Below are 57,671 nucleotides of genomic sequence, written 5' to 3' on the forward strand. Positions count from 1 at the left end.
AAAAAACATGGTACTGACGGGAAGCGTCGAGTTTGGCGTAAGCTCCATTTAGCCGTAGACACTGGCACTCATGAAATCATTGCGGCTGAGTTAAGTTTATCGAATGTCACTGACGGTGAAGCTCTTCCTAATTTACTGAATCAAACTCGTCGTAGAATCAATGAGATATCTGGTGATGGAGCTTACGATACAAGACAATGCTACGAAGCAATACGTATTAAACAAGCTGTTCCACTTATTCCACCGAGAGAAGGTGCTGCTTTTTGGTTACGAGGTCACCCCCGTAATCTGGCGGTAGCTTGCCAGAAATTATACGGCTCAAATAAACATTGGAAAAAGAAGTACGGTTACCATAAACGGTCACTTTCAGAGACGGCTATGTTCCGTGTAAAGACACTGTTTGGTGGGCGATTAAGTTTAAGAAACTATAATGCTCAGGTTGGTGAAACCTACGCCATGATTAAAGCGTTGAATAAGCTCACAGGGTTAGGTATGCCTAAAACGATAGAAATAGCCTAATAATCACCCATACTGGCCGTTTCTATCTGAGATCCAATTAGGAAACAAAGCCACTTTATGTTCGTTATATTCAGTCAATCTGATAGTAAAAGTGACGCGATTAATCGTATTTTAACTTTATTGTTCAAGGGCGAATTATATTGAACTGGATAAAGAGAATCATTAACGTGATGATTAACTCGCTAAGAAAAATTCCAACTATTATAAATGGTGAATTTTTACTTTCGGAAGCAGACGATATCTTAATATTAATATCCCTTGTTGATGAGGAAGGGAATTTGTAGATAAAGCCCCACGCGATTGACACGTGGGGCTCGGTGTTTCAGCTCAGCGTTGAGCGATTAACTCAGATTACCGTCAATATCCAACTGCTTAAGCTGAGCCTTTCTTAATATTGCGGCTTTCTGACTGTACGTTTCGGTACATTTTGGAAAGCTGCTTATTGTTAGCGCGTTGCTCTGCAAGAGAAGCGCCGTTTCTTGCTTGCTCTCTCAGTAGCTTTTGATAGTTAGTAAATCGTCTTTCAGACAGTTCACCACTCTCAATGGCAGCCCTTATCTTGCATCCCGGCTCTGATTCATGATGACAATCAGAGAAGCGGCAGTGCATTGCTAACTCTTCGACGTCTGAAAAAGTTTCACTCACGCCTTCAGCGCAGTCTGCAAGTTGTAGCTCTCGCATTCCTGGAGTGTCGAGAAGCAAGCCACCTGATGCGAGCAAGTGGAGTGATCGTGATGTGGTTGTATGACGACCTTTACTGTCGTCTTCACGAATACCACCAGTTGCCTGCGATGCTTCACCTAGCAATGAGTTAACCAAAGTCGACTTACCCACACCAGAAGAGCCCATTAGCGCGACGGTCTTGCCGATTTTACACCAAGGTGAAAGTACTTGGGTTGAGTCTTGATCTAGGCTGTTGACCGCTTCGATCATCAGCATTGGGTCTAGGCTTTGTACTTGCTGTACTTTGTCTTGGTAGTCGTCACACAAGTCTTTCTTGGTGAGTACGATAACGGCTTCAACTTGCGCTTCATTAGCGAGAGCGAGATAACGCTCGATGCGGCTTAGGTTAAAGTCGTTATTTAACGACACCACGATAAAAACCGTGTCGATATTGGCTGAAATATATTGTTCAGCTACGCGACTGCCAGCAGCTTTACGGCGGAAGAGCGATTGACGGTCTAGTAAGCGGTCGAATTGCAGATCAGAGTTCAAAATCACCCAGTCGCCAACGGTCATTGCCGGTTGGTTTTGGTGGATGGGTAGAACAATTTCACCTTGCTCTGACGCTAATGTATAGCCACTACGGTGATGTGCGACGATACGAGCAATGACGGAGTGGTCATAGTCTTCGAGTGTCAGTTGTTGTTGGAATACAGGTTGCCATCCAAGTTGTTGAAGTGACATTGGATGAGAAAATGCGTTTTGTGAATTCATGTCTATTTACCCAGACGTGCGAGCTTTCTTTTCTTATGAGAGCATTAACGTCTTGTAAGATCTCAGGTTGTTGATGAGATCGAAAAGCGTTAGTCATATCAAAAAGCGTCGAGACGTCAAAAATGTTTTGTGCTTGGGTCGAATTCAAATAGATAGGACCCCGGATTTAGTCATGCGTTGTTGGGCATGCAGGTATTGATCACTTATGATCAACAGTAAACCGGGTAAAAGTGTGCGGTCGTCAATGGATGACGATAAGTTGGTAGATCGGTGTTTAAGTTTGATTAACCAAACAAATTAACGCGTTACTTTTACTGCCAGTTTTAGTGTGTTCATTACAATCATCTTCTATTCTCCTTGGTTTATTGATGTGTTCAGGCTTTGAATAAAAAGCGCGCTCAGTTTAACAAAAAGCCACGATGGCGAGAAGTCCTCGTGGCTTAATTTATTTCATTGATTATGAATCCGATTAGTGATGATCGTGATTCATCTTTTTCATGCCGCTCATTACTTTCTTAACCGGCGCGTCAAAGGTTTGCGTTTCACCGTTAGCGAAAGTCAGAGTCATTTCGATCTGCTCACCTTCTTTTAGACCATCTTTTAGGTCGAACAACATGATGTGTAGGCTACCTGGCTTTAGTACCGCTTCACCATTTGCAGGGATTGTGATTTGTTGAACTTGGCGCATCTTCATTACGTCGCCGTCAACGATAACATCATGAAGTTCTACCTTTCCTGCTGCTGGCGTTGTCGCAGAAACAATAGCGCGATCTTTATCGCTGTGGTTCATCAGAGTCGTGAATACCGCGCTGTTCACTGCTGAAGGCGGTGTTGCACGAGCGTACGCGTCATGAACCATAATGTCGCTATTAGCGTGAGCAAGGGGAGTGAGCAATAAGCCTGCTAGAGCAAGTGCTTTTAACTTCATGTTGTTGTCCTTAATTTTTATGTTTTGGTCTGGGACCTGACTTTTTTGTTCGAACTTTATTGGTTAAGTTCTTTATTTTTACGTTTTACTGCGTCAATTGGTTGATGGCCTCAACAATCGGCGCTGGCGTTAACGTATGCGGCACTTTGGTAATCAAGGTACCGTCGGGCTTTAAAAAATAAAAATATGAGCTGTGGTCAAGGGTGTATTCCAACTCTGAACCTTCCAGCTTGGTCTTTCTGAAAATAACACCGTAGTTGTGTGCAAGCGTGGTTGTCACATCCAAAGGACCACTTAATCCTTCCATCATTGGGTGGAAGTATTGTGCGTATTCGTATGAGGCCTCTGCTGCATCACGCTCAGGGTCGAGAGAGACAAACATCGGGCGAATCTTGGCTTTTGCTTCATCAGAGACTTGGTTAAGTGCTCCGGCCAACATAGCCAAAGAAGTGGGGCACACATCTGGGCAGCGTGTGAAACCGAAGTAAACGATACGAATTCTGTCATCGGTTTGGTCAAAGATTTCCGTTGGTTGGTTGTCTTTGCCGAAAAGAGTCGTTGCGGAGAACTCTTGTTTTGCAGCGTGTTGTTCTTGAACTTCGTTTTGCCCATCAAGATAGCTTTTGACACCAAAGCCAAGTACAAAAGCGACAACCAATGCTAACGACCAATTTCTACTCATCTTGCCATCCTTATTGCAGGTTTTACGGTTTCAACACCATCGGTGAGCTCACCAAGCCAAGTCATGTGATCCATGGTACACACGGGTAAAATGACATCACCTTCATAGATGTTGTTACCAGTATTTTTTAATTGGAAACGTGCTGAGCCCATTTCCATCTCTAAACCGGTCAGCGATAGCATCAAGGTTTCAGAGGCCGCGCCTTCCCACACCACTTTGATTTTTGTTGGGACTAGAGGTTGAGCTGTTTCATGCTCAAGGGTCATAGCAACGCTGTCTTGCTCACACCATGTTGTTGAAAGCATGCAGTAGTCATCTAAGTTGACGTCAGGAGAGTGGCTCTCTACTACCGATTTAAATTGCTCAACTGCCTGTGGTCCATAAAAGCCAGCGACCAGCGCAATACCGAGCGCAGCAACCTTTAATGCTGGGTGCATGTCGTGTTCTCATTTGATTTTATAAGAACGGCGATGGTATCACACCACTCAATACGTGCTTGTATCAAAAAGCAATTTTGTGCGTATGGTAGAACTAAAAAAGCGAAGCCATTGGCTTCGCTTTTGTCTGTTTAATAGATATGTGAGCTTAGTATTTCTAAGTTCTATCCATTCTGAACATGTTCCAGAAATACGTTGAATGATTAGTCAGCGTTACGCTCTGCGAACTTCTCCAGGCCTAAAACCAATGCAATCGCAGCAAACATCATCACAATCGCCATGACCAACTGAGAAGGCTGAGAGGTTACCGCTTCAAAATCAAACGGTGATAGGTTTTCTTGAATCAGAGGAACTTGTTCACCTTTTGAGTTTGTGCGCCAGCTGATGGTCTCTTTCCAAGGCCAGATCTTAGGCAGCGTACCGATCATCAAACCGGTTAAGAATACCAATGTGAAGTCGCGGAATGAACGCAATAGCCAAGACAGTACATGTGAGAAAGTCAGCAGTCCGATCACACAGCCCGCAAGGAATAGCGCAAGTACATCGACTTGAAATGATTTAACGGCGCCAAGCACGGGGCCATACATGCCAATCAGGAGCAGAATAAAGCTGCCTGAAATACCGGGTAAAATCATCGCGCAGATAGCAATCGCACCCGCAATCAATACGTTGATGCTGGTTGGTTCCATTTGCAGCGGTTTAAGCACGGTAATGCTATAAGCGAAAGCAACGCCAAGCAGCAAAAACACGAAGCGAATCATATCGCGTTTCTCTACTTGCTTAAGAATATGGAAAACCGAGACCAAGATCAGGCCGAAGAAGAAAGACCACAGTGGAACAGGGTGGGTGACTAATAACCAAGAAATCAATTTTGCGAATGTCGCAATGCTCGTGAATACGCCCGCGAACAGTGAAATTAGGAAGAAACCATTGATGTGATTAAACGCGGCTTTGAAGCCTTCGCGTTTCCATAAGCCAAGTACGCTAGGGTTAATTCTGCGAATGCTTTCTAGCAGCGTATCGTAGATACCAGTGATGAATGCGATGGTTCCGCCCGACACGCCAGGAACAACGTCTGCTGCGCCCATAGCCATGCCTTTGAAAAAAGTACTTAAGTAGTTCATTGCTTCATAGAGTTGAGGATGATTTTGTGCAGTATACAAACTTTAGTGTAAAAAAAGTATGAATATGCTTTTGGGGAAGGGCTTTTATTACTCTATTAATTGTAAGGCAATAAGTTGAAGTGAATATTTGCCTAACATTTAGATAACAACCACTTAGTGATTTGTCATTAAGAGCAGCGATGAAACTGATCTCTTATCGATATTGCATCTTGGTTGCATTATGCAAATGCACTTTGCAATTCGCATGACAAATTCATGGTTTTTATGCGATGCAGGGCTTATAAAACGTCGAATAAAAGTTGGCACGCTAACTGCATTATATACATTGATCCTTCTTAAGCCGAGGGTCACCTAGCCAACTGACGTTGTTAGTGAACCTATGATTTGTTCACAAATATATAGAGCCAATCGCGATTATTGCGGTTGGCTATTTTTTTGCCTGTCGTTTGGTGATCGTCTTTTTACTTTTCCCATTCCTACATTTTTAGGTTCTAAACTTCAGATGAAAAAAAAGCCAGCCACCATCGGTGACTAGCTTATGTTTTCTCGAATCAATCTCGAATCAATCTCGAATCAATCTCGAATCCGTTTTAGTACCCCATCAACTGCAGCAAGTTTTCCGCTGTGCTGATTGCTTCTTTACGGTTAGCAATATTGAGTTTTTGGTAAAGGTTACGGATGTGAGTCTTGATCGTGGTACCCGCTACATCGAGTTCTTGAGCGATCTGCTCATTACTGAATCCTGAATAGATCAGACCAAGCACTTGCCATTCACGCTGAGTGAGTGGGCTAGTGCGCACCAGCTCAGGGATATTCGGGTGATTAACCAAGTTCTCAACAAAGTCTTCATCGAAATGCACCGAACGACTGCGTTGGGTCGTGGAGATATCCTTCATGATTTGTTGCGCGCGGTGACGTTCTAAATCACCTAAGCCAGGCTTGTTGCTCAACTTATCCAAGATATGCCCGATAGTCCCACCGTCGACTAAGAAGTTACCGACCATACCGGTTTGGTTAGTCATATGAAGCGCTTCTTCAAGCAGTACTCGTGCGCTGTCTTCATCGTTAATTTGTGTACGTAACACGGCTTCAACGATCAAGTTGCGGTTGGTGTCTGTAATCAGGTGCGAACGCTGGGCTTCACTCTTAAGGAAAGTTAGCGCTTCTTCTGCGTCTTCATACTGCTCAAGGATGATGTGAGCACGAACGATGTTTCGCCACTGAAGTTGGCAGAAGTGGTTACTTGCCGATTCAGGTCGAACCGCCACACTCAGCCAATCACGTATCGCCTCTTTATCGCCTTTTACTTGCCAGAACAGAATCAAAGAAAGAGAAGCATTTGCCGTCCAATCTACGTGGTAAGTCGATTGACGCAATAGGTGCTGAATCTGGTCGATAAATTTCGACGCTTTATCAATCTCACCACGGCTCAATGAAATACGAGCCAACATAGAATAGCTGTGCAGGTGTTTACTCGGAGAGTGGTGACCAAGGATATCTAAGCCTTTGTAGCAACACTCTTCCGCTTCATCTAGTCGGTTCCAACACCAGAAGATCTGAGCGCGAACACGCAGCAAGAATTCGTGCAGAGGTACGTATTGCAGCTGATGTTCTTCAATCAATTTGAATGCACTGTCTTGTAGCTCAAATGCAGCTTGAACATAACCTTGAGCAATCAAGATTTCGCTTTGTTGCAGAATCGCCCACAGGGCCTGATGGTAAACCTGATACTGACGTGCCAGTTTTTCTGTTTGTTGCATCATCGGTAGCGCACGGCTTAGGTTACCCATTACGTGATTCACTTCGCCTACAACCGAGGTTGCGACAATGCGGCTACGATAAACGGTGGTGTTCAACTGACTCAACGAAAGCTCAGCCAATTCCAATGCTTTCTCAGGCTCATTGCTGTTGATGGCAACTTGTGCGCGTAAGGCGTTGTATTGGCCTTGCTGCTGAGTATCGAGTTCAATGTTTCGAGCTTGATATTGAGTCTCAGCCTCTTCCAACAAAGTACCCACTTGGTCATAACGGTGCTGACTTTGTGCAAGCCAAGCACGCAACATCGAAAGCTTTGGCTCACTGTATAGTTGATCTTTGGTTAGCTGTTTGATCGCCATTTCTAATGACGAAAGCTCACCTTGGTTGAACATCGGCCAACCGTGCTCAGTCAGGATTTGAATGATCAGTTCTGGATCTTCAGCGCGCTGTGCGTGACGTAGTGCTTGGTGTGGTGTGTTTTGCTTGATCCACGCTTTTGCAGCACTTCGATGCAGTTCAGCTTCTTGCTGAGGAATTCGAGCTTGGCGCTCATGTGCGAGGAATTCACCAAACAAGTTATGGAAGCGATACCAGTTCTTTTCACCTTCAAGCGGGTAGATGAACAAACCAAAACGGTTGAGTGATTCGATCATACCTAACGCATCTTCACGCTGTGTAAGTGCACACACAAGCTCATCGTTGAAGTGATCAAGCACAGAACATTGCATCAAGAACTGTCGGGTTTCTTTGTCTAGCAGGTCGAATACTTCTTCAACCAAGTAGTCCCAAAGATGGGCGTGGTTAAAGTGAGAGAATGACTCTGCGGACTGTGCAAGAGTGCGTTTTTGGTGTTGTGCTTGTAGCGCGATAAGTTGTAGTGCAGAAGGCCAACCTTCTACATAACTACAAATGCTATCTGCCGTCGTGTCATCAATGCCGTCGGCTACGCGTTGGTTGAAAAAGCGTGTGGTTTCTTCGGTATCAAACGCCAACGAGTCATTACCTAATTCGATCATTAAGTCACGAACGCGCAGGTTTGCTGTACCAAGTGGTGGCGTACCACGACTGGTGACAACCAACGTTAGGTTATCGGGCATGTGTTTGAGGAAGAAGCGCATGGCTTCGTGGATGTCGTCATTGTTGACCAAGTGATAGTCATCCAACACCAGAAAACACTCGTGATGGAATTCCGACATCTCGGCAAATACTTCACTTAATAAAGAATGCAGCGATGAAAACTGTCGTTTTTCTGCCAGCTTTTGGGCATTCGGACAGGCATTTTGAGTCGCTTTATTAAGTGATTGAAGTAGGTAGTTGATAAAGCGGAAGGCATCGTTGTCGCTATCATCAATGCTGTACCAACCCACATTGGGTTTATCTACCAACCATTGTGCAGCCATGGTGGTTTTGCCGTAGCCCGCTGGAGAGCGGAACAACACAAGCTTATAGCAATCTGCATTGTGAAGCAGATCGAGAACCCTAGGTCGTAGGATTGCATTATGTAAGCGGCCGGGACGAGTCAGTTTCGAAGGGATCCACATATCGAAGTTTTACACCTATTCCGTGGCTATGTTCTGGAATATCCCAATCTATCGTTGAGTGCACTCCAATGACATGAGCCTAATTACTTAAGTCTTTACTCATATTACGTGAAGCCAAACGTTACCGACTACGATCCTCCTCAGAAACCTTGCACTCCTGCATGTTTTTGGGTGTCTACGCCCTTTATTTGAGACTTTGCTCACGTTGCGGGTTGGTTTGTGAATGTGACTTCGTTCATCCCTACACGGGAATCTATGCAAAAGATGAGAGTTGGAAATTATTTTCGTGATCTGAATATCAGATTTGACAATGACTTTAATCTGGTTAAATAAAAGTCACATCAATTGAAGTTAAGTTATCGAACGGGAGCTTGTGATCTTAGTCACTCCAAGTTTTTGTTCTCAGTCAGAACATGAGAGTCAGATCACTAACCCTAAGTCGGTACGCCCCCTACGCCCTCCCATCTACTCCTAGTCAGTTGCATTAGCGGGAGGATGTTTAGTTTATGGTGACCATGCACGATATGTCACAGATGAATTAGAACTATTAAAAGCGAGATTTCTGAAATGAAACCAACTCAGCAAAAAACTTTCGATAAAGTGTCATTCCAAGAGAGTGTTAAGAAACATTTATCTGCAACCTACGCAACAACCGTTGAAACAGCAGACAGCCGTTCATGGTATCTAGCAATGGGTCGTGCTCTTGCAGAGCTAACGACTTTTGACCTGCTAGAAACTGAAAATGATGAAAAAATTAAGAACGCTAAGAGCGTTAACTACCTATCACTAGAGTTTTTGATTGGTCGTCTAACAGGTAACAACCTGATCAGCATGGGTCTTTACGAACAGATCACTCATGCAATGGAAGAGCTAGGTCAAAACCTAACTGACCTTCTAGAAGAAGAACGCGACCCATCACTAGGTAATGGTGGTCTTGGTCGTCTAGCTGCTTGTTTCATGGATTCTTGTGCCGCTCAAGAATACCCAACAGTAGGCTACGGTCTTCACTACGAGTACGGTCTATTCAAACAATCTTTCCAAGACGGTCGTCAACAAGAAGCACCTGACGCATGGCGTGGTGTTGAAGGTTACCCATGGGAAGTAGCTCGTCCAGAACTAGCACAACATATTGGTTTTTACGGTCATGTAGACGTTGAATTCGTTGACGGTAAAGAAGTTCGTACTTGGGTTCCAGGTATGGAAGTAAAAGCAATGCCTTGGGATCTACCTATCGTAGGTTACGAGTCAAACACGGTTTACCCGCTGCGTCTTTGGGAATGTCAGGCAATCGCACCATTCTCGCTAGCAAGCTTTAACAACGGTGATTACTTCGAAGCGCAACACTCGCTAATCGATGCAGGTAACATCACTAAAGTTCTTTACCCGAACGACAACCACGAGAAAGGTAAGACTCTGCGTCTAATGCAGCAGTACTTCCATTCAGCAGCATCGGTTCGCGATATTCTACGTCGCCACGAAGCAGCAGGTTTCTCTCTAGAAGATCTGCCTAAGCAAGAAACGATTCAGCTGAACGATACACACCCAACGATCGCGATTCCTGAGCTAATGCGCATCCTGATTGACGAGAAAGGTCTATCTTGGGATCAAGCATGGGAAATCAGTGCTCACACGTTCGCTTACACGAACCACACACTACTTCCAGAAGCGCTAGAGACTTGGTCTGAATCTTTAATCAATCGTCTTCTTCCACGTCACATGGAAATCATCTTTGAAATCAACCACCGCTTCATGCAAGAAGTTCGCAAGATGTGGCCTGGTGATGGTGAGAAGCAAGCGAAGCTTTCTATCATCCAAGAAGGTTTCCACCGTATGGTTCGCATGGCAAACCTATGTGTGATTGGTTCTTACAAAGTAAACGGTGTAGCTGCGCTTCACTCTCAACTGGTTAAGAAAGACTTGTTCCCTGAATTCAACGAAATCTTCCCAGGTAAACTGACTAACGTAACGAACGGCATCACGCCACGTCGTTGGTTGAAGTTCTGTAACCCAGGTCTATCTGCGCTAATCACGGGTAAGATCGGCACTGAATGGCCAGCAAAACTTGAGCAGCTAGAAGGCATCGCTAAGTTTGCAACAGACGCGAAATTCCAAAAAGAATTCATGGCTGTTAAGAAAGAAAACAAACAGCGCCTAGCTGATTGGGTTCAAGAGAACATGGGTATCGAGCTAGATACTAACGCTATCTTTGACGTTCAAATCAAACGTCTTCACGAATACAAGCGTCAGCACCTAGATTTGCTACACATTCTATCTCTGTACCACCGTATTCTTAACGAACCTGGTTTCGAGTGTGAGCCACGCGTATGTTTCTTCGCAGCGAAAGCAGCACCGGGTTACCACCTAGCGAAAGAGATCATCTTCGCGGTTAACAAGATTGCAGAGAAGATCAACAACGACCCTCGCATCGGTAACAAACTGAAAGTGGTATTCATTCCTGACTACCGTGTAAGCATGGCTGAAATCATCATCCCTGCAGCAGACGTTTCTCAGCAAATCTCACTAGCGGGTAAAGAAGCATCTGGTACGGGCAACATGAAGATGGCTCTAAACGGCGCGCTAACTATCGGTACGATGGATGGTGCAAACGTTGAGATTCGTGAAGAAGTGGGTGATGAAAACATCTACATCTTCGGCCTAGACGTTGATGGTGTTCAAGCTCTGAAAGCTCAAGGCTACAACCCATACGACTACTACAATGCAGACCCACTACTGAAAGCATCTCTAGACCTACTGACTGGCGATGAGTTCACTCCAGGTCAACCAGGCCTTCTACGTGCAACGTTTGATAGCCTGCTAGACGGTGGTGACCCTTACCTATGTCTTGCTGACTTCGCATCTTACGTGAAAGCGCACGAAGACATGGGCACGCAATACAAAGACCAAGCAGGTTGGGCTAAGAAAGCAATTCTTAACACAGCATTGGTTGGTAAGTTCACATCAGACCGCTCTATCCGCGACTACGTGAACAACATCTGGAAACTTGAAGCGGTTAACCGTTAATACTTCCAAAGTAGCCAAGGCAGTTTCTGCCTTGGCTCAATTAGCTTGTGAGCAAACGAAAGGCTTAAAGGTTTCGTTTATAAACAAGCTGCTTACAAACCGATTGTCACAAGCTAATTGATTAGTAAAAATTAAATTAACAACCCTACAAAATAGAAAGCGTCAGAACGTTTTCGGAGAGAGCGATGAAAGAACAGACCGTATTAAAACAAGTCGCAGAAATGGCAAACATTGCCGACAGTTACGTTAGTGCGTGGGGCGATGAAGCACAAGTATCAGACGAGACGATCACGTCTCTATTGGCTTCGTTGGGCTACGATACAAGCAGCGATGATGCACTGCTTAAGTCAGCAGAAAGAAAACACAAAAAAGATGTACTAGACCCAGTTCTTGTCTTGCGTGACGGTGAGCCAGTAGAAGTGGCGCTTAATCTAGGTGTAAGTGCTCGTGAAAGTGAGTTCAGCTGGCGCTTAGAAACCGAGCAAGGAGAGGTACTTGAAGGCTATCTTCAATCTCAAGTCATTCGTGACGAGCGTGCCGAGGGTGGCCCTTTAGTGTTTGCATTGCCAAGTGATTTGGCATGGGGTTATCACAAGCTCATTGTGAGCCGTAAGCGCCGTAAGAAGCCTTACGAGATGACACTGATTATTACGCCAAAAGCGTGTTTCAAGCAGTCACCAATCGAGCAAGGCAAAAAGCTTTGGGGACCCAGTGTTCAACTTTATACCCTAAGAACTCAGCATAACTGGGGTATTGGTGATTTCGGAGACCTAAAACAGCTTGTTGCGGATATCGCTTCTCGTGGTGGTGACTTCGTTGGTCTAAACCCAATTCACTCATTGTTCCCTGCGAACCCTGAAGGTGCGAGCCCATATAGCCCATCTTCTCGTCGCTGGTTGAACATCTTATACATTGATGTGAGTTCAGTTCCTGAATTTGCACTAAGTGCAGAAGCACAACAAACAGTCGGCAGCGCAGAGTTCCAACAGCGTCTACAAAAAGCGCGTGAAGCACACTGGGTAAACTACACCGAAGTGTCTGAGCTTAAGATGAGCATCTTGCCTCTGCTATTCGCAGAATTTAAGACTCGTCATCTAGACAAAAACAGCGACCGTGCACAAGCGTTCTTAGCCTTCGTAGAAGAGGGTGGCGATAGCCTGATGCATCAAGCGGCGTTTGATGCTCTACATGGTGAACTGCATGCAGAAGATTCTGGCATGTGGGGATGGCCGGTATTCCCTGAGAAGTACCGTACATTCGACAGCCCAGCGACACAGAAATACATCAAAGAGAACTTAGAAAACGTTCATCTGTACATGTACCTGCAATGGCTAGCAGATTGCCAGATCAACGATGCACAGTCTCTTGCAGAAGAGAAGGGCATGGCTGTTGGCCTGTACCGTGACTTAGCGGTAGGTGTTGCAGATTCAGGCAGCGAGACTTGGGCTGACGAAGGCAACCTAGTGATGGATGCGAGCATTGGTGCTCCACCTGATATTCTTGGTCCTTTGGGTCAGAACTGGGGTCTACCTCCGTTAAATCCAGAAGTGCTTCAAGAAACAAGCTACGACGCTTACATCAAGCTACTTCGTGCGAACATGAAGCACTGTGGTGCACTGCGTATCGACCACGTTTTAGGTCTACTGCGTTTGTGGTGGATTCCAAAAGGTGAGAACGCAACTAAGGGCGCGTATATCTACTATCCAGTACAAGATATGCTGTCTATTCTGGCGCTTGAGTCTCACCGTTACCAATGTAGCGTTATCGGTGAAGATTTAGGTACGGTACCGGATGAGATTGTCGACATCCTTGCAGATGCTGGCGTGCATTCTTACAAAGTGTTCTTCTTCGAAACATCAGAAGACGACGGTGGTTTCATCTCACCAAAACACTACGCATCACAATCGATGGCGGCGCTGTGTACTCACGATATGCCAACGCTTCGCGGCTTTTGGCACTGTGATGACCTAAAAATGGGCCAAGAGATTGGCTTATACCCAGATGCAGAACAATTAGAAACCTTGTTCGATGACCGCCTAGAGTGCAAGCAAGGTATCTTAGATTCAGTAGCATGGCATGGTTTCCTACCAGAAGGTGTGGGCCGCGATGCGAGCCAAGTACCGATGGACTCTTACCTTGCTGAGGCACTTCAACTGCACGTAGCGGCTGGTGGTTCAACACTACTGAGCGTTCAGCTAGAAGATTGGCTAGAGATGGACAAGCCAGTAAACATTCCTGGCACGGTTGATGAATACCCTAACTGGCGTCGTAAACTATCAATGAACTTGGACGAAATATTTGCTCACGAAGGCGTTAATCGTATCGCTTCTAAGCTGACTGACGTTCGAGAAAAAGCAGGTAAGTAATGATATTGAGTGACTTGAAATTAGGTGGTTTTTTGCTTACGCCGTACGAAACTACAACCTCGGTCACTCAATAATGAATGCTCATCTGGTAGAATAAACCGTCGTTATATTGCCCGCACTAATAGCGGGCATTTTTGTATTATGTTTTTTGGATGTTTGGTTAGGGAGAAACGTTTTGGAACTAAGTTCGATTTCAAAGCAAAAACAAATATATACCCAACTATCACAGGCTTGTTTCACAGACCCATTCGCGTTTTTAGGGCCATACCTACCTTCTGAGCAAGGTGCATTACGTGTGTGGATTCCTGGGGCAGATAAAGTCGAGTTGATTGTTGGAAAGGAACCTCGTATTGAGTTAGCGCGAGAGGGTGAAAGTGGTTTCATTCTTAAGCAAGAGAGAGACTTACGTTTTACTCACTATAAGCTTGCGGTTGATTGGGCTGGCGTAGAACAGATCATCGATGATCCTTACCAGTACCACGATCTGTACGCGAGTTATGAAGATCTTCATACACCGAAAGATATGTATCATCACATGGGGGCTCAGTTTATTACGCTAGAGCGTGATGGACAGACGATTTCAGGTACGCGTTTCTTGGTGTACGCACCGCATGCAACTGCGGTAAGCTTGGTGGGTAACTTCAACGCTTGGGATGGTCGCCGCCACCCAATGCAACGCCTAGATTACGGTATGTGGGGCTTATTCATTCCTGAACTGGAAGAAGGCGCTCAATACAAGTTTGAATTAAAAGGACCAAATGGCGAAGGCTTACCACACAAAGCTGACCCATGGGGTTTCTACTCTGAGCAATACCCATCGTTCTCATCTGTAACTTACGATCACGCTCGTTACCAGTGGCAAGATACTCAATGGCAAAATCGCCCGGTAACGCAAAAGCGCAAAGAAGCGCTTTCGTTCTATGAATTGCATGCAGGTTCTTGGAAGCGTAACGCTGAAGGTGAATTCTTAAATTATCGCGAGCTTGCGGCAGAGCTGATCCCATACCTAACGGATCTTGGCTACACGCACGTTGAACTAATGCCAGTTTCAGAACATCCATTCTACGGTTCTTGGGGCTATCAGCCTGTAGGTCTATTTGCACCGACTAGCCGTTTTGGCTCTCCAGATGATTTCAAATACTTCGTCGATCAATGTCACCAAGCGGGTCTTGGCGTTGTTCTGGACTGGGTTCCTGCTCACTTCCCAAGTGATGATCACGGCCTAGCAAACTTCGATGGTACGCCATTATTCCATGATCCAGATCCACGTCGTGGTTGGCATCAAGATTGGAACTCGTACATTTACGATTTAGGCAAAGAGCATGTTCGTCGTTTCTTAGTTTCTAATGCACTGTACTGGTTCGAGCAATTCCACATTGATGGCATCCGTGTTGATGCGGTTGCTTCGATGTTGTACCTCGACTATTCGCGTAGCCATGACCAATGGATCCCGAATGCGGATGGCGGCAACGAAAACTACGACGCTATCGCAACCCTTAAGTGGATGAACGAAGAAGTGTATAAACACTTTCCGAATGCGATGACGATTGCTGAAGAATCAACGGCTTTCCCTGGTGTTTCAGCACCGACTTTTATGGGCGGCTTAGGCTTTGGCTTTAAGTGGAACATGGGTTGGATGCACGACAGCTTGTCTTACATTCAAGAAGACCCAATCAACCGTAAATATCACCACGATACGATTACCTTCCCACTGGTTTACGCACACAGTGAGAATTATGTATTGTCTCTGTCTCACGATGAGGTGGTTTACGGTAAAGGTTCTATCCACAACAAGATGCCTGGTGATGAATGGCAGCAAACGGCAAACCTACGTGCTTATATGGGTTACATGTATGCGCAACCAGGTAAGAAGCTGAACTTCATGGGTGCAGAATTTGGTCAGACGGCTGAATGGAACCATGACGACCAGCTGCAATGGTTTTTGCTGGATTACGAGCGTCATCAAGGTGTTCAGCGTTTAACGAAAGACCTGAACAATCTGTACCGCTCTGAAGCTGCAATGCACGATCTTGATTTTGATCCGAAAGGCTTTGAATGGCGTCTACAGGACTCTGCTGAAGCGAGCATTCTTGCGCACGAGCGCATCAGTGAATCTGGTGAGCGAGTATTGATAGTGTCTAACTTTACGCCAGTGCCTCACGAGCATTTCCGCTTAGGTGTTCCTGCAAAAGGTGAATACGCATTGTTGTTGAATACAGACTCTGTCGACTATGCAGGCAGCGGTTTTGAAGTGAAGCAGACTGCTGAGATTGAATCTGTAGAGAGCGAAGGGCTAGACACATCGATTGAGCTGCGTTTGCCGCCGTTATCGACCGTTTTTTACAAGCTAAATTAGGTCTATAAGTTGAGCAGGTCATCGCTGCTCACTTTTCTGAAAGTCTAAAAAAGGGAACCCTAGGGTTCCCTTTTTCTATTTCAGTAAGCTGGTTAGCGTTACTTGAAGTTGGTGAGATAGAACATTGAGCGTCCGACTACCATTTCAAGGATTCGAACTGAGTCGTTGCCTAAACTGTCCAACATCTTTTCACGAAATTCGCCGTTCGAGCTGAGGTTAAATTGCTCAGGGTTCTTTATTTGCGAAGCATGGAAAAACATCAATTTAATCACGTATCGAAACTGCTCATTATCTAGAGCGGCTTGCCAAGATTGGATAAAAAGCGCTTCCGATGAAAAGTCTAGACCGTCTATAACGATCGATAGCATGTGTTCGTGAAGTACTGAACGAATAGCGCGGGTCGACGGATAATAGCCCTGAAGCGTCGTTAAACTAATGCCAATCTCTTGAGCAATCCTTGCATAAGTTAGTGCTTCATGTCCTTCAGCCAGAAAAAGGTTTAGTACGATCTCATCGTAGTTTTTTTGATTTTCTAGTTTTTGTACTTGAGTAATTCGAGCCATTACAAATCTCTACTGATTGTAACATTCTGTAAACGAGTATATTAAGAGCCTATGAATTAAATCTCAAACTCCAAGGGTAAATAACTGGTCAATTTATCGTTAAATATAGTCAGTATTGTGTCATTGGTTCAATTATCAATTAGATTTTGGCATAAACAAAAACACCGCCCTATTGAGCGGTGTGTTATTTAAAGTCTTTGTTTATCAATGCTAATTCAGATGACTAGAACGGATACCAAAATAACTGCGGCTCTAGAATGCGTTTCGCAATGGCTAACACCACGATAAAAGCGATGACACCTAAACAAACAAAGTCGATACGTTTCAAAGGTGCATAGCTATACCAAGTGCGAGCTTTGTGTCGGCCAAAACCTCGTAACGTCATTGCGTTAGAGATCTCGTCTGCTCGGTCCAAGCTAGAGAAAATGAGCGGGCCTAGAACCTTAGCCACATTTTTGATTCGAGTAATTAGAGGCGCTTTCTTTGAGAGCTCTACACCACGAGCCTGTTGAGCATGCATGATATTGATGAAGTCTTTCTTAACTTCTGGCAAGTAACGCAGTGTTAAGCTGACCGCATAGGCGATCTTGTAAGGAACACCGATACGGTTGAGGCTAGCTGCAAACTCAGTCGGATGCGTTGTGAAGACAAAAATCAACGCTATCGGGAACATGCTCATGTATTTGAGCGTCACAGTAACCAAGTAAAACAGAGTCTCTTGGCTCAACGAGTAGTTACCCGGCAATGTCAGCAATAAGGTTTTGCTGCCGATGAGCTCAGTACCTTGCTGTGGAGCCAGCAGATACATGAACAAAGCATTTAGGCTCAATACACTCGCCGTACCCAATAACAGAGGCTTATATACGCGTACAGGCACATTGGTCAGCTTTAGCAGGTATAAACCAGTCACAATAAGCAGTGCAATCAATCTTAGGTCGAACGTAGTTAAGACCACGGTTACCCAAGCTAAGAAGAGCGCAAATTTGGTGATGCCGTTAAGTGCATGAAGCGGTGATTTTGTATCAATGTAATTGATGCCGAATTTTACTTTTGATACGTTCATTGAGCGCTTCTCTCGTAGTCGATGAAGTACTGCATGAATGCGTTGGTGTCGTCGATTTTCATCATAGTCGCGAGTTCATAAATGCTGGTGGTACAAAGATTTGCGCGTTCTAACAGCGATGGCTGACTGAATACTTCCGTCATCGCGGCATTGGCAATCAGCTTGCTGTCAGCAATGACAATTGAGCGTGTGGTGTACTCTAGAACAAGGTGCATGTCGTGTGAAATGATCACGACGGTGATACCTAACTCGCGGTTAAGCTTTTGGATAAACGCCAGCATTGAGGTGTAGTTGCGGTAATCTTGACCCGCTGTTGGTTCATCCAAGATCAGAAGCTCTGGCTCCAATACTAAGATCGAAGCGATCGTTACGCGTTTTTTCTGACCGTAGCTTAGCGCTTCGATTGGCCAGTGGCGGAACTTGCTCAAGCCACACAGCTCAAGAACGTTTTCCACCTTCTCTTTGATTTCCTGCTCTGCAACCCCACGATTACGCAGACCGAATGCAACTTCATCAAAAATCATATGATGAGAGATCATATGATTTGGGTTCTGCATCACGACACCGACTTTCTGGCTTCTTTCAAAGATAGAAAGCTCAGATAGGTCTTCACCATTTAGATAGGAAGAGCCTGAATCGGCATCGATCACACCCATGATGAGTTTAGTGATGGTAGATTTGCCTGAACCGTTTTTGCCTAAGATTGAAACGAACTCACCCTTACCAATCTTAAAGCTGACATCTTCGAGAGCGTTCTTTTCACCATCGTAAGAGTAAGTCAGGCCGTGGACCTCAAGCAAAGGTTGGTACTGCTTCTCGGCAACTGGAGTCGGGCGCTCTGCAAACCAAGCCTGAACCGCAGGGCGGAATCTTTTGTAATCGAGAGCTTTGAGGTTTGATAGCTTATCTTCACTGGTCAAAGGTGCTTTCGCTGCCTTCAGAGCAGATAAATAAAGTGGTTCACGAATACCGTGTGTTTCAAGCAGTTCAGAAGCTAAGATTTCATCGGGTGTCATGTCCGCGACAATTTCACCGCGCTCCATCAAGATCACTCGATCGATATCGCGATGTAGTACATCTTCAAGGCGATGCTCGATGATGACTATAGTCTTGTTGGTTTCTTTATGAAGTTGGTCGATGATTTCGATAGTCGCTTTACCCGTTTTCGGGTCAAGGCTAGCCAAAGGTTCATCAAACAACAGGATGTCAACGTCATCAACTAAGATGCCCGCTAATGACACGCGTTGTTTCTGGCCGCCGGATAAATCATGTGGCGAGCGATCAAGCATATCTGCTAAGTCGACCATTTTTGCTGTCGACTTAACCAGAGGGTACATATCAATGTTCGACACTAACTGATTTTCCAGTGCGAATGCGATGTCTTCGCCAATACTCAAACCGACAAATTGGCTATCAGTATCTTGTAATACTGTGCCAACCTGCTCGGTATAGTCGTGCATAGAAAAATCAGAAATGTTCTTACCGTTGATCTCTAGAGAGCCAGTCACCTCACCTTTGATAGCATGAGGAATCAGACCGTTAAGGCATTGACCTAGGGTAGATTTACCACTACCACTTGGTCCAATAATGACGATTTTCTCTCCTTTCTCTATCCTTAGATTGATATTTTTTAGCGTCGGTTTATCCAGCGACTCATATCTAAAAGAGAAGTTCGAAAATGCTATAGTCATTATCGCTTATGCCTCAGTCAGGTTGCGGCTTTGTTTGTTGCGTTTAGCGACTGATTTTAGGATCAGTAAGCCCACAACAGCGATCAGAACGGTGTTACCCGCTGCGATGATAGACAGCTGAGTGAAGACTTTAGTAAACGGTTCTGCATAAAGGATGGTATCTAGGAATGCAGAGCAGCCGTAACCAACCACATTACCGGCAAGGGCAAGTACCACAAACAGCGCGAAGTCCTTCATAGGCAGTTCACCTTGTTGAAGGCGGTTCTTAGTCATCATTGGGAATAAGCCGATAACCATACCTACGATACCTGAGCCTAAAACCCAAGTTAACCACACGCCCCAGCCTGCGAATAGATCCGTAACCCAGTGACCGATAAAGCCAACTAAGAAGCCAACAATTGGGCCGAACAAAACAGAAAACAGTGCTAGAACTGCCATCGCTGGTTTCAATGTCGTGTTCGCAAACACTGGGACACCAAACATAGGTAAACCACCAATGCCGTACAGTGCCGCGCCAATGGCAATAACGACCACTGTTTTAGCTGAAAAGTTCATAGATAACCTCGAATACTGAAAGATAAAGCTTAATAAAGAACGAATATTCGCCATTATTAATATGCGTCTCAATGAGAACGTTTTTTGGGCAAATATAAAAAATAAGGCGCGCATTATACAGTAGAACCCTTCCATAAGGGAAGGTAAGTGTCTAGATGTCTAAAATTCCATCTGAACACCTAAATATCGTGTAAAAAGCGCAATTTTACGGTTAATCAAGCAACAAAAAAGCCAGAGCGGGTCTGGCTTTTTCATTCGTCTTAACAATGTGTTAAGCGGGTTCGTCACATATCTACGCCCGTTTAGTGGTCTAGGTATAGATAGTTTTGCCAACTCTTCATGCGAATAAGGACCTTACGCATGATAGACACGTGAGTGAAGCTGTCAGAATAAACGGCAACTTCAACCGCGGTACCCATAGGTAAATGGTAGTCAGACAGATCATCAGTGATGCTCAATTTAACAAACACACGACCACTGGTACGCAACGCATCAGTACCTAGAAGCGCGCCTCTAGCTTGGAATTGGCTCTCACCAATAGCTGGAATCACTTCATCAATACGTCCTTTGAATATCTTCCCTGGCAATGCTCTAAACAAGAACTCAGCTTCGTAACCCGGTTGCAGGCGTTGTAAGGAGTTTTGTCTGAACGCAGCGGTATAGAATTGTTCTTCTGTGTGAACAAACGTCATTACCGGAGCTAAAGGAAGCGGCACTGCCATAACGCCTGGGCGCAATGCTAGCTGCGTAACGTATCCGTCAGTGGGAGCTCGAACCACGGTTTGCTCTAAATCAAACTGAGCTTTACGCAATTCAGCCAGTAAGCTTAAAACGGCTGTATTCTCGCCACCAATTTCAGAGTCTAAGGCGATTTTTGCCTGTTCTAGATTAGCATCTGCCACTTTCACGGCGGCTTCTGATGCCTTGTAAGCTTGTCTGCGAGTATCTAATTGTTGCTCAGTGAAGGCTCCGCTGTCATAACCGCGCTTGTAACGAGAGAATTCACGTTGAGCTTTATCTCTTTCCGCGATGGCTTTGATTTTTGCAGCCTCTGCTTCAACCACTTCAGATTCCATTCCAAGCGCACCTTGGCTTGCTTCTTTTACCTTAGCTTCTAACCTTGCGACTTCAGCTTCGAATGGAACTGGGTCGATTTTGAAAAGAATATCCCCTTCCTTCAGAGGTTTGTTTGCTTCTACAGGCACTTCGATAACTTTACCCCTAACGCCTGAAACGACTGGCGTTGTTGAGTAAACTTGGTTACCGATTTGTGTAAATGGATGGTTGTAGTTCATTAGTAGAATTAGGGTACCTACTATGATCACACCTCCAAGTACGGCAGTAGGTACTGTCCATTTATTTAGCGGTATATTGAACACCTTGAAAATGGTGATACAAAGTGCCGCATAGGTCATTATCAGCAGTAAATCCATTACTTAGCCTCCTGATCTTGAACGTTGTTTGTCTCTTTCTCTGGACTGCTTTGTTCAGCACCTGCTTGCTTGAGCTGTGCGATTTCTTCCTGAAGAGTACTCACTTGATCGATGAGAATATCGACGCGATGATGAATATCGTGTTGTTCTTCTTCTAATTTAGCGAAGCCCCAACCACGATCTTTGCGCCATAATGTTGCCCAAATCCAAAGAAATGGCCAAATAGTATGTAAAGTGAATAGGCTAACCCAGCCTGAGACGTGAATAGCATCTTGATGAGGGTGATTGCGTTCTTTCGCAATTTCATAGGGAATATCGTGAATAACGATGATGCCGTAAAAGATTACTAATGCTACGAAAATAAGTAAGCCGAGCGCAAAGTAGTCTAAAAACATAACAGATCCTTGTAATGTTAGATATTAGTTATAAATATACTACGCTATCATCCAAGTAATTGTTATAAAAATGATTTACCGAGTTGAAAATAATGTGTTGTCGCTTCTAATGCGAATAAAAGCATTGATGAATCTTATAAAATTTCATCGCGTTTGAAGAGGCTATTTCGGCTTTCTGGTTGGTATTTCAGCTGAAATGATGACAGCTACGATTCTAAATGACGTGCATAACCACAAGGGATAAATACGGATGTATATAGGTGAATTGGCGGCCATTGGCGCTGCAATTGTGTGGGCATGTGCGACATGGATCTATGGGCAATTTGGACATCGCTTCTCTGCGATGCAATTGAACATTGTTAAGGGTGTAGTAGCCTCTGGCATGATGCTGTTGGTCATGCCGTTAATACCGATGCCTGAATTTGAATTGAGTACCAACCATTTTCTGATATTGGCAATTTCAGGTGTGATTGGTATTGCGATTGGAGACAGCGCCTATTTTGCGGCGTTGAAAAGAATCGGTGCCAATAAGACGCTGTTACTGGAATCTTTAGCCCCGCCTCTTTCTGGTGTGCTGGCATTAATGTTCCTGGGCGCTGTATTGACAGTGCAAAGTTGGCTCGGTGTCGTGATTACAACACTAGCGGTGACCTTCGTTGTCTTCCAGCCATCAAAATCGGCGAGCGGTGAATCGAATAACAAAGCGCAGTGGGGTGGCATTGGTTATGGGCTTGTGGCGAGTGTCTGTCAGGCATCTGGTGTGGTTATTTCTCATTACGCGTTAGTGGCGGGTGATATTCCACCATTGTTAGGTGCTTTGATTCGCCTGACGATTGGCGTGTTTGCTGTGATGCTGATTATCCCTTTCGTTGAAAAGAAGCCGTATTCATCGATAAAAAGAGATTTATGGGAAATGACCAAGCTCGATAAACTGTGGTTATTAGGAGCAATCTTTGTCGGGACGTTTCTCGCTCTATGGCTTCAACAAGTGGCGTTGAAGAATGCTAACCCTGCGATTGCACAAACGTTGATAGCGACCAGCCCGGTCTTTATTTTGGTGATTTATGCGCTGAAAGGGGAGAAGGTGTCAAAGCAAAGTATCATAGGCACACTTGCCGCCCTTGCTGGTATTTCTCTGTTCTTTTATCAATAAGCAGTTGGCCTAAGCTACAGAGCTATATGCCACTACTCTGTACACACTTGATTACGGCCGTTGGCTTTAGCTCGGTATAGCGCTTTATCCGCACGGTAGAAGGTGCGTTGAGTATTCTCTCCGTCACGATGCAAAGTGATACCAATACTCACGGTCAAACCGCGCTCCCCAAGTATCTCATGCCAACCGAATTGGAAAATGCGCTCTCGATAATTTTCAGAGTGCGTTTCTGCCTTCGGAAGATCAGTGTTCTCTAGAATGACGAGGAACTCTTCTCCGCCAAACCTGACACACGATGCGCCTCTAAACTTAAAGTATGAACGCAGCTCTTGAGACACGCTAACAATCGCTTTATCACCCACTAAGTGACTCAGTTCATCATTGATAGACTTGAAGTGGTCAATATCAATAACCATCAGCGCGAAAGAGGTATCGTGCAGCAGCATGTCTTTCAGTTTCACATCTAACCAGCGGCGGTTGTGCAACCCTGTTAATGGATCTGTGAATACGTCTTGTTGAAGCTGAGCCACCGCATTCTTGTGTTGTTCGGTTGTCTCTTTGAGCTCTTTGTTCTCTTGTTCAGAGAGAATGAGTTTGAGTTGTAACTCAAAACGAGACAGTCGGCGTAGCTGGCTTGCACCGAGTTCACTGATCGGGATCTGCTTCATCAGATCGGTTTCAATTCGGTAGCCTTTTTTCTCATAGCTTAGCGCTTCTTGAAAACGCCCTTGATTCATACACACATCACTCAGCGAATCGTAGAATCGTTTTGCAAGTACTGGCGACGAGTAGGCTTTCACGCGTTTGTCTGTGCTCGACAAAATCATGCTCGCGTAGTCTTGCTTGCCGGTTGCACTTAGGCAATGTGAGAGCTCTAGACGAGTCATGGTTGCAAGCCAGCTTGCTTGAGTGCTGTTGGCTGGGTATTGAACCTTAGACAGACAGCGTAGCGCTTCATGGTGTTTTTTCTTAGCGCGCAGCACCTTTGCTTGGTAAAGCAGTATTTGAGCTGTGAGCAACTTGTCACTGACCAAAATACTCAGTTCTTCGCACTCATTCAGTAAATCGCTGGCTGCTGTAATGCGATTGAGTAGAAGTAGGCTTGCTACCATATGCAGCTTGAATTTGAGGCGAAGTGAGCGACTGCTTATCGCATGGTCTATGCTGCTGATTTTTTGGTAGTAACGAAGTGCTCTGTTGTGATCGCCATAGGAATCACACAGGTTGCCCATGCCTAAAATAGCTAATACATACTCATCGATATGACCGTGTTCAACCGCGATAGTCGACGAACTGACGAATTCATTGAGTGCTGAGGTGTAATCACCAGTTTCAACTAAGCGGTCACTTAAACTGGTTTTGACTGTCAGAATATCTTCGATATCGGCAGGAAGGTGGAGCAGATCGAGTGCTCGTCTCAACTCTTCGATACTGGTTTGATTTTGTTGTAACTCGGCACGGTATTCAGAGCTAATGATATAGCAGTGCGCTTGCTCTGTTTGCGTTGTCGAAACGTGCTGACGAATGTGGTTCCAGAAGATGATCGCTTCTTCACCTGATACTGATGAAGGGTCTAAACCGGCGTCTGTGATCTTGCTTAATAGAGTTTCCATTATTCTATTACCTCAGCATCGTCTTCTTCGAGTTGTTCAAGCGTGAACGGGAACGTCAAAATATCATTGAGGCTGACGCTTGGTTTCGAACCTTTTAATCCTTTTCTATGCCATGGATAGATATCGAGCATGGTGCTGAGAGTTTGGAAGGTTTGCTCTGCGGCTTCGCCTTTTTCGGAAAGCATAAGGGCCACACGTTCAGAACTTAGTCTTGCAATGAAGTCATTCTGGTTACATAAAGCATGAGCAATCTCGGTGCAAACATCTAAGTAATCAGTATCGACATGATGGAACATAATGATGCTGTGGTTCGAGCGTTTAAGCTCTGTCTTGAACAGCACCAACTTTTCCCACCAAAAGGTTTCAGAGACAACGTAAGAGAGGTGCTTTTCAGGATCGTACTCGTGCTGACCGCGAATACGGTTAATCAGTTTTCGTGCTCTCTGTTCAAGCTGGCGTTTTGAACTGCGCGCTTTATCTAACCCAACACGTGTCGTTTGCTCTTTGAGCATGCCGATAGAATATTGACGGTACTTTTTAAAGGCGACGAGCGCGGCTTGGAAGTCTTGGTTTTCTTCCGCTACCAAAGATTGTTGGTAACAGATTTGGCTTAGCAACTCCCCATTATCGAACTCGTTTGCGGATTGCTCAGCGAGCCTCAGTAATTCCGCCGCTTGTTCTGGTCTTTTTCTCAGGAGCTCCAATCTAGCTCGGCTGATGTATGAGTGCGCTTTCATCCAAACTAGGTTGTGTTCAACTGCCAGATTGTGCGCTTTGGCCGTGGCGCGCTCTGCGTCATCTAAGCGTTCAAGACCAAGAAGTGCTAAGCCTCGGAAGTCCCACACCTCAGCATGCCAAGTGTTATCTTTATGGTCTTTTAATGCTTCTTCTGCACCGTCTAATACCGACAGCATTTCAACATAGTTGTTGAGCAGGTAGTAATCCCACGCAAGCAGTATTCTGGCTTTACCCTCTAACCAACCAATGCGGCTGTTGTTAGCAACTTTAACGGCAAGCTGGTGGGTAGAACGTGCAAGTTTATATTCGTGGGTCATCCGCCAAATATTGCCAAGGCCAATGAGGCATTCAATTTGAATTTCGACTTCATCAACCAACGCGGACTGCTCTAAAGCATTGATCCAGAACTGTTGGGCGGAATAGTACTTGGCTTGTCCCCAGAACTGGAGCGCGTGTAAATGGAGGATTTCGGGCAGAAAAAGATCGGTATCTAATCGGCTTTGGCGCTTGTAGGCTTCCTTGATGTATTTTAAACCTTTTTGGTAATCCATCAGGTTCCAGCTACATCTTGCCATTAACATTAATGACTGGATGGCACCCTCTTCAAACAGAACTTGCTCTGATCGGACTAGGCACTGTTGGGCAATCTCTAGGATCACCGATGGCTCAGAGTCGACTCGAGTTTTGAGTTTTTCTAATTCTGTTTCAAGAAGGTACTGATTTTTGTCCAAGACTTACATCCATGATTATCGAACATATTGATAACACAATCATTATAAGAGTGTAATTTGAGATAAGCACCAATTATCTTTCGTAGAGCGTCAAAGGAACATCGATCTTTTCTAATTATGGGTGTTACCTCATGTTGTCGCTTTAAAATCAATGAGTTCCCGAATAATTACCTAGAGGCTTTGTTGCTATGAAAGTAGTTGCTTTAGAGTTAATGGCAGCTCCGCTACGCCTAAGCGTTGTGCTGCCGTGAGCCCTTGCTTATCTTGGTAGCACAGATTGTGCCAAGCTCTAAATATGTCGAGCAATGGAAGAATGCCCCCAGGACGAAGCTTACGTCTGGGCTCATTAATAAAGCTATCAAATAACAACTGAAAGCGCTGTTGATAGAACTTAGTTTGTTGAATTGAGGCTGTGTTAAACCACTGTTTTGGTTCTGGATTGTTACCGGTTAGGTAGCAGATACCTTTCTGGTTATCACCCTGATTGGCAATAGCCCAGCGATCTCGCCACCAACTCATGTGAACGATGTCGATCTTTTCAAAACTTTGGTCGTCTTGCCAGCCTGAATCTTCTTCGACATACATGAGGTCAATATTTTGACTCTGAATGCGCGGCAAACATACACTTAAAGCGGCAGATCTTAGTAATGGATCTTGTGGCATATAGATGGCGACATGCTTGTCTTCGTTACACATATCCAACACATGTAAGAAGTGAGCATAAGAGGTATAAGGCGGTCGAATGAGAGCGCCTTTTGAAGGGTAACTAAATGTGGTGAGGTTACCCATAGGGTCCTCAACGTTACCTCTCGCAAGAATCACTTGGTACTGCTGTTCAATGCGCTCTTTTAGTTTGTCAGAGGGCTGAGGCAGTTCGAGATTTGCTTCTGAAGAGTGCTCTTTGGATACAAATCGTGCCACATCATCATAAGGGTTATGGTCGACGTTTCCTGATGGTTCTTCATTTTGAGAGTAGTTAACGTGTTGGCAAAGTATATAGCCAGAATGCGCCTCGCCCGTCGCTATCCACACCACACCGTTGTTACTTTGTGGTTGCAGACGCTGGTAGTGAGATGCGAACTCGTAATCTTTCGCATGGTTAACCCATCGTGCATCGATCATCGCTAATTTACGACGACAACGGCTCGCGATATGGTCAACATGATCATAGAAAGTCTTTGGGTTGATCTCTAATTTTCGGCAGATTTCACGTACGGAATAGCCCATGAACAGTAAGCCCATGAGGTTCTCTTGAAATTGGAGTTTTTTATTGGATCCAGACCATTTATCAACGAAGGTTGTTTGGCAGTCTTTGCATCGATAACGCTGCCTGTCGCCACTGTAGCCGAAGGCATGATAAAGATGTTTATGGGTATGAACCGATAAGCCGAAGTTATCGCAATCATCATTACGACAAGCAGGGAGCCCGTCGCTGTGAAGTTGTCTTAAGCGATGAAGTTCGCTTAACACTTCACGATTGTTAAGTAAGGGGGGGAAAGCTCCACATTCACGACAAACCATCGCTGGACGCTTAGGGTTCGCGTGTTGCAAAACATACCGTTTTGCATCGCTCAAGCCAAAGTTGTCACACGCCAATGTTTTACAAAAGTTGAGTTGCAAACCATCCGCATCTTTTGGCAGCTTGTCGTTAGACACGATCTCCCCCTCGGGATTATTTGAGCAGCCAAGCGAGCCTGGCTGCGGGGTAACGCTTTTCAATGTATCTTTTATCAAATCGTTAGATGTTGATTGCTGTCTCTAGAGCAACTTTCATCATGTCGTTGAAAGACTTTTGACGCTCTTCAGAACTTAGTTTTTCACCACGGATGATGTGGTCAGATACTGTTAGGATAGTTAGTGCTTTAGCACCAAGGTCTGCAGCAACGCCGTAGATACCAGCCGCTTCCATATCAACACCTAGGATGCCTAGCTTTTCCATTTTTTCGAAAAGGTCAGCTTCTGGAGTGTAGAAAAGGTCTGCAGAGAATACGTTACCAACTTTAACTGGAACTTCTTGTGCACGAGCTTGGTTTACTGCTTCTTCTAGAAGACCGAAATCAGCGATAGCAGCGAAGTCGTGGTTGTTGAAACGAATGCGGTTTACTTTTGAGTCAGTAGATGCACCCATGCCGATAACAACGTCCATTAGTTTAACGTCGTCACGTACCGCGCCACAGCTACCTACACGAATAACGTTTTTCACGCCGAACTCAGCGATTAGCTCGTGTACGTAGATGCAGCATGATGGGATACCCATACCGTGGCCCATTACAGAAACTTTCTTACCTTTGTAAGTGCCTGTGTAGCCAAACATGTTGCGAACGTCACAAACTTGCTTCACGTCATCAAGGAATGTTTCTGCAATGTATTTTGCGCGAAGCGGGTCGCCCGGCATAAGTACTGTTTCTGCGAAATCACCAGCTTGAGCATTAATATGAGGTGTAGCCATGGTCGTTCTCCAAAGTTTAAACGGTAATTATAGGAACAGGATTTAATCAATTACCGATTCTGTTGAATTGAATTCGTTTTGTTGAGGCAATATTAGCGAGTTAGAACGTGGATCCATGAGACTTTAGTCACAAAACAGGTCTGCCATTATAGTTTTATTAATATTGATAACTAAATCTGTTGAAAGCGTAAAGGCAATCGATTTTGTATGGGTTAATTGCAAGCGAATGAGAGGAAAAGGCCCACACATAAACTTGTTGTCTATCAGTTTCGAGACAACAATACGTTGTAGAGACGTTTGATCAGAGATAATCTAAACTTTGATAAAAGACAAACCAAGGATTTGTATGTCGCATTGCGCTAACTCGACGCCTTTGCCGTCAATGAAAACACGACTTCACAGGGCGGTGTCGCTTGTTGTAAGAACTACTTTGCTTGCCAGCGGGATAGCTTCATCGTGGGTGTCTGCTGCAACCTTTGAATTGCCACCAACGGAAAGCCGCATTGTGGGCAGAATCCAGCAGCATGAAGTGGCGGCGGGCGAAACCTTGGCCATCATTGCCAAGCAATACGATATTGGTTTTCTCTCTTTAATGGCAGCCAACAAAGGGGTGGATCCTTTTCTTCCCGCGGAAGGCTATGTGTTAAGCATTCCAAGCCGCTTGATTTTGCCTGACACCCCAAGAAAGGGGATTGTCATCAATCTTGCTGAGTTAAGGTTGTATTACTTTGAGCCTGAGAAAAATCAGGTGCATGTTTTCCCTGTCGGCATCGGTCGAGTGGGGCGTGATACTCCCGAGATGATCACCAAGATAAGCCAAAAAAGACCGAATCCAACATGGACGCCACCAAATTCAATCCGCAACGAGTATCTTGAAAAGGGCATTGAATTACCGAGAGTGGTTCCTGCCGGGCCGGAAAATCCATTGGGAGAGTACGCTTTGAGGCTTGCTTATGGCGCTGGCGACTATTTGATCCATGGTACAAACAAAGATTTCGGGATAGGTTTACGAGTTAGCTCTGGTTGTATCCGAATGGAACCTAAAGACATTGAGTGGCTGTTTGAGCAAGTGAACCGTGGTGAACAGGTCACCATTATCAATGAGCCGATTAAGGTGTCATTAGAGCCTGATAGAAGTGTGTTTGTAGAAGCGCACGAGCCATTAACTCGAAGTGATGGTTCAAAGAAATCATTACAGATCCCTGTGGAACTAAAATGGTGGCTTGAAGACGCAGAACTGCCAAATTCAAAGGCGAAAGCGGTTATCTTTGCTCAAAACGGCGTACCTGTAGAGATAGCACCACCTGTGATTGAGTTTTAATTCGATTGCCTCTTCTGCAACAAGGGGCGGTTTTATCTTGTTTACTCGCATTAGTGTCACCCAAAAAAAGCACCACATCCGATAAGAAGTGGTGCTGTCTATATACTGCTTTTTGCGACTTATTTAATCTACAGCTTAATCGCGATTAGATCTCAAACTACTTAGTGTAAGACTCAGCGATGTTGTCGATACGGTCGTTAGCACGGTCCGCTTCTTCTTTCGCTGCCATTGCGGCTGCTTCTGCTTCTTGAGCCTTCATTTCTGCGGCTGCTTTGTCACTCTTAAGTGCTTCAACTTCGCTTGTTAGTTGAGCGACTTGGTTAGTTAGTTGATCCATTTCTGACACTGCAGCTTCTTCTGGCTCTGAAGAACAACCGGCTAAAATGAAAACTGATGCTGCAGCTGCGATTAACGTCTTATTCATAAGAACTCCTTGCTTATTTATCATCAAAAGATGCGCTATACATTCTTTATCATATAGTCGCTTCATTAATGATTGTAGCGACTAATTTTTTAACTGCAAAAACAATAACTAAAGAAATTGCTAAATTTTTGAGTTAATTAGCTAAGTATCACGTTGTGTCTCATTTATGAGATGAAGGATTTAGAGACGACTTGAAGGTGTTTTTGGAGAGCTATCCCTTTGCTAGCAATGCATACGTTGTTCTAGCTAAAGATAGATAAAGGGATAAATTTACTGTGATCTCTATCCTTATAAAGTACTTTCGCGGTATCATGTCACGTTAAATTAATTTTATTCAATACCATCATGACTGGAGAGTCCTTTGCACTTTAAAGATTTAGGCTTAGATAACCGCTTACTGAAGAACTTAAAACATTACGACTTCAAGAAGGCGACAGAGATCCAATCAAAAGCGATCCCTGTTGCTATTGCTGGTAAGGATCTATTGGCTTCATCAAAAACGGGATCAGGAAAAACATTGGCGTTTGTGTTGCCAATGATACATAAAGCATTAAAAACAAAAGCGTTTTCTGCTAAAGATCCTCGTGGTGTAATTTTGGCTCCTACTCGTGAGCTAGCGAAGCAAGTTTACGGCGAACTGCGTAGCATGCTTGGTGGTCTGTCTTATGAAGCGGCGCTTATCTTAGGTGGTGAGAACTTTAACGACCAAGTTAAAGCACTGCGTAAGTACCCTCGTTTTATCGTTGCGACTCCAGGCCGTCTTGCTGACCACCTAGAACATCGTTCATTGTTCCTAGATGGTGTTGAAACGCTAATCCTTGATGAAGCGGACCGTATGCTTGATCTGGGTTTCGCTCCAGAACTTCGTCGCATTGCCAATGCAGCTAAACACCGTCGTCGTCAAACGTTGATGTTCTCTGCAACGTTAGATCACGCTGAAGTAAATGGCATTGCAAATGAAATGCTAGACGCACCTAAGCGTATCTCTGTTGGTGTTTCTAACGAGCAACACTTAGATATCACACAGAAATTCTACTTATGTGATCACCTAGATCACAAAGAAGCGATTTTAGACCGTGTACTGGAAGAAGCTGAATACCGTCAGGTAATGATCTTCACAGCAACACGCGCTGATACTGACCGTTTAACAGATAAGTTGAACGAGAAGAAGCTTAAAGCGGTAGCACTGAGTGGTAACCTAAACCAAACGCAACGTAATGCTATTATGAGCCAGTTCGAGCGTGCGGTTTACAAGATCTTGGTAACTACCGATGTTGCTTCACGTGGTATTGATATTCCAAACGTGAGCCACGTTATCAACTTTGATATGCCTAAGCATACGGAAGAGTACGTGCACCGTGTAGGTCGTACTGGCCGTGCGGGTAACAAAGGCGATGCGATTTCTTTGGTTGGTCCAAAAGACTGGGACAGCTTCAAGCGTGTTGAGCTTTACCTTCAACAAGATCTTACTTTCTCTGTGCTTGAAGGCCTAAAAGGTAAGTTCAAAGGTATTAAACCTCGTAAACCTGCGTTTGCTAAAGGCGGTCCTGCTAAGAAGAAGACCAACACTCAAGCGAAGAAAACGCCGAAGAAACCAGTTAAGCGCGATAAGAGCTTCCACCAAAATGTGGCCGTGGGTGATACCGTGTTTATCCCTAAGAAGAAAGTCGCACCAAAAGTGGACGACGAGTAATCACCAGCCAGTTTTAAAGCGTTTGCTAGTAAAACTGACATAAATAAAAACCGCCAATATTAGGCGGTTTTTTTGTATCTCGACCTTGGCTCAGCCATTACTTTTCGATATTTAGTTAGAAATTGAACGTCGAGAACGAATACGCCAAGATGTGGTCGGCAATGTATTTATGAGTAGCTGTAGTTGGGTGTGTCACGCCCCAAAATACATAACTGTCTGAACCATAGGTGGCACAGTCATTGGTTAAGCTGTGGCTTCGCAAGTAGTCCGCGGCTGAGCTTCGATTGATATTAAGACAAGCATCGCTCGCGTTTCGAAAGCCATGTTGTTCTGGGTTATCGGTAATGCTGGCGAACAACGCACTTGCATCGAACAACACCACGTTTTTCCCTATACCTTGGTAATACTCGGCTTGAGCTTTGATGAACTGGTTGAATTCTAAGATCTTGCCACGAACTTTTATTATCTCTTGTTCGGTAGAGTATTTGAATTGAGGGGCTTTGGTTGCATCGGGTAAGGTGAACAGCAGGATATTGTTCGCACCAGATTCTGTTAAGCGGATCAGCGCGCTGCTAAAGTCAGCCTTTACATCGGCGACTTCTCGGTTGTAATTCATGAAGTCATTGAGGCCAAACTCTAAAGTAAACAGTGAGTTTTCCGGACGATAGTTTTTGGCGACTTTCATGTAGGTCAGATAAGAGGTGACTTGATCATAAACACCAGTCAATGCCACGTATTGGTTGGTACCTGCGGCGCCACCCACAGCCCAGTTATACAGAGGGACATCTTTCGCTTTTGCTAAATACTCCGTCCAGACTAAACCATTCGAAAGTGCCCTAAAAACCACGAATCTGCGTTCGGAAAAAACCATTGTGAGCCATTAAATATATTACCAGTGTCGGACAGGCTATCACCAAAGATGACAATACGATTGATGCTATTGGCCTGGAACGCGTTATCGTTGGTCCAGATGGAGTGGTTGTAAGAGAAGCGATTATCTGCGGCAAAGTAGGTGATGTCAGCGGCGTCATGTTGGATGTCGAGCGTCTGTTCGCAACGCTGTTTGATTTCAGATTGAGGCGCATCACTGTAGAACATGTTTTTGAAAGAAACAGAAGACCACCAATATCCGTTGATCGTGTAGTAATCACCACTCTCTTTCTTTGCCCACTTCCAGTCGGTGGCTGGGGAATCATGAGAGGCATCGGTTCGATACCAACATCTAACATATGAATAGGTCTCTGAGCCTTGTGCACTGAGTACTTGTGCAGATGTAATCGATTCAGGTGTTGGTATTGAGTCTTCAGCGGCATAAGCGGCAAAAGGCAGGGCTAACGTGAGTATTAGAGCCGTATTTTTCATCACTGTATTCTCTTTTATATTTAGATGAGCCAAACAGAAACGCTGTTGCTTGTTGCTTGTTGCTTGTTTCTTGATAAGTGGATAAGTAAATAACTGGTACGACCTATATCTAAAATCAATAATTAGCGTCAATATATTCAGGGTTATGGTGTGTCGTTAATGGAATAAGCCTCAAGTTATCAACGAGTTTTTGGTTGAAAAATACCTGTTTCCAAACGGTTATTTGTCGAATAATTTTGGTTTATTGAGAATGTTGAATTGATATTTGAGTCGGGATATTGAAAGAACAATCTCATCAACCTTAGTTAAATGTTAATTTAATCAATTGCTTATGTTTTGTTCTCCTGATTCTGTTTGCCTGATGTTCATCGCACCTGTTTAATTCAAGTTCGCCATCACAAATATGAAGTCGTTACTTTCTGTTTTATAAAATCATCATCTACGGTTCTTTTACTCATCAGAGGTCTAATCTGTTTAAGGAAAGAGCATTGAAAAAGATATTAATTTGGACGATAGCCTGCCTATCCAGTTTTGGCGTATATGCCGGAACGAGCGCATCAGCATTAGAAGCCAGCGGATACACTGAAACGAAATACCCCATTATGTTGGTACATGGTCTGTTTGGTTTCGATACATTAGCGGGCGTTGACTATTTCTATGGCGTACCTGAATCCCTAACCAAAGATGGCGCGAACGTATATGTCGCTCAGGTCTCTGCAACCAACAGTTCAGAGGTCCGTGGTGAACAGTTACTCAGCCAAGTTGAAACGCTGTTAGCTGCAACAGGAGCAAGTAAGGTGAATCTGGTTGGTCATAGCCACGGTGGGCCTACGGCTCGTTATGTTGCGTCAGTTCGACCTGATCTTGTTGCTTCAGTGACCAGTATTGGCGGTGTGCATAAAGGTTCTAAGGTCGCTGATCTCGTTCGAGGGAACGTATCTGAAGGCTCTGTCACAGAAGGTATCGCGGTTAAATTAGCAGGTGGATTAACGACACTGATTAACCTTTTATCTGGTGGAACGGATCTCGACCAAGACGGCCTCGCTTCTCTTGAAGCATTGACCACAGAAGGCTCGCTAGCCTTCAACCAGTTTTACCCTGAGGGCGTTCCGACGTCTGAGTGTGGCGATGGTGAGTGGCAAGCAAGTAACGGCGTTTATTACTATTCATGGACAGGGTCTTCCACTTTTACCAACCTTCTTGATCCTACCGACGGAGCGATGACAATCCTAGGCTTAGCCTTCAACGAACCTAATGATGGCTTAGTAGGAGCATGCAGCGCGCATTTGGGCAAAGTGATTGGTGATGATTACAAAATGAACCACCTAGATGAGATTAATGGGTTATTGGGAATTCACCACTTGTTTGAGACAGATCCTGTAACACTATATCGTCAGCATGCCAATCGATTGAAGTTGGCTGGCTTGTAGTCTGCAAAGCCGTTTAATAAGAAAACAAGGGAAGTATGATGAAAAAGACCGCCATTTTGTCGATAACCACGATAGCCCTGATGAGCACAGCGGCGGTCTTTTTATATCTAAATAATCAAGATACACATACTGACGACGAACAACGCGTCTCCTCATTGAAAGTCACCTCTCAGCAAGATACCGACATCGATAACGCATCAGCAAAAGACATGATGGAATATTTCGTGTCAGGTAATACAGAATTAACCCTTGAAGGTATTCGAGACAACGTGGCGAAACACCACGAACAATCATCAACAACCGTGGTTGATGAAGCACTGTTTGCCAAATATCTTGAGTATAAGTCGGCACTGACATCGTTGGACGTGCAGTTCGGTACCACATCCATTTCCGCTGATGATCTACGTGCACTCAATCAAGCGCTCCTTGACCTCCAAGCTCAGTTTTTCAGTGAGAGCGAGATAAGTATTCTGTTTACGCACGACAACAGAATGAGAGAAATCGCCTTAGAAAAGTTACTTCTGAAACAGGAGGGATTAGAGGATGAAGAATACCAACAAAGACTCGAATCCTATCTATCTGAGCAACCTGATTATGTTCAGTCGAGTCACCAGAATCAGGTGTTACTCCAACAGCTCTCTAGCTCTGAAGGTCTCGATGAACAGGGTAAATACTTAAAGAGAAGCGAACTTGTCGGTGAAGAAGCAACCCAGAGACTTGAAGCACTTGATAAACAAAGAGCGGCCTTTGAAGACTCGTTAGAGGTCTACTTCGCAGAACGAAATGATGTCTTGAAAGATTCATTCCTATCAAAAACCGAACAACAAGAGAAGATTGCGCAACTTAGGACTGAACATTTCCTACCAGAACAGCTTAGAAGGGTAGAAGCGATTGAAAGAATTCGAGCGGCTGAATCTCGTCAGTAGTGTCTAAAAGCGAAAAACCAGCCATGATGGCTGGCTTTTTGTTTATCGGCGAGTTCTAAAGAGCATACAGCCTGAATCTGTTTGCCTTGAACTTCGTACCTTGAAGCCTATACCTTAAAGTAATCCAACTGCTGCTTCTGTTGTTCTGCTAGGTTAGAAAGCTCGTGGCTTGCTGCAGCGGCTTGAGTAATGCCGGTAACGTTTTGGCTTACTAGGCTGTAGATGTTTGAGATGTTACGGTTGATGTCTGAGGTTACTTGGCTTTGCTCTTCGGCGGCAGAGGCAACCTGAGTGTTAATCTCAGTCATGTCCGTTACCGAGTTAGCAATGCCTGAAAGCGCCGCGCTTACTTCACCTGCAAGAGTTTGGTTGTGTTCCAGCATAGATAATGAGCTGCTCATGCTTTCATTCGCGTTACCGGATTGAACCTGCAAACCTTCTATGATGGTTTGGATCTCTTTGGTTGAATCTTGTGTACGTGCCGCTAGCATTCGAACTTCATCAGCAACCACTGCGAAACCACGACCGCTTTCACCTGCACGAGCGGCTTCGATTGCTGCGTTAAGCGCCAGCAGGTTAGTTTGTTCAGAGATACTTTGAATTACCTCAATCACTTTACCAATCTGTTCAGAGTGCTCTTTTAGCGTGCCCACAACATTTGCGGCTTCGCTTAGCTGAATCGCCATCTGTTCGTTAGCTTTGTTGCTTTCATTAAACAAGCTCATGCTGTGTGTCGCCATTTCGTCAGCTTGCTTAGACGCTGAGTCGGCTTGTACTGCGTTCTCATTAACGTGTGCTGCTGTGCTTTCCAATTGGTTCACAGCAGAAGCAACTTGCTCCACCTCTTGCTTCTCTTGGTCTGAGTTAACGCTGGACTGTGTCATTACAGCCGCTAGCTCTGTCGACGCAGAAGCCACTTCGATACTGATTCGAGACAGCGAGCTTACCGTGTCACGCAGCTGTTCAACAGACTGGTTTACGTCTTGCGCTAGGCGTGAGATTTCGTTGTCGCCATACTCTTCTGCTTTAACTAACAAGTTACCTTTTGCTACTTCCCGCATCGTTTCTTGAATGTTGCTGATCGGCTTAACAATGATACCAGCCAGCGTCCAACTGATAATTAGAGCTACAGACAGGATCACCAACAGTGCAATGGTCGCAGTAGTCAGCGTGCTAGCGTGTTGCTGGCCGTTGATGTCAACCTCTTGAGTGGCAAGCAAGTTCAGCTTTTTAGACAGAGTATTGATCGCTTGCACCATTTCATTACCCGCATGTCGGTATTGGTCGATTGCGATCTGGTAGCGGTTTTCAAAATCTGAAGATAGTGATGCATCGCCGTGTTTCGCTCTTAATAGCGGAAGCATGGTGGTACGAGAAAAATCGACATAGTGATTCATCGCTTTGTTCATCGCGGCCACTTCATCTTGCATGCCTGGCACTGTGTCTAATGAATTCAGTAGGCGAGTATTCTGATCGCGTTTTTGGTTTAGTGTTTCAACCAATGTTTTTACGTCATCAGCATTGAATAGACTGTAAATCGCTTTGATGCGCATGCCATAGCTGTTGTCGACGATTTCGCTAAGTTCTTCTTTATGTAAGATTAACTGGTCGGTTGCTACTGACACATCTTTGAATGCACTTTCTAGTTTTTCACCACCGATAATGACACCGGCTAAAAGTAAGACAACGGAAAATAGTACGGGTATAAGAATTTGTATTTTGATTGATAAGCCACTGAGAAGTTGGCGCATGTAATGTCCTTCTTTGAATAAAATAAAAAGATGAGAATTATTATTATTAGAATTAGTTGGCGATTCTAACTAATGAGACTGACAATTCAATCAGTAAAGGCTTTGATTTCGTTATATGCGATAGGTATTTGATATAGATGGTTGTTTATTGTTCTAAATGGCGATAAAGGTGGATCTTTTTATCCATCGTTTTAGGGCTAATTGATTGATAAATAGAGAAATATATTGGTTAGTATTCGATATAAATAGGGAAGGAAATCTAGCTTTTTGGTGCTCAAACGATGGTGAGACCTGCATTCACTAACTGCATCTGATGGGGACGCGACTATCAATTCATCGAGTAGGAGAGAAATTAGCCATTAATTTGTAGTTGTCATATAGGCTTCAATTAAGTGAAACACAACTGTCACATTCGGATTCTAAAGTAGGCCTCGTTCAAGCAAAACATTACGGCAATAACGCCACTAAAGGAAATTTGTGATGAAAAAGACAGTTATCGGTGCAATCGCACTACTAGGCGCTCTAACAGTGAATACAGCTTCAGCTAAAGAAACTATCTCTGTAGTTGGCTCTAACAGTGCTTCTCCACTGGTTGAAGTTTTTGCAGAAACCTACATGAATAAAGGCGAACCAGTGTTCATCGAAATTCAAGCACCAGGTTCTTCTGCAGGCATCAAAGCAGCAAAAAATGGAAGTGCTGACCTTGGTATCTCTTCTCGTGACCTAAAAGAAGAAGAGAAAACAGCTGACCTGAAAGAGCTAGTTATCGCTCGTGACGGTATCGCAGTTGTTGTTAACCCGAACAACGAAGTATCTGCTCTTACTGCTGAGCAAATCACTTCAATCTACAAAGGCGACATCACTAACTGGAAAGATGTTGGCGGCGCTGATAAACCAATCGTAGCAATCACTCGTGATACTGCATCAGGTACACGTGGTGCATTCGAAGACATCATGAAGCTTAAGAAGAAGATTGGCGATAAGAAAGTATCGGCTATCTCTCAACGTGCACAAGTTGCAAACGGTAACGGCGCACTTAAAGTTTCTGTAGCAAGCAACCCATACGCTATCGGCTTTATCTCTCTAGGTACAGTTGACGAATCTGTTCAAGCTCTAACTATCGACGGCGCTGCTGCGACTGTAGACAACGTTAAGAACGGTTCTTACAAAGTTGCTCGTCCATTCCTAGTTCTTTACAAAGCAGGCGCTCCAACAGCTGAAACTCAACAATTCCTAGATTGGATGGTTGCAGATGAAGCTCAAGCTATCGCTGGTAAGAAAGGCTACATCACAGTTAACTAATCTTAACTGACTCAATCTTAATTATTGCTCAGCCTGCTTTAGGCTGAGCCTTTTCTTTCAACTTTGTTTATTTCGAGCTCTTATTGAGCCACAAAGTTTGAGATTTTATATATGACCATCGCAAATAGTGAAAAGCTTATGAATACTGAAGCGACTCAAATCAACAAGCCAAGTCTACGTGCTAAGAAGCGCATCGACTGGAGAGAAAGAATCTTCCACGGCTTGTTCTTATCGAGTGCTGTAATCGGCATCGTATCACTAGCCGTTATCGCTTACTTTATCGTTGCAGAGAGTATCCCTGCATTCCAAGAGGCCGGTGTTTCTGGCATCGTTCTGGGTGTTGACTGGTTACCTCCAGCTCTATTCGGTGTTGCAACCATGATTGTTGCATCGATTGTTTCGACACTTGGAGCTGTAGTTGTTGGTGTGCCAGTTGGTGTATTAACCGCTATTTTTATTGCTGAGATTGCTCCAAAGCGTCTTGCAGATATTATTCGACCAGCAGTTGAGCTTCTAGCGGGTATCCCGTCGGTAGTTTACGGCTTCTTCGGTCTAGTAATTATCGTTCCAATGATTCAAAACGTTTTCCAAGTACCAGCGGGTAACACTATCCTGGCGGGTATCATTGTTCTGGGTATCATGATTCTTCCTACCGTTATCACGGTTTCTGAAACTTCGATTCGTGCGGTACCTCGTACATACAAAGAAGGTTCACTTGCACTGGGTGCTTCGAAAATCTACACGATTTTTAAGCTACTCGTTCCTGCTGCACGTTCAGGCATTATGACTGGTGTGATTTTGGGTATCGGCCGCGCACTTGGCGAAACGATGGCAATCATCATGGTTATGGGTAACGCGCCAGCAATGCCAGAAGGCATTTTGGACTCTGCTCGTACGCTAACAGCAAACATTGCAATTGAAATGTCTTACGCAAGTGGCGTTCACGCTAACGCACTGTACGCAACAGGTGTTGTACTTCTAGTGTTCATCATGATGTTAAATGGTGCTCTACTTTATCTTAACCGTGAAAAAGCGAAGTAGGCGAGGATAAGTAATATGGATCGCGTAAAACTAAAACAAGCACGTCAAATCAAAGATAACATCCTAAAAGGTTTTATCTGGGCAGCTGCAGCTGTAACCGTTGGTTTCTTATTCTGGATTATTTGGTACATCCTATCGAACGGTCTGCAATACGTAGATTGGAACTTCATCACTGACGATTACACTCGTACTGGTGAAGAACGTGGTATTTTCCCAATGATCATTGCCACGATCTACATGGTAATCGCATCGATTGCGGTAGCCGCGCCACTGGGCATCATGACGGCGATATACTTAACTGAATATGCGAAAGTAGGTAGCCGATTGGTGAAAGTGATTCGATTCTGTACTGAGTCGTTAGCTGGTATCCCATCGATCATCTTTGGTCTGTTCGGTATGACCTTCTTTGTTTCGATTCTTGGTCTTGGCTTCTCGATTCTGTCGGGTGCACTAACGCTAAGTATCCTGATTCTTCCTGTAATCATTCGTACTACAGAAGAAGCATTGATGGCAGTGCCACAAACTTACCGCGAAGGCTCATACGGCCTTGGCGCTTCAAAAATCTACACTATCTGGCGTTTGATCTTACCAAGCGCAATGCCAGGTATCTTAACTTCGGTCATTCTTAGTATTGGTCGTGTAATTGGCGAATCAGCACCTGTATTTTTAACAGCAGGTATGGTGGCACGTGTTCCTGAGTCGGTATTCGATTCTGGCCGTACACTAACGGTTCACCTATATAAGCTGACAACAGAGCTATTTACTATCGATGAATGGAACCAAGCCTACGGCACGGCGACAGTCCTAATCGTACTGGTTCTCTTGATCAACATGGTTACAAAACTGATTGCGAGACGCTTCAACACGGCAACTTACTAAGCTCATTAGCTGGCTCATAAATAAAGCGAGCCCCCGTGATAAAGAAAGCATCAAGTTAGACACGAATTTAAGAATTTAGAGATTACGAACATGAATAAATTTGATATTGAGAACCTAGATCTGTTTTACGGCGACAACCAAGCGCTTAAATCTATCAACCTGCCAATTCCAACTCGCCAGGTTACTGCTCTGATTGGCCCGTCTGGCTGTGGTAAATCAACACTATTGCGTTGTTTGAACCGCATGAATGACCTAATTGAAGGCGTTACGATTAAGGGTAAGCTGGATATGGATGGCACTGACATCTACGGTAATATCGATGTCGCTGACCTACGTATCCGCGTAGGCATGGTATTCCAAAAGCCAAACCCGTTCCCAATGAGCATCTACGAGAACGTGGCATACGGCCTACGTGCTCAAGGTATCAAAGACAAAAAACACATCGATGAAGTGGTTGAGCGCTCGCTACGCAGTGCTGCACTGTGGGATGAAGTAAAAGACCGTCTTAAAGCGCATGCATTTGGTCTGTCTGGTGGTCAACAACAGCGTCTATGTATCGCACGTACCATTGCAATGGAACCAGATGTAATCCTGATGGATGAACCAACATCGGCTCTAGACCCAATCGCGACACACAAGATTGAAGAATTGATGGAAGATCTGAAGAAAGACTTCACTATCGTTATCGTAACGCACTCAATGCAGCAAGCGCGTCGTATCTCAGACCGCACGGCTTTCTTCCTAATGGGAGAGCTTGTAGAGCATAACGAAACCAGCGTTATCTTCAGTGAACCAAAAGATGATCGTACTAAAGGTTACGTAAACGGTGACTTCGGTTAATCGACGATTTACGTGTGGTATTTAAGCGATTAGATACCTTTACACACTAACTGAAACGCAGGTTAGATAATCGAATAGAACAACAGAATTATCACTATAACTATAAGCGATGGAAGTTTTGCCCCACTATAGGTGGGGCTTTTTTATGTGTCTAAAAAATCCCCAATGTCGATGTGATTTTGGGCAGAGAATCCCATTTTTGTCGTCCTTCTCATGCTTGTGATAATGTTAAAGGTGAAACTGCGACCCGCTTAACATCTCATTTTTACTTACATTGATTGCATATCAAGCCTTCTGTATTTTTGCTTTATTCTTAATCGCCAATGGAAGGAAGCTGTGCCTGTTAAAGCCTTTGCAAAACAAATATCTGCGACACGCGACCATCGTCTGTTGGCTGAGTCTCTTTTTGACTATCTGGTTAAGGTACTTACTCCAAAAGGGATAGGAATATTTGCTGAACCGACGCCGGAGAGCGACGCATTACCGCTTTTTTCTTATGGCGACCTAACCTCATTGGCGAGCTACCCCTCTACATTTTGGCCGTGGGTCTCACAGTTTGATACCGCAGACGGGGTTTTGCCAATGGCTATCAACACCTGCAAGTGGGAACACATGAAAGTGCTTGGTGGGGAGTCGTTTATCATGATGCTCGACAACGCACCTGCCTCCAGAACTTATTTAATTGTTCAAAATTGCAATGCTGAGAAGGTTAATCAAACCTTTGACCAAGATCTTGATGTGTTACAGCTCGCGGCTGCCCGTTGGCAATGTATTCGTGCCGAAAAGAACGCGGCGCTAGAAATCAAACACAGAGACACACGTGAAGCTCAATACTTAGATGAGATAAAGTTACGTGAGCTGTTTGTAGAGAACATGAAGCTGGTTCATCAGGTCGCGCTTGAGCTTTCTAACCCTGAGTCACTCGATGCTTTGTATAAAGCATCGGTTGAGGCTGTGCGAGACAGGTTAGGGTTTGATCGTGCGATCTTCATGTTGCTTGATATGAAAAAGCGTTGTTTCAGCGGCACTTATGGCACTGACGAAGCGGGTAAAACCAACAGTGAACACCACACTCAATACGATTTGCACCAACTTGAAGCGGAATACATTGAAGCGCTGTCTGATAACCATACTAATCTAGTCATCATCGATAATGCGCCCCTGTATACAGAAGGTAAGGTGGTCGGGCAGGGGTGGAATGGCATGCTTATCTTGCGTGAAGGCGACAAACCTGTCGGCTGGATCGCCATGGATAACTACATTCATCGCTCACCGATTACTAACTATCAAAAGCAGATGCTTGAGTCTTTTGGCTCTTTGCTTTCTCAAATCTATATTCGCAAGCGCCAAGAGCAGAACATACGTATGTTGCACTCGAGTATGGTTGAGCTGTCTCGATGCGATAGCGTCAGTGAAGTCTGTAAGTCCGCGGTTAGTTTTGCGATTCAACATCTAGGTATCGATCGACTGGCTGTTTTCCTAACAGACAAAAAGTGCAGTTACATGCAAGGTACTTGGGGCACTGACATCAAAGGCGATATTGTCGATGAGTCCTATTATCGCTCTGAGCTGGTGGAACGTGACATTGTAGCCGCAGCTCGTGCTTGCCCTAATCAAGTTGCCTTTGAAGAATCAGTTCCTATCTATCACGATTTCAATATTGTGGGAGTCGGTTGGACGGCAATGACCATGCTCACCACCAATACGGGTGAGCCGATTGCGTTTATCGCTGCTGATAACCTATTAACTCGCAGTCCTTTAACCTCACAGCTTCGTGAGGTAATACGTATCTTTGCTTCGAGCCTTGCTGAGGTGCTGCAAAGAACCATGGCTCAAGAAGAACTGAAAAAGCTCAATGAAACATTGGAGCAAGAAGTCAGTAAGCGTACCCAAGAGCTAGAGTTGGCGAATGAGCAATTGGATATCATTTCTAAGCTAGATCCTCTTACGCGCCTTGGAAACCGCCGTATGTTGTCGCAGGTTCTAGAAGACTTGAACGGTGACGATCAAGGTGCCTTTGCCTTACAGAATGAAATTACATTTGGCTTGATTCTTGTCGACCTCGACCACTTTGGTTTGTACAACAGTGTCTATGGTCATACTGAAGGGGATGCGGCTCTGAGGACGGTAGGTGAGATACTGAATGCCCATGTTCACAATGATAAAGAAACCTTCTGCCGGATTGGCGGAGAGGAGTTTATGTTGTTGATGATTGGCACGAATCACTCAGAGACAAAGCAACGTGCAGAGTCGATTAGAAAATGCATTGAAGAGGCAAAAATCCTGCATTGTGAAAGTAGTACCAGCCCATATTTAACGGCATCCGTTGGCTATGCCTCGATAACGTCTGACCAGCATCAGTTCGATTTTGATTTGTTGTATGGCAAGGCAGATAAAGCCTTGTATCAAGCCAAAGACTCGGGGCGAAATCGAATTGTTTCTGCCTTAAAACGTAAAAAAGTCACAGCCTCTCTTTCTTAAAATAAAGGCCGTTGATCTCAAGATGATCAACGGCCTTTGTGTTTTACTGTTCTTGATGAACAGCGTCGACTAAAGATTTTCTAGCGAACTATTATGCTTTTTACTCGCAACTCTCTTGGGCTTCTTCACCGTTTTGATTGCCAGCTCAGGGCTCCATGTTTGGGCTGGTGAACCGGCTTCACCATAAAGGCTTTGGTTTAGCTTGGTGAGTTCGGCTTCAACGGTTTGTAACGTCTCATCACTTAGATCTGTATTTTCGGATTTCCATTGCTCAAATAAGGTTCTGGTCATCACGCCATCTTTCGTTCTTAGAGCTTCAATAAGCGCTTCTGCGGTATCTGATTGACGTTCAACAGTGTGTGTTGGTTTTGTCGTTACACCGCGGCGTGACCAGAAGTAGAATGCCAATGCTGAGCTGATTAGCCACAAAGCTGCAAATAGGGCGGTGAGATAAGGCCAGATCCCTGGGCTATCCACAGTAACAACCGTCGGGCTTACTTGTTGGGCGGGCGTAGCAGTAACTGGTGGAGTGCTTGACGCTGCGCGATCACTTGCTTTTACCGCTAACTCTAGCCCCTGCGCTTTGCTGGTTTGTTCTGATTGCAAATCGGTGTTAAACCAAGCTTGAGACACATCAGGAAGCGAGATGTTTCCTGCCTCTTTCGGAATCAAGACTTGCTTGTAAACAACGACAGAATCACCTGACTGAGTTGTGCCAAATTGCGGCTTCTCTTCATAAACACGTACCGAAATAGGGTAGGTGATATTCAGTTTTGGCAGCTGGTGTTGCGTTAAGTTGCTAGCCGTCATCGTGATGGTACGAGTTAACGAATCACCCGCTTCCATTTCAATGGTTTGGTTGTCGCCTTCTAAACCATTACTATTTCCCAGTTGATTGCCTTGGCTATCTGACCATTGTTGAATCAGTTTGAAGTTTGATGTTGGTAACCACTCACCTTGGTAGCCTTTTGGTACGTCCTTCACAGTTACATCTAAGATTTCAACGGGCGTGTCGAGCTGGAACAGACGCGTTGTACTGGAGTTGTTGGTTGAGTAAACAACGGCTCCATTCAGCTTCGGTCCATTCAGCTTAAACTGTCCGGCCTTTTGTGAAGAGATACGGAAAGACTGTTGAACTACCGTCACCTCTTGTCCATTGAGAACATCTTGAAATTGCTTCGATTCACCAATAGGTTCCACATCTAAGCCCGGCGAGCTCGGTGGCGCTATTTTAGGATCTTGCAGCCTTCTTGGGTCAGCTTTGATGATGAGTTTTACATCAAGCTCAGCCACTTCTTCTGGGTACAGCGAGTTCTTGCTGAGATTAAGCTGGAACTCTGCCATATCATGTTGAGTTGGAGCGGCTTTGTTAATTGCAACATTGATGGTGATAGGCTTGGTTTTTGCCCCTTCAATATCAAAACTCGGGATTTGCAACTTACCCAAACGCAGTGGAGCAAGGCTAATGTTCCATTCACTTGATACCGAACGGCTGCCATTGACGATTCGCATCGAAGACCCAAAGTTTGGTGTGCCAACATAGAAATCCTGCTGGAGCGCTGTTAGATCTAGAGCATCAGAGGAGACCTTTTCATCGGTTGCAACTCTAAGAAGGAACACTTCATCTTTGGTGACACTGTTATGTGAAACGCTCGCCACGGCGTTTGCAGCCAATACTGAGAAGGACGAGAAAGCTCCCAACAACAATGTTAGGAGTACGGATAAAAATGGCTTGTTTAAAAATCGCATGGTTACCACTTTTTGTTCTGGTTGTTAGGAGCACTTTTTTGTCGTGCTTGTAAAATCATTTGCGCTTTAAGCAGTTGGCTCGGGTCACGGGCGCTTTCTACTTGCTCAAGTTTTCGCATGTCAGGGTCGCTCGACAGAGGTTGATCTGAGGTTTGTGCTACAGCTTGCTGACTACTTTGCTCACCATCTTCTTTTGAAGCTTGTTGTGCGCTAGCACTTTGAGGTGTAGCGCCTTCTTGGTCACTCTGTTTCGGCTGATCACTGTTACTTTGTTGCGTGGCTTGCTTGTCGTCTTGTTTAGACTTTTCAGAGTCAGAGTGATTTTCAGGTTGGCCTTGAGATGAGTTTTGGTCTTGGCTACCGCGTTGATCTTGGTTACTGCTTTGATCTTGCGACTTGCCATTGTCAGCGGAGCTTTGTTGTTGATCCTGAGAGCTTTGCGAAGAATCATTTTGCTGACCTTGCTGACCTTGCTGACCTTGCTGACCTTGCTGACCTTGCTGACCTTGCTGATTTTGGTCTTTCTGGTCTTTGGAGTCAGAATCGCCTTGCTGTTGCTGTTGCTGTTGCTGTTGCTGTTGCTGTTGCTGTTGCTGTTGCTGTTGCTTCTGAGCCTGTTCGACAATCTCTAGGTTCTTCTTCGCATAAGCATGTTCAGGGTTGCTTTCAAGAATACGTTGATACTCTTGGATCGCTTGGTCGTACTTACCTTGTTGGGCTTGAGCGTTAGCAAGGTTGTAGCGAGCATCTTCACTAGAAAGCTCTTGCAGCGTCTGCTCTGCGGCTTCGAAATCACCGGCTTTGTATTGAGCAATGCCTTTCCACTCTTGTTGGGTGAACTGTTCAGCAGCTTGTTGGAAGTCCTCGTCCTGATACAGCTGATAGCCTACTTGATCATTGGTTTTCCACGGGTTCGCAAACGCAGTATTTGGTTGGCTAAAAGAGATAACTCCAGCTAAGGCACACCAAATAACCCCTTTCCTGAATAATCCAAGTGCCGGAAGTAATAGCAAAGGCAGTAACCAGAAACCGTTGTTCACTCTGGTGTTGAGTGAGTTCTTGGTCTTGGTTACTTCCGATGTTGTTGCAACGCGGTCGAGGTAGCTCGCGATGTGTTCAACATCTGAGTTATCAAATTGAACTTCAGTGAACGTGCCACCAGAGCTGCGTGTAAGCTCGCGCATGTTCTTCAAGTTGGTTCTTGCCACCACGGTTTGTCCTGAGTCGCTTTGCAGCATCGACCCCGTAGGTAACGAGATTGGCGCACCGTTTTCACTCCCTACAGCTAGAATCGACAATGTCCAATCGTTGCCAGAGAGTAGGGAGTCGATCTGCTTCTGCTCTTGGTCATCGATGTCATCAGCAATCAATACCAAATCACCTTGATAGATCTTCGCGCGAGTCATCATATCAATCGCAAGCTTAACGGCTGATGCGGCATCACCACCTTGATAAGGCATGATATCTGGCGATAGGTTAGGCACTAGGTTTTTGATGGTGTTGATGTCTGACGTTAGCGGGCTAATGGTGTAAGCATCCCCAGCATACGCCACCATGCCTGTTAGCCCTTCTTTCCACAATGAAAGCAGATCCAGAGCCTTGTATCGCGCTTGAGTTAAGCGATTCGGCTTAATGTCGGTGGCATACATAGACATCGACATATCCATGATCACAACTCGTGCCTGCGTTTTTTCAAAGCTCGGCTGTTCGTTTTTCTCGAAGCTTGGTCCAGCTAATGCAATAACGCCGACCAGCCACCAAATTCCGAAGTAAGTACTGCGATTTTTCGATGGCTTACTCGATTCTGGTGCCAAGTATCGCGCGATGTGTGACGCGAGTAATCCTTGCTTAGATTGTGTCTTGCTCAGCCACCAAATAGCGGGCAGCACGACAAGCGCCAAGAACCAATATGGGTAGATAAAAGTAAAGTTAGACATTGTTTCTCCTAATGGCTAACAGCATAAATGCGAAGAACATTGCCGCCGACAGTGGCCATACAAACCACTCTTGTTGCGGTCGCCAGATCTTAGTGGCGTTCGTCACGGGCTCTAACTGGTTAATGGTGTCGTAAATCGTCGCTAACTCTTTGCTGTCACGCGCTCGGAAGTACTGACCGCCGGTGCGTTTGGCAATTTCTATTAGTGTACGTTCATCCAAGTCTTGAGCAGTATTGACTTTGCGCGTCATGAAGAACTCTTTGACCATCATCTCGCCTGCACCGACACCCACGGTGTAAATCGTTGCGTCGTATTTCTTTGCAATATCCGCCGCTTCTAATGGGTCTAATACCCCGGCGGTATTACTGCCGTCGCTGAGTAGAATCATTACACGTTGGGGCGCATCGCTATCGACAAAGGTTTTGGTGGCAAGACCAATACCATCACCAATCGCTGTTTGAGTACCAATCAGCTTTAACACCGCTTGATTGAGCTGTTGTGAAAGCGTATCTCTATCTAGCGTAAGCGGGGTCTGCAAGTAGGCGTGATCAGCAAATAGTACCAATCCGACTCGGTCGCCTTTTCGTCGCTCAATAAAGTCACTCAATACGCGTTTCACCGCCGACAAGCGGTCGATGTATTCGCCATTGAACTGCATGTCTTCTTGGCTCATCGAATAGGAGAGGTCGACAACTAACATTAAATCACGATGCTTCGGCTGAAACTCCACCGGTTCGCCATACCATACAGGGCGTGCGCTCGCCGTAACCAGCAGAAGCCAGATAATCACGGACAACGCCTTTGGTAAGCGACTGCTCGGTGTTTTGGTATTGCTGTCTTCTGGCAGAAATGGAAGCCTTAGGGCATTGCTCGATTCTGACTTTGGTGAGAACAAGTAAACGAGCAACGGCAGTGGCGCGATGAAGAACATCCACCACCAAACGAACTCGATGTTTAGCAAGTCCCTGCTTAGAAACATAGTGCTTAGAAAATCACTCATAACGACCTCGCTTTGGAGGAAGTGCTTTGCGAAGCCAAGTTTCGCAATCATTAACCAATTGCTGTTGAGCCTTTTTCTGTTCGTCGTTCATTAGGGCTACATCTTGATAGAGCGCTTGTTGCCACTGGGATTGTTTTGCTACAAATAACGGCTTCGCCAATTGCGCATCTAAGAACTTCAACCAATCATCACCAGACAAACCTGCAATTTTTTCACGAGGGAAATAGCTCAGTGCTGCTTGACGAAGGATGCGTTGTGCTTTGCTCGGAGACAAACCATCTTGGGACTGACTATTGCTAAAGTAAGACAGTGCTTCTTGCTTCGCCTGTTGATTGTTTTTTCTACGTTTTAGAATGAAAAACACCAAAGCAATCAGGGCAATGGCTGTGATAACCACTGCCCACCAACCCCACGCCAAAGGCCACCAAGTCGGTGCATCTGGCGCAATAACCGGACTTAAATCTAAGGGCTGTTTCATGACTGAGCTCCTGATATCTGGCTCATGAGTGACTGCGCACTCGACAGCGAGCTATAAGGTATCGCGAGAGATAACCCCATCTGTTGCAGCTGCTGTTTCTTAAGCGAAAAAGCATGGTTAAGCTTTTGCTTTTCTTTATTAGAAGAGAAATTAAACCATTGAGTTTTGCTGCCATCGGTGACCTGTTTAGAGCCTTTATAGGTGGTTTCACCTTGCTCTAGCGGGTCGTAGAAATGCACAAGACGTACTCTGTTGTGTCGGCGAATTTGACTGATAAGTGAGTAGTCACTTTCTTGGTAACGCACAAAGTCACTGAGCATAATAATATCGCTTCCTTTAGGGCAAAGCTGGTGCAGAGATTTCAGCCCATGCTCTAAGGTTGTGTCATTATGATTGTCGTGATGAGTCAGCGCTGCATTATTGATTTCTATGACTTTTTGCAAAATACGCAGTGGAGCATGGTTGCTTGCACTTGGCTTAATCTCAATGACCTCTTTGCCAGTATCGATCACCGCGCCAATTCGATCTTTTTGAGCCACAGTAAGCCAGCACAGTTGGCTAGCAAAGTGTGCAAGTTGAACCGATTTCAGCAACAAGGTTGAGCCGAAAATCATACTGCTTGATAGATCCAAGAATAAAATGACAGGCTGTTCTCGTTCTTCAGAGAAAAGTTTGGTATGCGCTTTGCCCGTTCTGGCTGTTACACGCCAATCAATGCTGCGAATGTCATCTCCCGCTTGATATTGACGAACTTCAGAGAAATTCATCCCGCGACCTTTACGGTTGCTCTCGTGTTGGCCGTTAAGCTGTGACCAAAGGCTCTTGGCGGGAGGCAACCAGCGAACAGACTGCGCTTTGTATTGCAGAAGTTCGTCCAGGTTTAACGTGACACCGTCACTATGGTTGGGTAGTTGATTATTCATGCGCGTATCCCTATGCGCTGCCAACCAATGAAATAAGGTGTGCGATCACTTGGTTTGCGGTGACACCTTCAGCTTGTGCGTGGTAGCTGCGCAGTAGACGGTGGCGTAACACAGGGAATGCCATCGCTTGAACGTCTTGTGGCGTGACGTAATCTCGTCCTGCAAGCCAAGCGTGAGCGCGGGCACAACGGTCTAACGCAATGGTTGCACGCGGGCTGACACCCATGTCTAACCATTGATCAAGTTGGTCACTGTATTGCTTAGGTTGGCGAGTCGCCATAACCAGTCTGATGATGTACTGCTCAATGGTGTCTGCCATGTGAATGTTGAGCACTTCTTGGCGCGCTTCAAAGATCGTTTGCTGAGATATCTGTTGTGGCTGAGCTGATTCGTTACCTTGAGCCTCACCACGGTTGAGTCGTAAGATCTCAAGCTCGCTTTCCATATCTGGGTATTCAACCTCTAGGTGAAGCAAGAATCGGTCTAACTGAGCTTCCGGTAGCGGGTAAGTCCCTTCTTGTTCAATTGGGTTCTGTGTTGCCATTACCAAGAACAACTCAGGCAGCGCATAGGTTTTTCGACCGGCAGTTACTTGTTTCTCTGCCATTGCTTCCAGCATTGCCGCTTGAACTTTCGCCGGAGCTCGGTTGATCTCATCCGCTAGAATCAGCGAGTTGAAAATCGGGCCTGATTGGAAAGTGAACTCCCCAGTCTCAGGACGGAAGATGTCGGTACCCGTCAAATCAGCAGGTAACAGATCGGGAGTGAATTGAATGCGGTGGAAGTGACCCTCAACACAATCAGCCAATGATTTTACTGCGCGAGTTTTTGCTAAGCCGGGAGGTCCTTCAACGAGGATATGACCATCCGCTAAAAGGGCGATCATCAGTTGCTTAACGAGCTCTTTTTGACCAATGATTTGAGACTCTAGATAGTTTTGAAGGACTTCGAAATTTGTTTTGTGCATTTTGGACTCTCTGGGTATCCATTTGATTTTTATTTTGAGTATTGGTCACTGATTTCGAGGAAAAAGTTCCAGTACATTTGCGTAATTTATTTTTTCAAAATTGGAAATATTTACAAGTGGTTAGCTAAAAAAATCGTTAGGTTGTGATTATTACTATATCAATTGGTTTTTATATACAAAAGCTCGGCGGTGGGGAGTGGTTTGAGTTCGGTTGGGTCTCAGGGGGTGAGAACTAAAATTGACTCTCGACAATGCGGTATTTGCTTAGTTAATTCATGCTCAAGGTGAATATTTCTAATTGTTACATCATATTTGCAGTTTTTTGAGAAGAAAGTCTCTAGTTTTATTGGTTGTGGCCGATACATCACTCAGATTGTGCATTGCTTGTTGGAGTGCACTAAAAAAGTCCTGTTCAGGGTATACCAATAACGAGCGATTCTTTTTAAAGGTCCAAATATGTTTAAAACTAACTCTCTGAGTATCAAGCAAAAAGTTGTACTTGGAATTACCTTTGCGGTTCTTGCATCGACAGTGATTGTCGGCGCAATGGCACAACAACAAGCAAGAGATGTATTAAGTCATCGATTGATCGATATTGAACTTCCAGGAATGCTAGAGCGAATCAATGGTGAAATTGACCGAGAAGTCTCTCAGCTATTACTAGCGGCGGAGCAAATTGCTTCAAATGAATTTATTTCTGATGCTATCGAATCGACCGAGCGCGATGCCGCGCTAGAGAATAAGCTGGTTAAACAACTGAACAATGTTCGCAACCAATATCAGTTGAACGATGCCTCGGTAGCGAACCGTCAAACAGCTTACTACTGGAATCAAGATGGTTTCTTACGTCAGCTAAACCAACAACAAGATGGTTGGTTCTTTGGCTTTACGCAATCTGGACAGCCGACCATGGTGAGCATGTTCCAAGAAGCGAATGGCGAAGTGAAGATGTTTGCTAACTATCAGCAGCCTTCTGGTTTGGCGATGTCTGGTCTATCAAAATCGATGGATGACATGGTTAACTTACTCAATGGCTTTAAGATTGAAAATACAGGCTTCGTATTCTTAACCGATAGCCAAGGTGATGTTCAAATTCACCGTGAGCGTTCTCGCAGTGACTCTTCACTTCAACAACTTTACGGTCCTCAAGCAAGCCAACTACTGAACAAGTCGGGTTTTAACCTGATTACCACTGAAAGCCAAGGCCAAGAGCTGTTCGTGGCGAGCTTGTATGTGTCTTCAATGGACTGGTTTGTTATTGGTGTCGTTCCGACTGGTGAAGTGTTTGCAGAGTTAGATGCGACAGCGCAGAAGATGCTGATCATGACTGCGGTTGTGGCATTAGTGTTTATCCTAATGGGCGTAGTTCTGGCGAACAGCATTACTCAACCGATCAAGCTTTTGGCTAAGCGTTTCGGCGACTTAGGTGAAGGCGACGGTGACCTTGCACAGCGTATCGAAGTGAAAGGCAACGATGAAATTGCACAGCTTTCAAAAGGCTTCAACGGATTCATTGAAAAGATTCACGAGTCGATGAAAGAGGTGTGTTCGACAAGCCAAGCGCTTCAAGTGGCTGCAGAGAGTGTTTCGAATAAAGCTCACATCACCCACGACAACAGCCAAGAACAGCGCGACCAAACGCTTCAAGTGGTGGCTGCAATTAACCAAATGGGTATGACCATCAGCGAGATTGCATCGAACGCGGCAACCGCAGCAGAAACGGCAACTCAAGCTTCAGGCAATACGGAAGTAGGCCGCTCTGTGGTGAACAAAGCAAAAGACGCGATCAGTCGTTTGGCGCAAGATATTGAAAGCACGGGTCAGGTAGTAGAGCAACTGGCTTCTACAACTCAAGACATCGGTTCTATTCTGGGTGTTATTCGTGATATTTCAGAGCAAACTAACTTACTCGCATTAAACGCTGCAATTGAAGCCGCCCGTGCTGGTGAGCAAGGTCGTGGTTTTGCGGTTGTAGCGGATGAAGTACGTAACCTAGCAAGCCGTACCGCAGATTCAACGGAAGAGATTCAAAAGATGATCAACCAACTGCAAAGCGATGCTAAAGATGCGGTAACGGCAATGAGTGCGGGTAAGGTGATTACCCTTGAAGGTGTATCGGCTTCGGATGAAGCGGTAGACGTGCTGAGTGGCATTTCAGACCGTATCGTTGATATCACAGACCGTAACACTCAAGTGGCAACGGCAACGGAAGAGCAATCAACCGTAGTTCACACCATCAACCAGAACATTGAAGAGATTAACGCAATCAACGAAGTGACAACGGGCACGGCTGAGCAACTTGCTGAAGCGAGCCAAGAGCTTCGTGATCTATCGTCTCGTCTAGATAAGATGGTTGGTTCATTTAAGCTTTAATTCTTTCAAGCTGTAACATGACTTAGAAAGGGATATAGACGAAGAGCTGGGGTCATTTCATCGTTAATCCGGCTCTTTTTATTAGTACGCTAATTTGCCTCTAACTGCCTTTAGCTTGATCTGGTTTCGGGCTTTGCTTTTAATCACCCTAGCATCATAGGGCGTAAATGAGTAAAATCTCGTTAGGTTTAATATTTAGGTAAGTATCATGAGCGATTTTGAAAAAGAACTAGAGCAGATGACTCAAGAGATGGGCGATGAGCCTGAGGTGAAACTGCCATCACTTGAAGAGCAAAAAGCAATTGTTGCTGAGTTCAAGCGACTAGAGGCGGAAGGCAAACTGACTCCTGAAGTGTTAGAGAAGCATTTTGGCCAGTTCAACAAACAGAATGATACGCCAATTCACTAAGTTGATTTAGACAGGTTTCATGTCTGAAAGAAGTGATATTAGCGGTTGGGTTCATAGCCTAACTAACAGATAAAGGTCTAGCGCTTGCTAGACCTTTTTTATTGCCGCTAGCGAAAGACCGAGTGGCTGACTCATGAACTATTCAATGTAAGTGAAACTCGTATCCAACACATAAAAATATCCAGCACATAAAAAAATCCCCCTTACTGAGTAAGAGGGATTCGATATGGGCAAGTTATATCCTAAAAGGCTAAGCGATTAGTCTGTGCCGTATTCTTTGTACAAACGACGACATGCGCGGCCATCGCTGTGGAACAGGTGACAACGGTGCGCTGGAATACCAATCGCCAACTTGTCACCTGATTCGATTTTCAACGTGTCTGGCTGGCGATAGATAACATCAGCATCGGCACTTTCAAGGTTTAGGTAAACCTGAGTTTCGTTACCTAGTTTCTCTACCATCATCACGTCAGCTTCAATCGTCGCGTCACCTGATTCAGCAGACATCAAGTGTTCAGGGCGAATACCCAGAGACATACGATCGCCAGCATTGACAGTCGTCCCGTCAACAGGGATCCAGAAAGTCATGCCATTAGAAAGTTGTACCAATACGCGTTCTGCTTCAGCTTGTTCAATGTGTACCGACATGAAGTTCATCTTCGGTGAGCCAATAAAGCCAGCAACGAAACGGTTTTGAGGGTAGTGGTAAAGGTCAAGCGGCTTACCGACTTGAGATACATAACCACCATCCAGAACAACGATCTTATCCGCCATTGTCATCGCTTCCACTTGGTCGTGGGTAACGTAGATCATGGTACAACCCAGTTGACGCTGTAGCTTGGTGATTTGCGAACGCATTTGAACACGTAGCGCGGCATCTAGGTTTGATAAAGGCTCATCAAGTAGGAATACGTTTGGTTGAGAAACCAGAGTACGACCAATCGCAACACGTTGACGTTGACCACCAGAAAGCGCTTTAGGTTGGCGCTCAAGAAGGTGACCAAGCTGAAGGATTTCTGCAGCATGTTCAACGCGTTTGTCGATCTCAGCTTTATTTGCGTTTGCTAGCTTAAGACCGAAAGACATGTTGTCGTATAGGTTAAGGTGAGGGTAAAGCGCATAAGACTGGAATACCATACCTACGCCACGCTTTGACGGTTCAACGTCATTCATGCGTTGGTCGCCAATGTACAAATCACCAGACGTAATGTCTTCTAGACCTGCGATACAACGTAATAGCGTCGATTTACCACAACCTGATGGTCCAACGAATACTACGAATTCACCTTCGTTGATGTCTAAGGTTACGTCCTTAGAAATCTGTACATCACCATATGATTTATAAACGTTTTTTAACGTGACACTCGCCATCTAGCTTGTCCTCGATCGATCAAATTTTAAGTTTTACTGCTTATCATTATAAGAAATTTTTGGGTCAGCAGTAACTGTAGGAATTGGTAAGTATTGAGTGAGTAAGAAAAAAGTGGGTGAGACTTGGCTTCTTTAACCAAGCCCACCCGTCATAGCCAAACTGATGCCCATTTCCCCCACATCCAGCTAAACCTCCCCCGTGATTCAATCACAGATTTAGCTCGATGCTAATATAAGACACCAGCGGGCAGTGAAGCCAACTAAATGAATAATGCGTCAACGCATAACACTTGCCGGTAAAGGGTTCTTACTATCCACTCTTGGATGAATGCAGTTTCGGTGAATTGGCGTAAGGGTACATCCTCCTAATGGAAAATTAACTAGGGGGAGTAGGAGGGGAGGAGTAGATAAATGGGGTTATTAATAATTGGCGATCCAGTTCAAATAAATCCACCGCGTAACGGTGATGTTGATCACGATGAGTATACGTTTTGTGATTGCAGTCTCTAATCTGACCGGATGGCGATCACGAATTTAAGCCATAATAGCTAGGGCGTAGTGGCTAGGATGATGAGCTAGGGTCTGTTTTCTCAGATCATAACCTCCGAAAACTGGCTCGTCTTGGTAGATGTGCCCTACGTATAAATATAAAAAGGATATTCACATGAAAAACGCTCTAAGCGCTGTAGCTCTAGGTACAATAGTTGCTCTGGGTTCTTTTGGTGCAAATGCTGCTATCGAAGAAGGACAACTAACAATCTGGGTAGGTGGTGACAAAGCTTATGAAGGCATGGCTGAAGTAGGTAAACGCTTCGAAGAAGATACTGGTGTTAAAGTAACCGTCGCTTTCCCTGACAAGCTAGAAGAGAAATTCCCTCAAGTAGCAGCAGCTGGCGATGGCCCAGACATGATCTTCTACGCACATGACCGTTTTGGCGGCTATGCAGAAGCGGGACTTCTTGTTGATATCAAACCTTCTAAAGAAACTAAAGAAGGTATCGTAGACTTCGCATGGGACGCTGTTTCATACGAAGGTAAAACAATCGCATACCCTGTTGCTGTTGAGTCAGTTTCGCTAATTTACAACAAAGCGCTTGTTCCTAACCCACCTAAGTCTTGGGAAGAAATCCCAGCACTTGATGCTGAACTTAAAAAAGACGGCAAGAAAGCGATCATGTGGCCTCTACGTGGCGGCGCTTACTTCACATGGCCTTTACTTGCAGCTGACGGCGGTTACGCATTCAAACAGACTGCAGAAGGTTACGACATTAAAGATGCGGGCGTAGCGACTGACGGTGTTCAGAAGTCTCTAGGTTTCATCGAGAAGATGGTACAAGACAAAGTTATCTCTGCAGACATGGATTACTCAGTAGCTGAGTCTGAATTCGTTGCAGGTAACGTTGCAATGACAATCAACGGCCCTTGGGGTTGGGAAAACATCAAGAAAGCTGGCGTAGATTACGGCGTAACAACTTTACCTAAGTTCAACGGTAAAGCGTCTAAACCTTTCGTTGGTGTATGGGCAGGTGGTATCAGCACTGCGTCTCCAAACCGCGACCTAGCTGTTGAGTTCATGGAAAACTACCTACTAACAGATGAAGGTATGAAGAGCCTGAACGACGACAAGCCACTAGGCGCTGTTGCTCTTAACTCTTTCCAACGTCAACTAGACAGCGATACTCGTATTGCAGCAACAATGGACAACGCGATGAACGGTGAAATCATGCCTAACATCCCTCAGTTCACAACATTCTGGTACAGCATGGAAGAAGCGATCGGCAACGTAGTTGACGGCCGTCAATCAGTAGACCAAGCACTAAAAGCTGCTGAAGGTCGTATGGTTAAGTAACACCCAGGCACTACCTTTTAAGGAGAGGGTAACCTCTCCTTACTTTTCTATTTTTTATCTATATCGCTAGCAGGTTCCTCTATGCAGTCAGTTCAAGGTACAGATGCTATCCCAGCACCATCAAGCCTTCCAGGCAGTAAAAGCGTCTTCATTAAATGGGGGTTGCTTGGTAGCGTTGGCTTAATAAACGGCTACGCTACAATTCTAATGTATTCTCGCGGTGAGCTCGCTTTTGCGCTGCTTACAGTGATCTTAACGGCTTTGGCACTTTACATTTTTGGTAGTAAAAAAACTTACGCCCACCGTTATATTTACCCAGGTATTGCCGGAATGATCTTGTTCATTCTTTTCCCATTGGCATACACCGTAGGGCTTGCGTTTACTAACTACAGCGCGAAAAACCAACTTTCTCTAGAGCGTACTCAAACCGTTCTTTTAGACCGTTCTTTCCAAAGCGGTGAGAGCTACCCATTTACTTTGTACAAGACAGATGACGGTCACCAGATCGTTGTAAAAGATGGCGATCAACTGTTAGCGACTGACGTATTTTCTCTAGACAATATGACAGAAACAGAGATGGACCTATCTGTTATTGAGTCTGCGCAAGGTGAA

At 44.9% G+C, this 57,671-nt stretch carries 43 protein-coding genes and 1 pseudogene (1 of these 44 running past the window's edge); 18 read left to right on the forward strand and 26 right to left on the reverse strand.

Going from position 1 to position 57,671, the window contains the following annotated elements; translation table 11 throughout:
* Nucleotides 1-519, forward strand: a 519-nt coding sequence (locus AB6E54_RS09960) for an IS5 family transposase (RefSeq protein ID WP_372168868.1), incomplete at its 5' end; no start/stop codon positions are given.
* A gap of 372 nt (nt 520-891) precedes the next feature.
* On the opposite strand, the gene rsgA is transcribed toward AB6E54_RS09960, so the two are convergent.
* The 6 genes from rsgA to malT form a co-directional block, all read right to left on the reverse strand.
* Nucleotides 892-1,956, reverse strand: coding sequence for a ribosome small subunit-dependent GTPase A (rsgA, locus tag AB6E54_RS09965; RefSeq protein WP_372107306.1), 1,065 nt, complete (start codon nt 1,954-1,956; stop codon nt 892-894).
* A 469-nt stretch (nt 1,957-2,425) separates the two neighbouring features.
* The gene (locus AB6E54_RS09970; RefSeq protein ID WP_065583786.1) at nt 2,426-2,884 is read right to left on the reverse strand and encodes a copper chaperone PCu(A)C; all 459 of its coding nucleotides are present in this window, start codon (nt 2,882-2,884) and stop codon (nt 2,426-2,428) included.
* Nucleotides 2,885-2,969: 85 nt separating this feature from the next.
* Nucleotides 2,970-3,566, reverse strand: coding sequence for an SCO family protein (locus AB6E54_RS09975; protein ID WP_065583787.1), 597 nt, complete (start codon nt 3,564-3,566; stop codon nt 2,970-2,972).
* Nucleotides 3,563-4,003, reverse strand: a complete 441-nt coding sequence (locus AB6E54_RS09980; RefSeq protein WP_017064235.1) for a hypothetical protein — start codon at nt 4,001-4,003, stop codon at nt 3,563-3,565. The genes AB6E54_RS09975 and AB6E54_RS09980 overlap by 4 nt, the downstream gene beginning before the upstream one ends.
* 203 nt (nt 4,004-4,206) lie before the next feature.
* Complete coding sequence (locus AB6E54_RS09985; RefSeq protein ID WP_017064236.1) at nt 4,207-5,127, reverse strand: DUF368 domain-containing protein; 921 nt, start codon at nt 5,125-5,127, stop codon at nt 4,207-4,209.
* A gap of 590 nt (nt 5,128-5,717) precedes the next feature.
* Nucleotides 5,718-8,426, reverse strand: a complete 2,709-nt coding sequence (gene malT / locus AB6E54_RS09990) for an HTH-type transcriptional regulator MalT (protein ID WP_229648267.1) — start codon at nt 8,424-8,426, stop codon at nt 5,718-5,720.
* A gap of 567 nt (nt 8,427-8,993) precedes the next feature.
* On the opposite strand from malT, the gene AB6E54_RS09995 reads away from it, so the two are divergent.
* The 3 genes from AB6E54_RS09995 to glgB all read left to right on the forward strand — a co-directional run bounded on the left by AB6E54_RS09995 (nt 8,994) and on the right by glgB (nt 16,169).
* Nucleotides 8,994-11,447, forward strand: a complete 2,454-nt coding sequence (locus AB6E54_RS09995) for a glycogen/starch/alpha-glucan phosphorylase (protein ID WP_102332726.1) — start codon at nt 8,994-8,996, stop codon at nt 11,445-11,447.
* 185 nt (nt 11,448-11,632) lie between these two features.
* Nucleotides 11,633-13,813: a 4-alpha-glucanotransferase gene (malQ, locus tag AB6E54_RS10000; protein WP_017067441.1), complete on the forward strand. Its 2,181-nt coding sequence runs from the start codon at nt 11,633-11,635 to the stop codon at nt 13,811-13,813.
* 175 nt (nt 13,814-13,988) lie between these two features.
* The gene (gene glgB / locus AB6E54_RS10005) at nt 13,989-16,169 is read left to right on the forward strand and encodes a 1,4-alpha-glucan branching protein GlgB (RefSeq protein WP_017064240.1); all 2,181 of its coding nucleotides are present in this window, start codon (nt 13,989-13,991) and stop codon (nt 16,167-16,169) included.
* A 98-nt stretch (nt 16,170-16,267) separates the two neighbouring features.
* Here the strand turns inward: glgB and AB6E54_RS10010 are convergent, their stop codons facing one another.
* The 6 genes from AB6E54_RS10010 to AB6E54_RS10035 form a co-directional block, all read right to left on the reverse strand.
* Nucleotides 16,268-16,732 (reverse strand): hypothetical protein, encoded by a 465-nt coding sequence (locus AB6E54_RS10010; RefSeq protein ID WP_065583791.1) that lies wholly within the window; start codon nt 16,730-16,732, stop codon nt 16,268-16,270.
* A gap of 223 nt (nt 16,733-16,955) precedes the next feature.
* Nucleotides 16,956-17,795 carry an energy-coupling factor transporter transmembrane protein EcfT gene (locus tag AB6E54_RS10015; protein WP_017064241.1) on the reverse strand — a complete coding sequence of 280 codons (840 nt, stop codon included), beginning with the start codon at nt 17,793-17,795 and terminating at the stop codon, nt 16,956-16,958.
* Nucleotides 17,792-19,486, reverse strand: a complete 1,695-nt coding sequence (locus AB6E54_RS10020) for an ABC transporter ATP-binding protein (protein ID WP_017064242.1) — start codon at nt 19,484-19,486, stop codon at nt 17,792-17,794. The genes AB6E54_RS10015 and AB6E54_RS10020 overlap by 4 nt, the downstream gene beginning before the upstream one ends.
* Nucleotides 19,487-19,492: 6 nt before the next feature.
* Nucleotides 19,493-20,041, reverse strand: a complete 549-nt coding sequence (locus AB6E54_RS10025; protein ID WP_065583792.1) for an ECF-type riboflavin transporter substrate-binding protein — start codon at nt 20,039-20,041, stop codon at nt 19,493-19,495.
* Nucleotides 20,042-20,343: 302 nt separating this feature from the next.
* The gene (locus AB6E54_RS10030; protein ID WP_372107308.1) at nt 20,344-21,474 is read right to left on the reverse strand and encodes an HlyD family secretion protein; all 1,131 of its coding nucleotides are present in this window, start codon (nt 21,472-21,474) and stop codon (nt 20,344-20,346) included.
* The gene (locus AB6E54_RS10035; RefSeq protein WP_017064245.1) at nt 21,474-21,869 is read right to left on the reverse strand and encodes a DUF3302 domain-containing protein; all 396 of its coding nucleotides are present in this window, start codon (nt 21,867-21,869) and stop codon (nt 21,474-21,476) included. Before AB6E54_RS10035 ends, AB6E54_RS10030 begins: the two co-directional genes overlap by 1 nt.
* A gap of 250 nt (nt 21,870-22,119) precedes the next feature.
* Here AB6E54_RS10035 and AB6E54_RS10040 point away from each other — a divergent pair, with 250 nt between their 5' ends.
* Entirely contained in the window at nt 22,120-23,022 is a 903-nt protein-coding gene (locus AB6E54_RS10040; protein ID WP_017061876.1) for a DMT family transporter, read from the forward strand.
* A gap of 32 nt (nt 23,023-23,054) precedes the next feature.
* Here AB6E54_RS10040 and AB6E54_RS10045 read toward each other — a convergent pair whose 3' ends face one another.
* From AB6E54_RS10045 to deoD, 4 genes are all read right to left on the reverse strand, one after another.
* Complete coding sequence (locus tag AB6E54_RS10045) at nt 23,055-24,635, reverse strand: diguanylate cyclase domain-containing protein (protein WP_372057814.1); 1,581 nt, start codon at nt 24,633-24,635, stop codon at nt 23,055-23,057.
* Nucleotides 24,635-26,104 carry a hypothetical protein gene (locus AB6E54_RS10050; RefSeq protein ID WP_019821666.1) on the reverse strand — a complete coding sequence of 490 codons (1,470 nt, stop codon included), beginning with the start codon at nt 26,102-26,104 and terminating at the stop codon, nt 24,635-24,637. The genes AB6E54_RS10045 and AB6E54_RS10050 overlap by 1 nt, the downstream gene beginning before the upstream one ends.
* A gap of 186 nt (nt 26,105-26,290) precedes the next feature.
* Nucleotides 26,291-27,760 carry a lactate dehydrogenase gene (locus AB6E54_RS10055; protein ID WP_017064249.1) on the reverse strand — a complete coding sequence of 490 codons (1,470 nt, stop codon included), beginning with the start codon at nt 27,758-27,760 and terminating at the stop codon, nt 26,291-26,293.
* Between the two features lie 82 nt (nt 27,761-27,842).
* The gene (deoD, locus tag AB6E54_RS10060; protein WP_017061880.1) at nt 27,843-28,553 is read right to left on the reverse strand and encodes a purine-nucleoside phosphorylase; all 711 of its coding nucleotides are present in this window, start codon (nt 28,551-28,553) and stop codon (nt 27,843-27,845) included.
* A 346-nt stretch (nt 28,554-28,899) separates the two neighbouring features.
* Here deoD and AB6E54_RS10065 point away from each other — a divergent pair, with 346 nt between their 5' ends.
* Nucleotides 28,900-29,874, forward strand: coding sequence for a L,D-transpeptidase family protein (locus AB6E54_RS10065; RefSeq protein ID WP_029235850.1), 975 nt, complete (start codon nt 28,900-28,902; stop codon nt 29,872-29,874).
* Between the two features lie 157 nt (nt 29,875-30,031).
* On the opposite strand, the gene AB6E54_RS10070 is transcribed toward AB6E54_RS10065, so the two are convergent.
* Complete coding sequence (locus tag AB6E54_RS10070; RefSeq protein WP_017064250.1) at nt 30,032-30,298, reverse strand: Lpp/OprI family alanine-zipper lipoprotein; 267 nt, start codon at nt 30,296-30,298, stop codon at nt 30,032-30,034.
* Nucleotides 30,299-30,659: 361 nt separating this feature from the next.
* Between AB6E54_RS10070 and AB6E54_RS10075 the strand changes: the two genes are divergently transcribed.
* Entirely contained in the window at nt 30,660-31,991 is a 1,332-nt protein-coding gene (locus AB6E54_RS10075; protein WP_017061883.1) for a DEAD/DEAH box helicase, read from the forward strand.
* A gap of 115 nt (nt 31,992-32,106) precedes the next feature.
* Here the strand turns inward: AB6E54_RS10075 and AB6E54_RS10080 are convergent.
* Nucleotides 32,107-33,353 (reverse strand): annotated as a pseudogene (locus AB6E54_RS10080) (SGNH/GDSL hydrolase family protein).
* Between the two features lie 488 nt (nt 33,354-33,841).
* Here AB6E54_RS10080 and AB6E54_RS10085 point away from each other — a divergent pair.
* Nucleotides 33,842-34,783: a triacylglycerol lipase gene (locus AB6E54_RS10085; RefSeq protein ID WP_050547032.1), complete on the forward strand. Its 942-nt coding sequence runs from the start codon at nt 33,842-33,844 to the stop codon at nt 34,781-34,783.
* 38 nt (nt 34,784-34,821) lie between these two features.
* The gene (locus AB6E54_RS10090) at nt 34,822-35,709 is read left to right on the forward strand and encodes a lipase secretion chaperone (protein ID WP_102332719.1); all 888 of its coding nucleotides are present in this window, start codon (nt 34,822-34,824) and stop codon (nt 35,707-35,709) included.
* A gap of 107 nt (nt 35,710-35,816) precedes the next feature.
* Here AB6E54_RS10090 and AB6E54_RS10095 read toward each other — a convergent pair whose 3' ends face one another.
* Nucleotides 35,817-37,460, reverse strand: a complete 1,644-nt coding sequence (locus AB6E54_RS10095; protein ID WP_017064253.1) for a methyl-accepting chemotaxis protein — start codon at nt 37,458-37,460, stop codon at nt 35,817-35,819.
* Nucleotides 37,461-37,940: 480 nt separating this feature from the next.
* Here AB6E54_RS10095 and AB6E54_RS10100 point away from each other — a divergent pair, with 480 nt between their 5' ends.
* From AB6E54_RS10100 to AB6E54_RS10120, 5 genes are all read left to right on the forward strand, one after another.
* Nucleotides 37,941-38,762: a phosphate ABC transporter substrate-binding protein gene (locus AB6E54_RS10100; RefSeq protein WP_017064254.1), complete on the forward strand. Its 822-nt coding sequence runs from the start codon at nt 37,941-37,943 to the stop codon at nt 38,760-38,762.
* A 111-nt stretch (nt 38,763-38,873) separates the two neighbouring features.
* Nucleotides 38,874-39,803, forward strand: a complete 930-nt coding sequence (pstC, locus tag AB6E54_RS10105) for a phosphate ABC transporter permease subunit PstC (RefSeq protein WP_017064255.1) — start codon at nt 38,874-38,876, stop codon at nt 39,801-39,803.
* A gap of 15 nt (nt 39,804-39,818) precedes the next feature.
* Entirely contained in the window at nt 39,819-40,682 is an 864-nt protein-coding gene (gene pstA / locus AB6E54_RS10110; RefSeq protein WP_048661034.1) for a phosphate ABC transporter permease PstA, read from the forward strand.
* Nucleotides 40,683-40,772: 90 nt separating this feature from the next.
* Nucleotides 40,773-41,522 carry a phosphate ABC transporter ATP-binding protein PstB gene (gene pstB, locus AB6E54_RS10115; protein WP_004737715.1) on the forward strand — a complete coding sequence of 250 codons (750 nt, stop codon included), beginning with the start codon at nt 40,773-40,775 and terminating at the stop codon, nt 41,520-41,522.
* Nucleotides 41,523-41,858: 336 nt separating this feature from the next.
* Nucleotides 41,859-44,003: a GGDEF domain-containing protein gene (locus tag AB6E54_RS10120; protein WP_017064257.1), complete on the forward strand. Its 2,145-nt coding sequence runs from the start codon at nt 41,859-41,861 to the stop codon at nt 44,001-44,003.
* A gap of 69 nt (nt 44,004-44,072) precedes the next feature.
* Here the strand turns inward: AB6E54_RS10120 and AB6E54_RS10125 are convergent, their stop codons facing one another.
* From AB6E54_RS10125 to AB6E54_RS10150, 6 genes are read right to left on the reverse strand one after another with little or no spacing between them, the layout of a single operon-like run.
* On the reverse strand, nt 44,073-45,752 hold the full coding sequence (locus AB6E54_RS10125; protein ID WP_102332717.1) for a BatD family protein: 1,680 nt from the start codon (nt 45,750-45,752) through the stop codon (nt 44,073-44,075).
* A gap of 2 nt (nt 45,753-45,754) precedes the next feature.
* Nucleotides 45,755-47,689 carry a VWA domain-containing protein gene (locus AB6E54_RS10130; protein WP_372168870.1) on the reverse strand — a complete coding sequence of 645 codons (1,935 nt, stop codon included), beginning with the start codon at nt 47,687-47,689 and terminating at the stop codon, nt 45,755-45,757.
* On the reverse strand, nt 47,682-48,689 hold the full coding sequence (locus tag AB6E54_RS10135) for a VWA domain-containing protein (protein WP_017065686.1): 1,008 nt from the start codon (nt 48,687-48,689) through the stop codon (nt 47,682-47,684). The genes AB6E54_RS10130 and AB6E54_RS10135 overlap by 8 nt, the downstream gene beginning before the upstream one ends.
* Nucleotides 48,682-49,167, reverse strand: coding sequence for a DUF4381 domain-containing protein (locus AB6E54_RS10140; RefSeq protein WP_102332715.1), 486 nt, complete (start codon nt 49,165-49,167; stop codon nt 48,682-48,684). The genes AB6E54_RS10135 and AB6E54_RS10140 overlap by 8 nt, the downstream gene beginning before the upstream one ends.
* Nucleotides 49,164-50,090, reverse strand: a complete 927-nt coding sequence (locus tag AB6E54_RS10145) for a DUF58 domain-containing protein (RefSeq protein ID WP_017065688.1) — start codon at nt 50,088-50,090, stop codon at nt 49,164-49,166. The genes AB6E54_RS10140 and AB6E54_RS10145 overlap by 4 nt, the downstream gene beginning before the upstream one ends.
* Before the next feature lie 10 nt (nt 50,091-50,100).
* On the reverse strand, nt 50,101-51,057 hold the full coding sequence (locus tag AB6E54_RS10150) for a MoxR family ATPase (RefSeq protein WP_017064262.1): 957 nt from the start codon (nt 51,055-51,057) through the stop codon (nt 50,101-50,103).
* Between the two features lie 456 nt (nt 51,058-51,513).
* Here AB6E54_RS10150 and AB6E54_RS10155 point away from each other — a divergent pair, with 456 nt between their 5' ends.
* Nucleotides 51,514-53,430, forward strand: a complete 1,917-nt coding sequence (locus tag AB6E54_RS10155; RefSeq protein ID WP_102332714.1) for a methyl-accepting chemotaxis protein — start codon at nt 51,514-51,516, stop codon at nt 53,428-53,430.
* Between the two features lie 208 nt (nt 53,431-53,638).
* Nucleotides 53,639-53,839 carry a hypothetical protein gene (locus AB6E54_RS10160; RefSeq protein WP_010431457.1) on the forward strand — a complete coding sequence of 67 codons (201 nt, stop codon included), beginning with the start codon at nt 53,639-53,641 and terminating at the stop codon, nt 53,837-53,839.
* Nucleotides 53,840-54,097: 258 nt separating this feature from the next.
* On the opposite strand, the gene malK is transcribed toward AB6E54_RS10160, so the two are convergent.
* A complete protein-coding gene (gene malK / locus AB6E54_RS10165) occupies nt 54,098-55,210 on the reverse strand; it encodes a maltose/maltodextrin ABC transporter ATP-binding protein MalK (protein ID WP_017060047.1) in 1,113 nt (370 codons plus the stop codon).
* A gap of 664 nt (nt 55,211-55,874) precedes the next feature.
* On the opposite strand from malK, the gene malE reads away from it, so the two are divergent.
* Nucleotides 55,875-57,059 (forward strand): maltose/maltodextrin ABC transporter substrate-binding protein MalE, encoded by a 1,185-nt coding sequence (malE, locus tag AB6E54_RS10170; RefSeq protein ID WP_017060048.1) that lies wholly within the window; start codon nt 55,875-55,877, stop codon nt 57,057-57,059.
* A gap of 81 nt (nt 57,060-57,140) precedes the next feature.
* Nucleotides 57,141-57,671 carry the beginning of a maltose ABC transporter permease MalF gene (gene malF / locus AB6E54_RS10175; protein ID WP_017060049.1) on the forward strand. 1,041 nt of this gene lie beyond the right edge of the window, so the window shows 531 of its 1,572 coding nt (coding positions 1-531); its start codon is at nt 57,141-57,143; the stop codon falls past the right edge of the window.

The sequence above is a fragment of the Vibrio sp. 10N.247.311.49 genome, assembly GCF_041467655.1.
GTDB lineage: Bacteria > Pseudomonadota > Gammaproteobacteria > Enterobacterales > Vibrionaceae > Vibrio > Vibrio crassostreae_C.

Bases quoted from the DNA above. Each gene is read 5' to 3' on its own strand.
- AB6E54_RS09970 (WP_065583786.1), bottom strand. From the start codon at position 2,884: ATGAAGTTAAAAGCACTTGCTCTAGCAGGCTTATTGCTCACTCCCCTT.
- AB6E54_RS09995 (WP_102332726.1), top strand. From the start codon at position 8,994: ATGAAACCAACTCAGCAAAAAACTTTCGATAAAGTGTCATTCCAAGAG.
- AB6E54_RS09985 (WP_017064236.1), bottom strand. From the start codon at position 5,127: ATGAACTACTTAAGTACTTTTTTCAAAGGCATGGCTATGGGCGCAGCA.
- AB6E54_RS10065 (WP_029235850.1), top strand. From the start codon at position 28,900: ATGTCGCATTGCGCTAACTCGACGCCTTTGCCGTCAATGAAAACACGA.
- pstC (WP_017064255.1), top strand. From the start codon at position 38,874: ATGACCATCGCAAATAGTGAAAAGCTTATGAATACTGAAGCGACTCAA.
- AB6E54_RS10095 (WP_017064253.1), bottom strand. From the start codon at position 37,460: ATGCGCCAACTTCTCAGTGGCTTATCAATCAAAATACAAATTCTTATA.
- AB6E54_RS10035 (WP_017064245.1), bottom strand. From the start codon at position 21,869: ATGTTTTTAGACTACTTTGCGCTCGGCTTACTTATTTTCGTAGCATTA.
- AB6E54_RS10010 (WP_065583791.1), bottom strand. From the start codon at position 16,732: ATGGCTCGAATTACTCAAGTACAAAAACTAGAAAATCAAAAAAACTAC.
- AB6E54_RS10070 (WP_017064250.1), bottom strand. From the start codon at position 30,298: ATGAATAAGACGTTAATCGCAGCTGCAGCATCAGTTTTCATTTTAGCC.
- AB6E54_RS09980 (WP_017064235.1), bottom strand. From the start codon at position 4,003: ATGCACCCAGCATTAAAGGTTGCTGCGCTCGGTATTGCGCTGGTCGCT.
- AB6E54_RS10025 (WP_065583792.1), bottom strand. From the start codon at position 20,041: ATGAACTTTTCAGCTAAAACAGTGGTCGTTATTGCCATTGGCGCGGCA.
- pstB (WP_004737715.1), top strand. From the start codon at position 40,773: ATGAATAAATTTGATATTGAGAACCTAGATCTGTTTTACGGCGACAAC.
- AB6E54_RS10160 (WP_010431457.1), top strand. From the start codon at position 53,639: ATGAGCGATTTTGAAAAAGAACTAGAGCAGATGACTCAAGAGATGGGC.
- rsgA (WP_372107306.1), bottom strand. From the start codon at position 1,956: ATGAATTCACAAAACGCATTTTCTCATCCAATGTCACTTCAACAACTT.
- AB6E54_RS10045 (WP_372057814.1), bottom strand. From the start codon at position 24,635: ATGGAAACTCTATTAAGCAAGATCACAGACGCCGGTTTAGACCCTTCA.
- malQ (WP_017067441.1), top strand. From the start codon at position 11,633: ATGAAAGAACAGACCGTATTAAAACAAGTCGCAGAAATGGCAAACATT.
- AB6E54_RS10140 (WP_102332715.1), bottom strand. From the start codon at position 49,167: ATGAAACAGCCCTTAGATTTAAGTCCGGTTATTGCGCCAGATGCACCG.
- malK (WP_017060047.1), bottom strand. From the start codon at position 55,210: ATGGCGAGTGTCACGTTAAAAAACGTTTATAAATCATATGGTGATGTA.
- AB6E54_RS10020 (WP_017064242.1), bottom strand. From the start codon at position 19,486: ATGACTATAGCATTTTCGAACTTCTCTTTTAGATATGAGTCGCTGGAT.
- AB6E54_RS10155 (WP_102332714.1), top strand. From the start codon at position 51,514: ATGTTTAAAACTAACTCTCTGAGTATCAAGCAAAAAGTTGTACTTGGA.
- AB6E54_RS10030 (WP_372107308.1), bottom strand. From the start codon at position 21,474: ATGGATTTACTGCTGATAATGACCTATGCGGCACTTTGTATCACCATT.
- deoD (WP_017061880.1), bottom strand. From the start codon at position 28,553: ATGGCTACACCTCATATTAATGCTCAAGCTGGTGATTTCGCAGAAACA.
- pstA (WP_048661034.1), top strand. From the start codon at position 39,819: ATGGATCGCGTAAAACTAAAACAAGCACGTCAAATCAAAGATAACATC.
- AB6E54_RS10130 (WP_372168870.1), bottom strand. From the start codon at position 47,689: ATGTCTAACTTTACTTTTATCTACCCATATTGGTTCTTGGCGCTTGTC.
- malT (WP_229648267.1), bottom strand. From the start codon at position 8,426: ATGTGGATCCCTTCGAAACTGACTCGTCCCGGCCGCTTACATAATGCA.
- AB6E54_RS10100 (WP_017064254.1), top strand. From the start codon at position 37,941: ATGAAAAAGACAGTTATCGGTGCAATCGCACTACTAGGCGCTCTAACA.
- AB6E54_RS10135 (WP_017065686.1), bottom strand. From the start codon at position 48,689: ATGAGTGATTTTCTAAGCACTATGTTTCTAAGCAGGGACTTGCTAAAC.
- malE (WP_017060048.1), top strand. From the start codon at position 55,875: ATGAAAAACGCTCTAAGCGCTGTAGCTCTAGGTACAATAGTTGCTCTG.
- AB6E54_RS10150 (WP_017064262.1), bottom strand. From the start codon at position 51,057: ATGCACAAAACAAATTTCGAAGTCCTTCAAAACTATCTAGAGTCTCAA.
- AB6E54_RS10125 (WP_102332717.1), bottom strand. From the start codon at position 45,752: ATGCGATTTTTAAACAAGCCATTTTTATCCGTACTCCTAACATTGTTG.
- AB6E54_RS10145 (WP_017065688.1), bottom strand. From the start codon at position 50,090: ATGAATAATCAACTACCCAACCATAGTGACGGTGTCACGTTAAACCTG.
- AB6E54_RS10015 (WP_017064241.1), bottom strand. From the start codon at position 17,795: ATGAACGTATCAAAAGTAAAATTCGGCATCAATTACATTGATACAAAA.
- AB6E54_RS10040 (WP_017061876.1), top strand. From the start codon at position 22,120: ATGTATATAGGTGAATTGGCGGCCATTGGCGCTGCAATTGTGTGGGCA.
- AB6E54_RS10090 (WP_102332719.1), top strand. From the start codon at position 34,822: ATGAAAAAGACCGCCATTTTGTCGATAACCACGATAGCCCTGATGAGC.
- AB6E54_RS09975 (WP_065583787.1), bottom strand. From the start codon at position 3,566: ATGAGTAGAAATTGGTCGTTAGCATTGGTTGTCGCTTTTGTACTTGGC.